Origin of the sequence: Hyphomicrobium sp., from assembly GCF_047600905.1 — a bacterium.
GTDB lineage: Bacteria > Pseudomonadota > Alphaproteobacteria > Rhizobiales > Hyphomicrobiaceae > Hyphomicrobium_B.
Genome location: NZ_JASGKD010000001.1, coordinates 2,221,749 through 2,279,169 on the forward strand (window position 1 = coordinate 2,221,749; position 57,421 = coordinate 2,279,169).

The 57,421-nt window shown below is 58.0% G+C and carries 54 protein-coding genes (2 of these 54 only partly in view); 27 read left to right on the forward strand and 27 right to left on the reverse strand.

Annotated features, from left to right (window positions below):
* From QM780_RS10725 to QM780_RS10735, 3 genes are all read right to left on the reverse strand, one after another.
* Window positions 1-399 carry the start of a quinoprotein dehydrogenase-associated putative ABC transporter substrate-binding protein gene (locus QM780_RS10725; protein WP_415070468.1) on the reverse strand. The gene continues 1,440 nt to the left of window position 1, outside the view, so only the first 399 of its 1,839 coding nucleotides appear in the window; its start codon is at window positions 397-399; the stop codon falls past the left edge of the window.
* A 107-nt stretch (window positions 400-506) separates the two neighbouring features.
* On the reverse strand, window positions 507-2,387 hold the full coding sequence (locus tag QM780_RS10730) for a PQQ-dependent dehydrogenase, methanol/ethanol family (RefSeq protein ID WP_415070469.1): 1,881 nt from the start codon (window positions 2,385-2,387) through the stop codon (window positions 507-509).
* Between the two features lie 473 nt (window positions 2,388-2,860).
* Window positions 2,861-4,003, reverse strand: coding sequence for a serine hydrolase domain-containing protein (locus QM780_RS10735; RefSeq protein WP_415070470.1), 1,143 nt, complete (start codon window positions 4,001-4,003; stop codon window positions 2,861-2,863).
* Window positions 4,004-4,152: 149 nt separating this feature from the next.
* Here QM780_RS10735 and QM780_RS10740 point away from each other — a divergent pair, with 149 nt between their 5' ends.
* Window positions 4,153-4,983 (forward strand): quinoprotein dehydrogenase-associated SoxYZ-like carrier, encoded by an 831-nt coding sequence (locus QM780_RS10740; RefSeq protein WP_415070471.1) that lies wholly within the window; start codon window positions 4,153-4,155, stop codon window positions 4,981-4,983.
* Here QM780_RS10740 and QM780_RS10745 read toward each other — a convergent pair.
* Entirely contained in the window at window positions 4,949-5,659 is a 711-nt protein-coding gene (locus QM780_RS10745; protein ID WP_415070472.1) for a vWA domain-containing protein, read from the reverse strand. The genes QM780_RS10740 and QM780_RS10745 overlap by 35 nt on opposite strands.
* 47 nt (window positions 5,660-5,706) lie before the next feature.
* Complete coding sequence (locus QM780_RS10750) at window positions 5,707-6,816, reverse strand: WD40 repeat domain-containing protein (RefSeq protein ID WP_415070473.1); 1,110 nt, start codon at window positions 6,814-6,816, stop codon at window positions 5,707-5,709.
* 195 nt (window positions 6,817-7,011) lie between these two features.
* Between QM780_RS10750 and QM780_RS10755 the strand changes: the two genes are divergently transcribed.
* Both QM780_RS10755 and QM780_RS10760 read left to right on the forward strand, forming a co-directional pair.
* Entirely contained in the window at window positions 7,012-7,530 is a 519-nt protein-coding gene (locus tag QM780_RS10755; protein WP_415070474.1) for a DUF3617 domain-containing protein, read from the forward strand.
* A gap of 18 nt (window positions 7,531-7,548) precedes the next feature.
* Window positions 7,549-8,499, forward strand: a complete 951-nt coding sequence (locus QM780_RS10760; RefSeq protein WP_415070475.1) for a formylglycine-generating enzyme family protein — start codon at window positions 7,549-7,551, stop codon at window positions 8,497-8,499.
* Between the two features lie 14 nt (window positions 8,500-8,513).
* On the opposite strand, the gene QM780_RS10765 is transcribed toward QM780_RS10760, so the two are convergent.
* Window positions 8,514-9,131, reverse strand: coding sequence for a response regulator (locus tag QM780_RS10765; protein WP_415070476.1), 618 nt, complete (start codon window positions 9,129-9,131; stop codon window positions 8,514-8,516).
* Between the two features lie 111 nt (window positions 9,132-9,242).
* On the opposite strand from QM780_RS10765, the gene QM780_RS10770 reads away from it, so the two are divergent.
* Both QM780_RS10770 and QM780_RS10775 read left to right on the forward strand, forming a co-directional pair.
* On the forward strand, window positions 9,243-10,583 hold the full coding sequence (locus tag QM780_RS10770) for a HAMP domain-containing protein (RefSeq protein WP_415070477.1): 1,341 nt from the start codon (window positions 9,243-9,245) through the stop codon (window positions 10,581-10,583).
* 272 nt (window positions 10,584-10,855) lie between these two features.
* A complete protein-coding gene (locus QM780_RS10775) occupies window positions 10,856-13,552 on the forward strand; it encodes a TonB-dependent receptor domain-containing protein (protein ID WP_415070478.1) in 2,697 nt (898 codons plus the stop codon).
* A 171-nt stretch (window positions 13,553-13,723) separates the two neighbouring features.
* On the opposite strand, the gene QM780_RS10780 is transcribed toward QM780_RS10775, so the two are convergent.
* Window positions 13,724-14,941, reverse strand: a complete 1,218-nt coding sequence (locus QM780_RS10780; RefSeq protein WP_415070479.1) for a glycosyltransferase family 2 protein — start codon at window positions 14,939-14,941, stop codon at window positions 13,724-13,726.
* Between the two features lie 332 nt (window positions 14,942-15,273).
* Between QM780_RS10780 and QM780_RS10785 the strand changes: the two genes are divergently transcribed.
* Window positions 15,274-17,418, forward strand: a complete 2,145-nt coding sequence (locus tag QM780_RS10785; RefSeq protein WP_415070480.1) for a glycosyltransferase — start codon at window positions 15,274-15,276, stop codon at window positions 17,416-17,418.
* Here the strand turns inward: QM780_RS10785 and QM780_RS10790 are convergent.
* The 4 genes from QM780_RS10790 to QM780_RS10805 form a co-directional block, all read right to left on the reverse strand.
* Window positions 17,408-18,469 (reverse strand): glycosyltransferase, encoded by a 1,062-nt coding sequence (locus tag QM780_RS10790; protein WP_415072013.1) that lies wholly within the window; start codon window positions 18,467-18,469, stop codon window positions 17,408-17,410. The two genes, QM780_RS10785 and QM780_RS10790, sit on opposite strands and share 11 nt — an antisense overlap.
* Window positions 18,470-18,550: 81 nt before the next feature.
* Window positions 18,551-19,414, reverse strand: coding sequence for a glycosyltransferase family 2 protein (locus QM780_RS10795; RefSeq protein ID WP_415070481.1), 864 nt, complete (start codon window positions 19,412-19,414; stop codon window positions 18,551-18,553).
* A gap of 19 nt (window positions 19,415-19,433) precedes the next feature.
* Complete coding sequence (locus QM780_RS10800) at window positions 19,434-20,075, reverse strand: acetyltransferase (protein ID WP_415070482.1); 642 nt, start codon at window positions 20,073-20,075, stop codon at window positions 19,434-19,436.
* A gap of 8 nt (window positions 20,076-20,083) precedes the next feature.
* Window positions 20,084-21,202 (reverse strand): DegT/DnrJ/EryC1/StrS family aminotransferase, encoded by a 1,119-nt coding sequence (locus QM780_RS10805; RefSeq protein ID WP_415070483.1) that lies wholly within the window; start codon window positions 21,200-21,202, stop codon window positions 20,084-20,086.
* Window positions 21,203-21,554: 352 nt separating this feature from the next.
* Here QM780_RS10805 and QM780_RS10810 point away from each other — a divergent pair, with 352 nt between their 5' ends.
* From QM780_RS10810 to QM780_RS10830, 5 genes are all read left to right on the forward strand, one after another.
* A complete protein-coding gene (locus QM780_RS10810) occupies window positions 21,555-21,947 on the forward strand; it encodes a sugar 3,4-ketoisomerase (protein ID WP_415070484.1) in 393 nt (130 codons plus the stop codon).
* Window positions 21,948-22,030: 83 nt separating this feature from the next.
* The gene (locus QM780_RS10815) at window positions 22,031-23,224 is read left to right on the forward strand and encodes a ketopantoate reductase family protein (protein WP_415070485.1); all 1,194 of its coding nucleotides are present in this window, start codon (window positions 22,031-22,033) and stop codon (window positions 23,222-23,224) included.
* Between the two features lie 204 nt (window positions 23,225-23,428).
* Window positions 23,429-24,445: a glycosyltransferase gene (locus tag QM780_RS10820; protein ID WP_415070486.1), complete on the forward strand. Its 1,017-nt coding sequence runs from the start codon at window positions 23,429-23,431 to the stop codon at window positions 24,443-24,445.
* Window positions 24,446-24,806: 361 nt separating this feature from the next.
* Entirely contained in the window at window positions 24,807-25,214 is a 408-nt protein-coding gene (locus QM780_RS10825; RefSeq protein WP_415070487.1) for an EF-hand domain-containing protein, read from the forward strand.
* A gap of 211 nt (window positions 25,215-25,425) precedes the next feature.
* Window positions 25,426-25,809: a hypothetical protein gene (locus QM780_RS10830; protein WP_415070488.1), complete on the forward strand. Its 384-nt coding sequence runs from the start codon at window positions 25,426-25,428 to the stop codon at window positions 25,807-25,809.
* Between the two features lie 23 nt (window positions 25,810-25,832).
* On the opposite strand, the gene QM780_RS10835 is transcribed toward QM780_RS10830, so the two are convergent.
* From QM780_RS10835 to QM780_RS10895, 13 genes are all read right to left on the reverse strand, one after another.
* Window positions 25,833-26,162, reverse strand: coding sequence for a hypothetical protein (locus QM780_RS10835; protein ID WP_415070489.1), 330 nt, complete (start codon window positions 26,160-26,162; stop codon window positions 25,833-25,835).
* Window positions 26,146-27,042, reverse strand: a complete 897-nt coding sequence (locus tag QM780_RS10840; RefSeq protein WP_415070490.1) for a YncE family protein — start codon at window positions 27,040-27,042, stop codon at window positions 26,146-26,148. The genes QM780_RS10835 and QM780_RS10840 overlap by 17 nt, the downstream gene beginning before the upstream one ends.
* A 59-nt stretch (window positions 27,043-27,101) precedes the next feature.
* A complete protein-coding gene (locus QM780_RS10845; RefSeq protein WP_415070491.1) occupies window positions 27,102-27,635 on the reverse strand; it encodes an SRPBCC family protein in 534 nt (177 codons plus the stop codon).
* Window positions 27,625-28,650 carry a vWA domain-containing protein gene (locus QM780_RS10850; RefSeq protein WP_415070492.1) on the reverse strand — a complete coding sequence of 342 codons (1,026 nt, stop codon included), beginning with the start codon at window positions 28,648-28,650 and terminating at the stop codon, window positions 27,625-27,627. Before QM780_RS10850 ends, QM780_RS10845 begins: the two co-directional genes overlap by 11 nt.
* Window positions 28,647-29,225: a hypothetical protein gene (locus QM780_RS10855; RefSeq protein WP_415070493.1), complete on the reverse strand. Its 579-nt coding sequence runs from the start codon at window positions 29,223-29,225 to the stop codon at window positions 28,647-28,649. The genes QM780_RS10850 and QM780_RS10855 overlap by 4 nt, the downstream gene beginning before the upstream one ends.
* Window positions 29,218-30,219: a vWA domain-containing protein gene (locus QM780_RS10860; protein ID WP_415070494.1), complete on the reverse strand. Its 1,002-nt coding sequence runs from the start codon at window positions 30,217-30,219 to the stop codon at window positions 29,218-29,220. Before QM780_RS10860 ends, QM780_RS10855 begins: the two co-directional genes overlap by 8 nt.
* The gene (locus tag QM780_RS10865) at window positions 30,216-31,190 is read right to left on the reverse strand and encodes a nonribosomal peptide synthetase MxaA (protein ID WP_415070495.1); all 975 of its coding nucleotides are present in this window, start codon (window positions 31,188-31,190) and stop codon (window positions 30,216-30,218) included. The genes QM780_RS10860 and QM780_RS10865 overlap by 4 nt, the downstream gene beginning before the upstream one ends.
* The gene (locus QM780_RS10870; protein WP_415070496.1) at window positions 31,190-32,047 is read right to left on the reverse strand and encodes a DUF58 domain-containing protein; all 858 of its coding nucleotides are present in this window, start codon (window positions 32,045-32,047) and stop codon (window positions 31,190-31,192) included. The genes QM780_RS10865 and QM780_RS10870 overlap by 1 nt, the downstream gene beginning before the upstream one ends.
* Window positions 32,044-33,102, reverse strand: a complete 1,059-nt coding sequence (locus tag QM780_RS10875) for an AAA family ATPase (protein ID WP_415070497.1) — start codon at window positions 33,100-33,102, stop codon at window positions 32,044-32,046. Before QM780_RS10875 ends, QM780_RS10870 begins: the two co-directional genes overlap by 4 nt.
* A 170-nt stretch (window positions 33,103-33,272) precedes the next feature.
* Window positions 33,273-33,572, reverse strand: coding sequence for a methanol dehydrogenase [cytochrome c] subunit (locus tag QM780_RS10880; RefSeq protein ID WP_415070498.1), 300 nt, complete (start codon window positions 33,570-33,572; stop codon window positions 33,273-33,275).
* Between the two features lie 106 nt (window positions 33,573-33,678).
* Entirely contained in the window at window positions 33,679-34,263 is a 585-nt protein-coding gene (moxG, locus tag QM780_RS10885; RefSeq protein WP_415070499.1) for a cytochrome c(L), periplasmic, read from the reverse strand.
* A gap of 55 nt (window positions 34,264-34,318) precedes the next feature.
* On the reverse strand, window positions 34,319-35,221 hold the full coding sequence (gene moxJ / locus QM780_RS10890; RefSeq protein ID WP_415070500.1) for a methanol oxidation system protein MoxJ: 903 nt from the start codon (window positions 35,219-35,221) through the stop codon (window positions 34,319-34,321).
* A 225-nt stretch (window positions 35,222-35,446) separates the two neighbouring features.
* The gene (locus QM780_RS10895) at window positions 35,447-37,306 is read right to left on the reverse strand and encodes a methanol/ethanol family PQQ-dependent dehydrogenase (protein ID WP_415072014.1); all 1,860 of its coding nucleotides are present in this window, start codon (window positions 37,304-37,306) and stop codon (window positions 35,447-35,449) included.
* A gap of 510 nt (window positions 37,307-37,816) precedes the next feature.
* Between QM780_RS10895 and QM780_RS10900 the strand changes: the two genes are divergently transcribed.
* Genes QM780_RS10900 through QM780_RS10925 form a run of 6 tightly spaced genes read left to right on the forward strand, consistent with a single transcriptional unit; the run spans window position 37,817 to window position 42,318 of the window.
* A complete protein-coding gene (locus QM780_RS10900; protein ID WP_415070501.1) occupies window positions 37,817-38,209 on the forward strand; it encodes a hypothetical protein in 393 nt (130 codons plus the stop codon).
* A gap of 4 nt (window positions 38,210-38,213) precedes the next feature.
* A complete protein-coding gene (locus QM780_RS10905; protein WP_415070502.1) occupies window positions 38,214-39,701 on the forward strand; it encodes an ATP-binding protein in 1,488 nt (495 codons plus the stop codon).
* Window positions 39,698-40,387, forward strand: a complete 690-nt coding sequence (locus tag QM780_RS10910) for a response regulator transcription factor (protein ID WP_415070503.1) — start codon at window positions 39,698-39,700, stop codon at window positions 40,385-40,387. The genes QM780_RS10905 and QM780_RS10910 overlap by 4 nt, the downstream gene beginning before the upstream one ends.
* 11 nt (window positions 40,388-40,398) lie before the next feature.
* Entirely contained in the window at window positions 40,399-41,118 is a 720-nt protein-coding gene (locus tag QM780_RS10915; RefSeq protein ID WP_415070504.1) for a hypothetical protein, read from the forward strand.
* A gap of 40 nt (window positions 41,119-41,158) precedes the next feature.
* Entirely contained in the window at window positions 41,159-41,878 is a 720-nt protein-coding gene (locus QM780_RS10920; RefSeq protein ID WP_415070505.1) for a vWA domain-containing protein, read from the forward strand.
* The gene (locus QM780_RS10925; protein ID WP_415070506.1) at window positions 41,878-42,318 is read left to right on the forward strand and encodes a DUF3617 domain-containing protein; all 441 of its coding nucleotides are present in this window, start codon (window positions 41,878-41,880) and stop codon (window positions 42,316-42,318) included. Before QM780_RS10920 ends, QM780_RS10925 begins: the two co-directional genes overlap by 1 nt.
* Window positions 42,319-42,400: 82 nt before the next feature.
* Here the strand turns inward: QM780_RS10925 and QM780_RS10930 are convergent, their stop codons facing one another.
* A complete protein-coding gene (locus QM780_RS10930) occupies window positions 42,401-43,756 on the reverse strand; it encodes a glutamine synthetase family protein (protein ID WP_415070507.1) in 1,356 nt (451 codons plus the stop codon).
* 860 nt (window positions 43,757-44,616) lie between these two features.
* On the opposite strand from QM780_RS10930, the gene QM780_RS10935 reads away from it, so the two are divergent.
* From QM780_RS10935 to QM780_RS10955, 5 genes are all read left to right on the forward strand, one after another.
* Window positions 44,617-46,179, forward strand: a complete 1,563-nt coding sequence (locus QM780_RS10935) for an MASE1 domain-containing protein (protein WP_415070508.1) — start codon at window positions 44,617-44,619, stop codon at window positions 46,177-46,179.
* Window positions 46,180-46,248: 69 nt separating this feature from the next.
* Complete coding sequence (locus QM780_RS10940; protein WP_415070509.1) at window positions 46,249-46,854, forward strand: response regulator transcription factor; 606 nt, start codon at window positions 46,249-46,251, stop codon at window positions 46,852-46,854.
* 332 nt (window positions 46,855-47,186) lie between these two features.
* Window positions 47,187-48,674, forward strand: a complete 1,488-nt coding sequence (locus tag QM780_RS10945) for an amino acid permease (RefSeq protein WP_415070510.1) — start codon at window positions 47,187-47,189, stop codon at window positions 48,672-48,674.
* Window positions 48,675-48,867: 193 nt separating this feature from the next.
* Window positions 48,868-49,719, forward strand: a complete 852-nt coding sequence (locus QM780_RS10950; protein WP_415070511.1) for an MOSC domain-containing protein — start codon at window positions 48,868-48,870, stop codon at window positions 49,717-49,719.
* A gap of 176 nt (window positions 49,720-49,895) precedes the next feature.
* Window positions 49,896-50,513 (forward strand): response regulator, encoded by a 618-nt coding sequence (locus tag QM780_RS10955; RefSeq protein ID WP_415070512.1) that lies wholly within the window; start codon window positions 49,896-49,898, stop codon window positions 50,511-50,513.
* Window positions 50,514-50,588: 75 nt separating this feature from the next.
* Here the strand turns inward: QM780_RS10955 and QM780_RS10960 are convergent, their stop codons facing one another.
* Entirely contained in the window at window positions 50,589-51,329 is a 741-nt protein-coding gene (locus tag QM780_RS10960; RefSeq protein ID WP_415070513.1) for an HAD family hydrolase, read from the reverse strand.
* Window positions 51,330-51,471: 142 nt separating this feature from the next.
* Here QM780_RS10960 and QM780_RS10965 point away from each other — a divergent pair, with 142 nt between their 5' ends.
* The 3 genes from QM780_RS10965 to QM780_RS10975 all read left to right on the forward strand — a co-directional run bounded on the left by QM780_RS10965 (window position 51,472) and on the right by QM780_RS10975 (window position 53,736).
* Window positions 51,472-52,200, forward strand: coding sequence for an HAD family hydrolase (locus QM780_RS10965; RefSeq protein ID WP_415070514.1), 729 nt, complete (start codon window positions 51,472-51,474; stop codon window positions 52,198-52,200).
* A gap of 233 nt (window positions 52,201-52,433) precedes the next feature.
* Window positions 52,434-53,186, forward strand: a complete 753-nt coding sequence (locus QM780_RS10970; protein WP_415070515.1) for an aminotransferase class III-fold pyridoxal phosphate-dependent enzyme — start codon at window positions 52,434-52,436, stop codon at window positions 53,184-53,186.
* A complete protein-coding gene (locus QM780_RS10975) occupies window positions 53,131-53,736 on the forward strand; it encodes an aminotransferase class III-fold pyridoxal phosphate-dependent enzyme (RefSeq protein ID WP_415072015.1) in 606 nt (201 codons plus the stop codon). Before QM780_RS10970 ends, QM780_RS10975 begins: the two co-directional genes overlap by 56 nt.
* A 32-nt stretch (window positions 53,737-53,768) precedes the next feature.
* Here QM780_RS10975 and QM780_RS10980 read toward each other — a convergent pair whose 3' ends face one another.
* A complete protein-coding gene (locus QM780_RS10980) occupies window positions 53,769-54,545 on the reverse strand; it encodes a DeoR/GlpR family DNA-binding transcription regulator (protein ID WP_415070516.1) in 777 nt (258 codons plus the stop codon).
* 177 nt (window positions 54,546-54,722) lie between these two features.
* On the opposite strand from QM780_RS10980, the gene QM780_RS10985 reads away from it, so the two are divergent.
* A complete protein-coding gene (locus QM780_RS10985) occupies window positions 54,723-55,667 on the forward strand; it encodes a phosphotransferase (RefSeq protein ID WP_415070517.1) in 945 nt (314 codons plus the stop codon).
* A 71-nt stretch (window positions 55,668-55,738) separates the two neighbouring features.
* Window positions 55,739-57,421, forward strand: the 5' portion of a protein-coding gene (locus tag QM780_RS10990) for a GcvT family protein (RefSeq protein ID WP_415070518.1). Its footprint extends 765 nt past the window's final position; the window shows 1,683 of its 2,448 coding nt (coding positions 1-1,683); its start codon is at window positions 55,739-55,741; its stop codon lies beyond the right edge, outside the window.

Genomic DNA, 57,421 nt, shown 5'->3' on the forward strand with positions numbered 1-57,421 from the left:
GCCGGATTCGAATGTCTGGCGGGTAATTCCGCGTTCCAGATACGGGCGCCAGAAATAGGTGACATAGGTCCCCATTTCGGCGGCCAAGAGTTCGATGATCTTGTTCTCATAGCCGGCGCGATTGATATCGGAGAGAGGCAGATTGCCCGGATCGCCGCAAACCCGAAGCGCCGAAACCTGCCGCTGTATGGCGGCCTTTTTCAACGCATTGTGGTCGGCCGAGGTGAGCGGGATCTGTGCTTCGAGATGAGCGAGCGCCGTATCGAGGCGGACCTTATCTTTATCCGTCAATGCTTCGTCGGCGGCCACGCGATTTGCGTCCGAGATCATCGTTACCGTGAGCGAAGCCACCAGCAACAGGAGAACGCGAAAAGAAATCGCGGCTCGGTAACAAGCCATTGGGTACTCTCGATGTGTTTATGTCGATGCTGCGGGGCCATTCCCGTCATCGGCAACGGCACCCGGCGAAAATCGCCGAGTGCCGCCCGAAGTCTACGGAAGGTGCCTTATTCCATCACGCGGAACGTGAAGAGCGTTCCAGCTTGAGGGATCTTGTCGAGATTGGCAGCCTTGGTCATTGCAGTCGCGCCGATCGCACCGAACTTGTCGTTGAGATCGAGGCCCGCCGTCACCGGAACGCCAATCCAGCCGCCGATACCCGAGAGAATGGAGACATATTGCTTGCCGCCAACCTTGTAGGTGATCGGATTGCCGATGATGCCGGATGCCAGCTTGCGTTCCCACAGCACCTTGCCGGTGTTGCGATCGACAGCGCGGAAGTCACCGCCGAGCGAGCCGTAGAACATCAGGCCGCCGGCCGTGTTGAGCGTGCCGCCCCAATTCGGATAGGGATCGGGAATTTCCCAATCGGTCTGTCCGGTCAGGACGTCGAACTTCTTGATCTTACCGGTCACGCCCGGCTTCTCGGGGAACATGTAGACATTGGCGAACACGTAGACCGTGCCCTGCTGCGTGTGGCTACGTTCCTGCGGCTCGAGTTCCATGCACCAGTTGTTGGTGGGGCAATAGAACTTGTTCGGTTCGGCAGGATCGACCGAGCAGGGCTGCTGGTCTTTGCCGCCCATCGCCGACGGGCAGGCATTGACGTTGCGACCGCGCTCAAGCGGCGAGTGCTCGCGCACTTTCACCGGACGGCCCGTCTTGAGATCGATCTTTTCGGCCCAGTTCACCGTCACGTACTTGTTGGCGCGCAGCAGCGTGCCGTCGGTACGATCAAGAACGTAGTTGAAGCCGTTACGATCGAAGTGAACGAGAGTTTTGCGATCCTTGCCATCAACGTTCATGTTGACGAGGATGTTCTCGTTGACGCCGTCATAGTCCCATTGATCGAAAGGCGTCATCTGATAGGCGAACACCGCCTCGCCAGTTTCCACCTTGCGCCCGAAGATCGTCATCGACCACTTGTTGTCGAATTCTCCGGAGTTGCATTCTTCGTGCGTTTTCTTCGAGCAGCGATATGACGGGCTCCAAAGACCAGGGTTGCCGGTCGAATAGTAGACCATCTTCAGTTCGGGATCGTAGCTGAACCAGCCCCATGCCGAGCCGCCGCCGATCTTCCAATCATTGCCGACGTGCGTGTGGATGCCGAGATCCTTTCCGGCCGTTCCGTAATGCGGGTTGGCCTTATTGGTATCGGCCGTCAGGCAGACGTCCTTGTCGGAGCCGGTCGAATAGCACTTCCAAACCTGCTTACCGGTTTTCAAGTCGTAGGCGTTGACGCGGCCGCGCGCAGCAAACTCGTCGCCGCCGAAGCCGATAATCACGAGGCCGTCCGCAATGAGCGGCGCGTTCGTGATCGTTTCACCTTTCTCAGGCCATGCGTGCTTCACGACCCAGACTTCCTTGCCGGTCTGAGCGTCGAGAGCGACGACGAAGCCGTCGAGTGTTCCGAATACGACCTTGCCGTCGGCGTAGACCGGACCGCGGTTGACGGTATCGCAACATGCCCGCGGAACGGCCGTCTCGTCACGGTCGGTCTGCTTGACATAGTTCCAGATCTGTTTGGGATGATCGGGATCGGATAGGTCCAGCCCCTGTACGATGTTGCACTTCGACATTTCCGGGCAACCCGATACGAAGAACATCATCGGCTTGCCGCCAACGTCGCTGATCACGACAGGCTGGCCTTCGTGACCGCGAAGCGCGCCCGTCGATTGCGACCAGACCATCTGCAGCTTGGAAACGTTTTCAGTGTTGATGTCACTGAGAGGGCTGTGGCGCGTCAGTGCATTATCGCGGCCTGCGGACGGCCACTCGTTCGGATCTTGTGCGAGTTTTGTCACTTCATCGTCGGCGAACGCTGGCATCGACAATGCGACCAGCGCAGCAAGTATTCCCCCCGCCCAGCGGAGCGAATTCATCCTCATGGCTTCTTCCTCCTAGCCTGCTTCTTTCTCACTTCCCGCGTTTCGCGGAACGTGAGACGGCCTTCGTGCCGGCTTGGACGTTGGGCAAATCACTATCGTTTCCGCTGGTGGCCCAGCGGAGCGAAAAATATGAATTGCACTGCAAACGCTTTATCCGGTCTTGGTCTCTCGATGATCGCGCAGAACGCGACCTCCGGCTGATGGTCAGCACACCCACGCTAATGATCAAAATTTTCCTCAGCCATGGGATCAGTTCCCAGTGCTTCTAGGAAGAGTTCCTCTTCACGCTGATGTGATGATATCACCTATCGAAAGACGTTCGGCGGACACCTACGCGCCGCTTCGCTAAGCGGAAAAGCGCTCTCATCAGATGGGCAATCGCGGTGCAACGATCGATCGGCGGAATTCCCATTCGCACCGGATAATCCCGGCCGGCCGGGAACGTTATCCCGGGAATTCAGATTGCGGATCGCTCAATATGGAAGCGCAACCTGCGCAATCTGATCAGCCAGCGTATCGATATCTTCGATGCCATCGGCGTTAGCAAGAAGCGAAACCGAAAGCCAATGTTCGTTCGAATTGCGGACGATCAAATTATACGACGTATAGCCAGAAACTGTGCCGCTATGAAAATAGCGGTCGATACCGTTCTTGTGCGTCACGAACCAGCCGGCACCATAATACGTCCATGCATCGACGCGACCTGCATCGGCAAATACGACGTCGCGCATTCTGGCGGTGAGCGCCGCGCCTTGCATCAGCGCCGTATCCCATTTGAAGATATCAAGTACGGACGATGCGACGTCGCCGCTGCCCTTCAGCCAGTCGGGCTGGAAGAAGCGCGGGCGGCGCCTGTAGTTTGGAGATGCAAGCGCGCGCGTGACGTTTGCGTCACCCGCAAAACCGGTGTGATCCAGACCCAACCGCGAAAAGACCTCGTCTCGCAGGATGTCGCGATAGCTGCGCGAAACGCCCCGAATCTCGACGTCCTCCATGATTTCCGACAACAGGAAATAGCTGGTGTTGGAATATTCGAATGATCCAGGATAACCGCTCGGCCGATATTCCTTTATCCCGGTCAACAATTGCCGCGCGGGCACCGCTCCCCAGGGATCGAGCTCATGCGGCGGCCTGCGCGTATAGTTCGGGAGATTGGACGTCATCGACAGAAGGTTGCTCACGGTGATCGGCGGTCCACCCTCAAGCTGCCAAGCTCTCGCTTCGTCAAGGACGTCGGCCACAGCCGTCGTCGTCTCGAGCTTCTCGCCGCGGCCGTTTATCGTGGCGCCTCGTTCGATCAATCTCAGGATCGCGGCAGCGGTGAATTGCTTCGTGATCGAACCCACCATGTATATCGTTGCTGCCGTCGCGGTTCGACCTGGTCCCGCCTGGCCGTAGCCGTCGGCGTAAAGAAGCGTTCCATCCCGGCCGATCGCAACGCTCATCGCGGGTATGATCGACGATCGTTCATCGGTGCGGGAGGCCATGAAATTTTGGACGAGGTTCGCTGTCTGTGCGGCGAGGGAAAGATCCTCTGGCTCAGCTCGCGCCAAATCTTGCCATGCGAACAGGCAGCCGATGGAAATCAGCGATATCGAAAACGCTTTGCGCCTCATTCGCGACCTCGGGCCCGGCACCATGCCGACAACGTCACAATCGGGAATAATTCTCTAGGGAAACGGTGAATGCAACTGCGCAAGTTGTTCTATGCTTTTACCTGGAACGTGCGTCGAGATGGGCTGCCACTTGCCATCGGGGTGCTGTGATGAACGCAAATACGTTGCAAAGACTTCGGTTGTCTCTGGGCATACTTTTCCTGCTGGTAGGATCGATTGGCAGCGCGGCACGCGCCGACGATGACCCGTGGCCGGGGATTCGGAAAGATCTCTTTGGAACTCGACAGCTTACCGAGAACGGATCGGCGCTGCAGATATTTGCACCCAATCAAGCAGACGATGCCGCGGTGGTTCCGGTCACCGTCAACATTGCATCCTCGGTCGTGCCCAACGTGAAGTCTCTCACCTTGATCATCGATCGCAACCCTGTGCCGGTCGCGGCAACATTGGCGTTCGGAGATGGGTATCGTCGTGGTCCCGACATCGGCGAGAGAACGATCGCAACGCGGATTCGTGTCGACGCATTCAGCCGTGTCCGGGCGATTCTCGAAACTTCGGACGGTTCGCTTTTCATGGCGTCGAAATTCGTCATCGGTTCCGGCGGTTGCTCGGCGCCCGCATCGAAGGATCCGGAAGTGGCGCTCGCCGAATTAGGGAAAACGCATCTGATCCTCCGCCAAGATGAATCGATCGGCAAGGATTGGCGCGAAGCGCGCATAATGATCAAACATCCGAATTTCACCGGCATGCAAATGAACGCCAAGACGGGCGAATTCACGCCGGCGCGGTTCATCAATTCGATTGAGGTGAAACAGGGGGAGACTGTGCTGTGGTCGATGGAGGGCGGCATTTCGATCTCCGAGGACCCGAATTTCCGCTTCACGTTCGGAACGAATAATCCTGCCGATCTCGAATTCACGGCAACCGACACGGCAGGAACCAAGTTCAGGGCGACGGCCGCGATGTCTCCGCCGTCGTGATGCGGAGCGGAGGCGGCGAGAGAGATGCGGTCAAAGGACAGGTGAGCGTCCTGCGTAACGCCTCGGTCAATTCGTCCTCGGTTTCGACCGAAAGATAAAGACCACCTGTCTCTTCAGCGAGGCATCTGGCGCCGAAGACCGCGCCGAGGCCAGCCGCGTCACGGTGACGGTAGCCGATAACGTGGATCGTCAGATCCGCCGCTTCCGATTTCAGGGCTTCGGCCATCTCGCACGGCTTCCCCGAACACGTCTCCTCTCCGTCCGTCAGCAGAACGATGACAGACGGGTTGTGCCGGAAGTCGAGAACGTCGGCCGCGTCCCGCACGGATTGCGTCAGCGGCGTGCGACCGGCGGGCTGAACCTTGTCGACCTCGGAAACGATCAATGCGCCTGCGTTCGTTTGCGGCCGAAGTTTCAGCGCGATGCTGTCGCACTGGTTGTAGGCGCCTTCACCATAGATGATGAGGCCCATGCGGCGGGACGCAGGAATTTCAGGAAGAATGCGATGGAGCGCGCGTTTCACGCGGGCGATATGAGGCTCTTTCGTCGTCAGATCCGTGGTGCCCATCGAGCCCGACGCATCGAAGACGAACATGAGATCCTTCGTGCACTCGGCTTTTTTTTCCTCGGCGTGCGCGGCGTCGGGCGCCGCCACGACAATTGCACTTGCCAGCATCAGGCCGAATGCGAAACACAAAGATCTGCGATGGAATTTCCCAAGGATCATTGCGACGGCAGTTGCGACAGATCCCATACCCGTGCCTTGCCATCGTATGAAGCGGTCACGACTTCGCGCCCGTCGGGGGAGAATTCGGCGTCTTCGACCTCCATCAGATGGCCCGCGAGTGTCGCAAGAAGGGCGCCGGTGCGCGCATCCCAGACGCGGGCGGTCTTGTCATGCGACGCCGTCACCAGACGCTTTCCATCGTGGCTCAACGCCAAACGCATGACGTAGCGATCGTGGCCGACGAGCGTCGCTATGGCTGTCCCTGTCTCGAGGTCCCAGATTTTTGCGGTCTTATCGGTCGATGCGGAATAGGCTTTCGTGCCCGTGCTGTCGAAGACGACACGGAGAACGCCACGCTGGTGGCCTTCGAGCTTCTTGAGCAGAGCGCCTGTTTTTGCGTCCCAGATGCGGACGGCCTTGTCGCTGGACGAGGTCGCGACCTTAGAGCCATCGGGACTGAAGGTTGCGCTCGTCACCATGCCGGTGTGATCGCCGAGAGTGAATAGTAAAGCACCTGTCTTTGCATCCCAGATCCGTGCTGTGCGATCGTTCGATGCTGTCACCAGTCGCGTCCCGTCGCGGCTGAATTCGATGTCGGCGATGTTGCCCTCGTGGCCGGAGAGTTTCAGCAGTTCCTTGCCTGTCGCGGCATCCCAGACGCGCCCGGTCGTGTCCAGCGATCCGGTAGCAATTCGCGTTCCGTCAGGGCTGAAGGCCAATGCCTCGATCATCGCCGTATGACCGACGAGTTCGGCAAGCGGAGCTCCCGTTTCGCCATTCCAGATCCGGGCTCCGCCGTCGCGTGCGACGGTGGCGACGATCTTACCGTCGGGACTGAAGGCGGCATTGCGAACGCCCTCGGCATGTCCGGTCAAGGTAACGATTTGCGCGCCGGTTTTGGCGTTCCACAGCCTCGCCGTCTTGTCGTTCGATGCGGTGAGAATGCGGGTTCCGTCCGGACTGAACTGCGCGACCCAGAGATCGCTGGTATGTCCCGAAAGTACGAGTGCCGGTTCTTTCAGCACCAGCCCATCCGCGCGAGCTTGGCTCGCACAGACGATGAGAATGCCGAATGCGATGAATGCAAACCTTCTGATAAGCGGCATGCCCTCGACCTCGCCGATTTTGGTGCGAGGGAGAATGCGAACGGACAAACACCAATCACAATGGGAATAATTCCCGAACTTTATTTCCACATCATCCAGCTGTTGCGTACCTCAGTGCGGCAGTTCTAGAGATCTGCCGACGAGCGAACACGTCGTTCACGACCAAAATGATGTTTGCCGTTCCGGAGGATTTCAATGCGCCCGACACAGTTGACTGTCCTAACGCTCGTCGTTCTTGGCTCGGTGGCAGCACCGGCATTCGGCGATCAGACCACGCCGACTTTGCCCGAACGAAAGGCCGGCCTTTGGGAACTCAAGACTCAGATGGACGAGGGTAACGGCCCGAAGGACCAGACGATGAAGATCTGCGTCGATGCGCGAATGGAAAAGAATACCGTTATGGGCAGTATCGCCGATCACAAAGCGAATTGCTCCAGCTACGACATCAAAGCCGCCGGCGGAAGCACGGTCGTCGATTCCGACTGCGTCTATAACGGCCGGAAAGTCATCAGCACGACGAACATGTCCGGCGATTTCCAATCGGCGTTCACAATAACCATTCAAAGCACCACCTCCGACCCCGAGAAGACCGACCAAAGCGTCGTCGTGAAGCGGACGATCACGCAGCTCGGAAAATTCGTCGGCGATTCCTGCGGGGATCTGAAGCCCGGTGAAGCCGAAGCGGCCGACGGCACCCGCGTGCTCGTGCAGTAATTTCAGGAAGCTCCGCGAATGAACGATAACGTCTCCATGGCGGCCGCCTGGTCGCGACTCGGGCTGCTTTTCATGGCGCTCATTGCAATGAGCGCAACGCCTCATCGAGCGAGTTTCGCGGCCGATGCTTCATCTGCTGCCAAAACGATCAACGATTGCCCGACCGAACATTGTCCCGAAATGGTGGTCATCCCGGCATCGCCGCAGGGCTTCGAAATAGGCTCTCCCGACGACGAGCCCGAACGGCTGCCGTCTGAAAAGCTTCATCCTGTTTCCATCGGATCGTTTGCAATCGGCAAATATGAGGTTCGGACTGCTGAATACATGGCGTGCGTCGATGCCAAAGCCTGCAGCCCGCCTGAGTGGCTCGAGCCGGGTAGCGAGCACAACATCTATACGGGCGGCGGTGTCACTTACAAAAGCATGACCCAATACATAAAGGGCGATAATCAGCCGATCGTCGGCGTCAGCTGGGACGACGCTAACACCTATGCGGAATGGCTATCGAAGAAAACGGGACATCACTATCGGTTGCCATCGGAAGCCGAATGGGAATACGCAGCGCGCGCTGGAAGTAAAACGCCCTTCTGGTGGGGGAACGAGCCCAAAGAGAACGGTGAGACCATGGCCTGTTGCCGCGGCTGCGGCAGCGATCGCGACGGCGTCGGCGCCTATCCGGTCGACAGCTTCAAGCCCAACGGCTTCGGACTTTTCAACGTCCACGGCAATGTCTGGGAGTGGGTCGAAGACTATTACTGCGACGATTACGAAACCGGCCCAAAAGACGGATCCGCGCGGCAATCAAAAAGCTGCGGCAAGCCCGGCGCCATCGAAGGGTTGCGTATTTTCCGCGGCGGCTCGTGCTTCTACGAACCTCGGCAGATGCGCGCGGCGATGAGGCTGAGAAATTGGCCGTTCTTCCGCAATCAAACGCTGGGGTTCCGGATCGCGCGTGATCTTTCGCCCTAGGCGGCTCGCCGTGGTCAGACCAATTTCAATTCGACCGCGATCCGGATCATTTCAGACGAGGTGCGGGCGTTCAGCTTGGTGCGGAGAGTGGCGCAATCGCTGGCGATGGTCTTGTAGGACACGGAAATTTCGTTGGCGATCTCGGCCATGCTGCGTCCCCTCGTGAGCATGCGCAGAACGAGATGCTCACGATCACTGAGCAACGCCGAAGTGCCCGGCGCCTTGGCGCGCAGAAGCGCAATTTCCTGGATCAGATCATCCGATATCCAAGGCTCGCCGCGATCGACGGCAAAAACGGCGTCGCGCAGGTCAAAGGGATTGCCGTTTTTGCTCACGTAGCTTTTGGCGCCGCATTCGATCGCCTGCACGGCGATCATCGGCGTATCGCTCATCGAGAAGACGACGATGCGCGCTTCCGGATACTGGTTGACGAATTCGCGTGTCAGTTCGAGGCCAGAACCGTCCGGCAGATTGATATCGACGACGGTGACATCGGGAGTGTGCTCTCGCATCGCGTCGCGGGCAGCGGAGGCGGTCCGCACCTCGATCATCGTAACGTCGTCATCGTCCGAAAACAGAGCCCGGCAACCTGAGATGACAATGGGATGATCCTCGACTACGAGAAGCTTCACGTCAGTCCGCGCTCACCTTAGCCTGCAAATATTCTTTCGTTCTAACGCTCGGGCTTCGATTATCAATCCCGATCTTTTAGGAATTCTTCCCGAACAGCCGGACAAGGTATCATGTCGCTTCAACTGCGCCTCAATCTCGCGATCGCCGTTTTGTCCGCACTCGGCTTAATCTGCATGATCGCGTTCATTCTCATCGACGCCAAGCCGCGCATGGACGTCGAGAATGCAAGCACCATGCTTCTGACCGAAACGCTCATCCGGTCGTCGCTGGCGCCGCTTCGCGAGTCGAGCGATCCCAAGCAAGGTCTTGTCCGGCTGGTCGGTGAATTGAAAAATCTCCGGCACGCGGCCGTCTCTCTCGCTTCGCAGAAGCAGACTGATAGCGACGGATATGAAAACAAAATCGAGCAGACATGGTTCTCGGGATGGAAAGGACTTCCGATCAAGCCATTGAAAATCCCGGTCGAAGTTCGTGGGCAAATCATCGATACGATTATCATAACGCCGAGACCGGGGGACGAATTCGAAGAGCTTCTGGAGGCAATTTTCCGAATTTTCGAGTGGGGCACGATCATCTCCGCGATCATGCTCTGCCTGACCTGGTTCATCATAAATCGATCGCTCAAACCCGTTCACGCCCTGCGCGACGCCATGCGCCGCATGTCGAGCGGAGAATTCAATCTCAGAGTGCACGAGGTCGGTCCCCCAGAGATCAAGTCGATCTGCGGAAGCCTTAACGTGCTTGCGGCTGCTCTTCAGAAGGCGCAGCAGGACAACCAGCGGCTTACTGCCAATATGATCATGATCCAGGACGAGGAGCGGCGTGACCTTGCTCGCGAACTTCACGACGAGCTTGGGCCATATCTCTTCCGGATGCGCACGGACGCTTCTCTGCTCGGACGAGAGTTCGATAAAGCGGAAATCGACAGAACGCGCGCTCGCACGCTTAACGACCAAGTGCTGGCCCATCTCGATCTGCTTCAGCAAACCAACCGCCGCGTGCTCGAACGGCTGACGCCCGCCGGTCTTGCCGAACTCGGGCTGAGCGGCGCGCTGCGCGCGATGGCAGAGATGTGGCGCAGAAACAAACGCGACGTCGACGTCAGCCTATCGATCGATGGCGATATCGACAGTCTGGATGAAACGCAAAAGCTGACGATCTATCGCGTTGTGCAGGAAGGGCTGACGAATGCTTTCCGTCATTCGGGCGCATCGCAGATCGATGTGTCGGTATCCCGCATGCTTTCGCACGACGCCTCGGCGGATGTTTCGCGACGCGGGAACACAAAAATTATCATTCGCGACAACGGGAGAGGTTTCGCCAATACAACGGACGGCTTCGGGCTGAAGGCCATGCGCGAACGGATTGCAGCTTTGTCCGGCAGCTTTGCAATCGATTCGACGGCGGTCGACGGAACCTGCCTGTCAGTTGCCCTGCCGATCGAGGCTTGAGCGACGCGGCTTCACGATTTTCCATCCCCGCCCGCTACAGGGCTGCTGTCGAAAGTCCGCTTTCGAGAATAATTCCCGGATTTATCGCATTCTTTGGAATTTCGTCCTGCGCCGACAATTGCCGACCCTAACTGTGCGAGTCAGGCAAAAGGCGCAACAAGACGGCCAACTTTCTGATCTCGCGCCGCTTTTCGATCGATCACTCCGACGGAGGGGAGTCAACTGAACGATCGAAACTCGGAATGCAGGGGATTTACGTGGGGGGTCAGAGGATGAAGCCACTAAAATTGTGTATCGCGGCGGCAACGCTTGCGTGCATTTCGACACATAGTGCGATTGGCCAGGATGCCGGCGGCACCAGCACGCCTCAACCGGCACCGAATGCCGGCGGAGCCCAGCCGGGCCAGGCACTTCCCGAAGTGCAGGTGATTCAGGAACCCAAAAAGCCGGCCCAGCAGCCGAAGAAGGCGGCTCAGAAGGCCAAAAAGCCAGTGAGCCAGCAAGCGCAAGGAACATCGCCTCCGCCCACTGCGCCGAGCGTTGAAGCGGCCTCGCAAGCGCCGGTCGTCAATTTCCCGGTGGCGCCTCCTCCACCCGATGCGAAGCTTTCGCCGCTGCCGGGCAGCGAAATGCCAGTCGGCAAGATCCCCTACACGGTGAATACGATCACATCGTCGGATATTGCCCGCGATCATTCCGTCATTCCACAGGACGTGCTGAACAACCGCATTCCGGGCGTGGTGGTCGACGACCTGCAGGGTAACTCCTTCCAGACCGGCATCCAGTATCGCGGCTTCGAGGCCTCTCCGGTCAACGGGCTTCCGCAGGGTCTCGCCGTCTATCAGAACGGCGTGCGCATCAACGAGGCGTTCGGCGACACGGTCAATTGGGACTTTATCCCGCAGAACGCGATCGCCGATATGACCGTCATGAGCAGCAACCCGATCTTTGGCCTCAATGCCATCGGCGGTTCCGTCAACATAACGATGAAAGACGGCTTCAACTTTCATGGCGCCGACATCGATACGCGGTTCGGGTCGTTCGGGCGCAAGCAGGTTTCGACTGAAGCAGGCGTGCAGAGTGGAAACTGGGCGGCCTATGGCGCCTTCGAGGCGATCGACGATGACGGCTTCCGAGATTTCTCCTCGGCAACCGAGCGGCGCGGTTATCTCGACCTCGGCGTCAGGGGCGATGGGGCCGAATTCCACTTCAACAGCACGATCGCCTCGGGCCAAGTCGGCGTCACAGCGGCTGTCCCCGAAGAGCTGCTGGATTTTGCGGGAAGATCGCGAACCTTCACCTCTCCGCAGGTGACCGACAACGACATGCAAATGTACTCGTTGAACGGTGTGGTCCAAGTCACCCCGGAAACGGCCGTGTCGGGCGTGACCTATTACCGCCACTTCAAACAGAGCCACATCGACGGGAACATCTCGGAATTCGACGATTGCGCCACGCCGAATTCATTTGGCACGTCTCTTTGCACCGAAGATGGCGCGCCCATTTACGGTCTTGGCCCGAACGGAGAGCTGAACGGGATCAATAATCTCGGGGCTTATGGAGTGCTTGGCTCGATCGACAGAACCGGGCAGAACGCCGACAGCTTTGGCGTTTCGCTTCAGGCAGCCAACAAATCCGACCTGTTCGGGCACCGGAACCAATTCATCGTCGGCTCGAGCTACGATCATGGCCACGTCGCCTATACGGCGTCGAGCCAACTCGGTACTTTCCTGCCGAAATACGTCGTGGCGGGAACCGGTCCGATTTTATCGGGCGATCCCTCGCTCGGTGATCTCGATGCATCCGAGGTCACGCCCAGATCGCTCACGACGCTCAACGATTACTTCGGCATCTATTTCCTGGACGCCTTTGACGTAACCGATCGGCTGACAATCACCGCGGGCGGTCGTTTCAACTATGCGCGCATACAGATCGAGAATACGGGCGAACCATCGCTTGACGCCCTCAACGGCGTCAACACATACAACCGCTTTAATCCATCTGCCGGCTTCACTTACAAGATCACGCCGGACGTTTCGTTCTATGGCGGATATTCCGAAGCCAATCGGGCCCCAACGGCATCGGAAATCGCCTGCTCCGATCCTGAAAATCCTTGCATCATCGAAAGCGCGCTTGCGTCCGATCCGCCGCTCAAGCAGGTCGTGACGCGAACGTGGGAACTGGGTTTCCGGGGATCGGATATCTCGTGGAGCGGCAAAGAGCGCTTCGACTGGGGTCTGGCATGGTTCCGTGCTCTGAACTCGGATGACATCATTCAGATCGCCGACCAGCAGCAAGGGCGCGGCTATTTCGCCAACGCCGGCTTGACGCAGCGTCAGGGCGTTGAGCTCAATGCTTCCTACCGGAACGAGCGTTGGTTCCTTTATGGTAGCTATGCGTTCATCGACGCTACGTATCAGTCGACGAACATCATCCCGTCCGAGAACAATCCCAAGATCACGACGCCCTGCTCCTCCTTCGGCATCGGCGGCGATGACGACGATGACGGCGGGGACGACGACGATGATATGTGCATGAAGATCAAGCCGGGCGACCGCATCCCGGGCGTTCCTCAGCATCGCTTCAAAGCCGGCTTCGACTATAAGATCACGCCGAAGTGGACGTTCGGTGCCGATCTCATCGCAGCAAGCAGCCAGTTCTTCTACGGTGACGATTCCAACGTCGATAAGCCGCTCGGCGGGTACACCAAGGTCAATCTGCACACGTCCTACGACGTTACCGATCACATCCAGATCTACGGTTTGATCGATAACCTGTTCGACCAGCAGTACGGGATCTATGGCACGTACTTCAACACGGGGCTAGCTCAAGAGGCCGGTCCCGGAGCAGGCGGAAGCGGCGGACCGGATCCGTCTCTCAAGGGACTCGTGTATGATCCGAACAATGCCCGCACGATTACCCCGGCAATACCGTTCGCTGCCTACGGAGGCGTGAAGGTAAAGTTCTGAGGTTCTCCCAAGGCATCGCTGTCCTCGGCGGTGCCTCTTCACTTCAGCCAATCGAGACTTTTCCCGTCCTCGATGGCATTACGGAGGCGGCTTTCCCAGAGGTCGCCTCCTTATTTTTATTCGCGGTTCCTCAACGTTGGTTTTTGCCACGCCCTTTCCGGACGAACCTTCCTAATTCAAAGCAAGCTGAGTTGTCGCCCCAACGTCCTGTGCGAAACCTGCGCCGCGGTCGGCGGTGTCGCCCTCGATAAATATTGCAATTTCTCCCGGCAGGGCGACGCGAAGTTCGTGCGCCACCGCTTGGTGGGGCACGACCAGCGAGACGTCGTTGCCATGCTTGGCGAGGTCGATACTACGGCGGCAAATCTCGCCGACGTCGCCGCCGGCGTTTACAGACAGGACGATGTGCTGGGTCGTCCGCGGGACAGCCATCGTGGCGCGAAAAGCCTGATCATCGACGAGCTTCCGAGCGGCATCGCGGCCTAAATGTTCGACGCACTGATTGTAGGTGTTTTGCAGCGCCGTTTGAACGGTTGGTCGATCGATTCCATAATGTCGCCGGAACGCCTGCAATACGCGAAGGCATTCGCGATAATACCCGTCGACCTTGAAGCTCGACAGCGATGAATTGCTGCCGTGAACGCGGAATGACGCCTTGGCCTTCGGGTCGAACGCGATTTTACCTCCGCGCGCCAGCCGACTGTAGAGGAACCAATCACCGCATGTTCGGTAGGTGACAAGCTCCGAGCGAATGTCATCGCTTAGGCTTTGACGGCGAAAGAGACATCCGCCGACGTTGGTGATGATGCATCGTGTGCCAAGGGGACCGTTGAACCACGCATGAGCGCTGGCGATGTGAGGACGATCAAAGAAGCCTGAATAAAGCCGGTAGTCGTTGACGTCCTTTCTCTCCTTGCCGTGCTCGTCGATGAAGTTTATGTCGCCGAATGCGAGCATGACGCCGGGATCTACGAAATAAGGCACAAGCGTCGCCAGGAAGCCCTCTTCGCAATCGTCGTCGCTTTCGCAGATCCAAACGATATCGCCGGACGCCGCGGCCAAGCCTTTTTGCCATTGCGCGAAAATGCTGCCCGAATTCTTAGAATTGCGAATGATGCGGCAAGGAACGTGCGCACCGGCGATCGCGCGCTCGATAACTTGAAGACTGTCGTCCGTCGATGCATCGTCGAGGATGATCAGTTCATTCACCGGCAGGCGCTGCTGCAGTATCGACTGAATCCGTTGGTCAAGGAACCGGGCGTGATTGTAGTTCGGAATGATCGCCGAAACGCTCGGACCCCGCCCGTCGGGCGCTGCTGTGAGCGGATTAAAGGCACCGGTATCGGAGCCAAGCCGGCCGGTCAGGTGAAGTTCTATCGCCTCGATCATTTGATATCGAAGCCGCTTTCGCTTGCGGCTATCGAAGGGAGAGCAAAGAAAGGCCAGGAATTTTGCGACCCGGCGTCGGGCCTGAAATCTCCAAAGGGCAGAATCCGCGAAATCCGCGGCCCGACGAAAACTCAGACCAGGCCAGCTCATTTCACTCCGAATTTTCATTCCCTGGGCGATGACGGTTCTTTAAACGCAATGGCGGGCGGATGATAGACGGCGACCGCCGCCCCCTCGGGAATTTTTCTTGCCTCGGCTTTCAGGCTTCCGCAACGTCTATGAATCGCTGGCGAGCCGGATAGATTGGCGTTCGATATCGTACGGGAAGCATAATGGATTTCTCCAGTCCGGCCTGGAAGGCGTTTTGGCGTCACCCCTTCAACGCCAAAAAGCAGCGGAGCTTTCGACGCCTTCACGGTGACGCTGGGGTTTTCGACCCAGAGTACCGGCCGAAAGTTTCAGCCATCGTTCCAAACTTCAACCATGCGGCCTTTCTCGACAAACGCCTGGAGACGATCCTCGCGCAGACGTACGACAACATCGAAGTCATCCTGCTTGATGATTGCTCTGCGGACGAGAGCCGGAGCGTCATCGAAAGGCTCGCACGTGCTCATCCGCAGATCCGTGTGATCTTCAACGAGACGAACTCAGGAAATGCTTTCAAGCAGTGGCGCAAAGGCCTGGAAAATGCGACCGGCGACCTGATTTGGATCTGCGAAAGTGACGACTACGCCGATCTCGCATTTCTGCGCCACCTCGTCCGGCATTTTTCTGATCCGAGCGTGACGCTTGCCTTCGGGCGAATTCAGTATTGCGATCGCGAGGGCCTGCAGACGAAGGGGCTCGACGCCTATCGTGAGGGTGCGGAACCCAAGATCTGGAAGAAAATCGCCAAGCGGCCTGCGAGCGAGTGGTTTTGCAATGGCTTCGGCGTGAACAACGTCATCGCCAACGTGGGAGGATGCCTGTTTCGCCGCCAAGAATTACCCGACGATGTCTGGCGCGAGGCGCAGTCCTTTTCCGTCGTCGGTGATTGGTATTTGTATGCGCAGATCGCAGGCGGTGGACAGATTGTATTCGATCCTGCCGCTGTCTCCTATTTTCGCCAACATGGGCAAAACACGTCGGTGTCTTCCTTCACGCGTCCGGCATTCTATCGCGAGCATCAGCGCTTGATGCAGCATCTCCGCAGAAAGTGGGACATACCGGATAAGACCGTCGAGACGTTCTACGGCAAAATTGCCGCTCATCACGCACACTTCAATAACGGAGCGCGACTGCCGCAAAGTCTCGTCGACGAATCTCTCCTTCTCAAACAGCGCCGCGAATGGCCACATGTCTTGATGGCGTTTCTCGGCTTCCAAACAGGTGGAGGCGAAATCTTTCCGATCCATCTCGCCAACGCACTCCACGCGCAGGGCGTATCTGTTTCCATGATGGCTCTGGAAAACCAAGGCGAGGTGCCCGGGGTGAGAAACATGCTGAACCCCGGCATCCCCGTCTACGATACGGCGTGGGTGCAAAGGTATGGAGTTAAGCGTTTCCTGCGGGACGCGGGAATTTCACTCATTCATTCGCATGTCGTCGTCGCGGAAGCGTTCTTCTTTCAAGATCGGCAATTCGATCCCGGCGTCCCGTATGTCGTGACGCTGCACGGCTCGTACGAAGCTTCGGGTCTCAGCGATGAGGAGCTGAAGTTCTATGCCAGCAAGGTCGACCATTTCATTTACGTCGCCGACAAGAACCTGGCACCGCTGCAATCTGACGATGGCGTCGTTGCGGCTGCATCCAAATTCCGAAATGCAATGCCTTTGGATCTGCGCCCCTACACGCGATCACGACAAGACATGGAAATTGCCGAAGAGGCGGTGATTTTCACACTGGTATCGAGAGCCGTTGCGGATAAGGGCTGGCCGGAAGCCATCGCCGCGTTCAAGCAGCTTCGCGTTTCCAATCCGGACACGAAAATGCATTTGCTTCTCTGCGGCTCGGGCGAAGAAATGGAGCGGCTCGAACCGGAGCACGGTAGCGATCCCGATATTTCATTCCTGGGATTTCAGGATCGCATCAATGGCCTTTATGCGATGAGCGATTGCGCCATCGTTCCGACGCGCTTCGCCGGAGAATCTTTTCCACTCTGCATCATCCAAGCTTTACAAGCCGGAACGCCGGTCATTGCGACGAAGATCGGCGAAGTCGAAAATCTCATTCAACCGCCGGGGCAAGCGCCCGCCGGCCTGCTGATCGATTTCGAGGATGACACGGAGTTGTTTATTCGCGGCCTGCGCGGGGCGATGGAGCGGATGCTCGATCCGGATCTGAGGCAACGTTATGCTGCGGCGGCACGTACGTTAGGACTGAATTATGATATGAAAGACCTCGCAACCGATTATCGCCGCTTTTACGAGACCGTGCTCGGCTGGCCACATCGCGAAGCCGTGACGCCTCCCGCGCCGACTGAAAAAGTCAGCCCCTGATTTTTTTCCGGAACGAGCGCAGCGCCTTGGATATCGGGGAGCGTAGACGAGCGATCTTCTCGTTCTTTTGAGCGATAACGTCGTGAAGTTCTTTCTCAGTCCAAAATCCAAAGACGTCGGTGCGCCCCATAACATCAGAGAGGCGCTTGTAATCGTCCAAGCTTTCAGCGGTGTCGAAAAGCGTGTCGAGGGCGAAGAGCCGATGGGGCGGCAAATCGACTGTCAGCGCAATCTCGCTCAGCCAGACGTCCTTCGGCTTATTTTCAGTTCTCACCGCGCCGCTCTTCAGATCGTCCGAAAAAACGCGCTTTAGCGTTTCATCGCTCAACGTGCGATACCATCTCAAAATTCGACTGTATTCATAGCGAACGCGCAACTGGCTGTCGCGTCGGAAGGCGCTGGCATTGCGCGCACCGTCGCGAACGCGAAACGCCGTAACTTCGTCGGAGGATAACCAAAGGTTTGATCCGCCGACCAGCATCCTGACCCACATATCGAAATCCTGCAGGTTGGTGAGGCGGGGATCGTACAGGCCGGCGCGGACATATGCCGACCGCCGGATCATCGCGGTTGGGGCGCAAAGGCAGTTTCCGTGTTGGAAGAAAAATCGCAGCCACGCCGCGTTGGTGAATTCACCGGGTCGCGAGAATTGCCATGGCTCGTTGGTCGGCTCGCCGTTCTCGGCAATCATCTTCGGAATTCCGAAGAGGGCATCGATCTCGGGATGGGCGTCGAGGAAGCGGATCTGTTTTTCAACGCGATCCGGAAACGCCAAATCATCGGAATTTAAAATCGCGACGTAGTCGCCTGTTGCGCGCGCCAGCGTCGCATTCATCGCATTCGAGATGCCCGTGTTGACTTCAAGCGCCTTGAAATCGATCCGGTGATCCGAAATACCACGGATAATTTCGGCGGTGCCGTCAGTCGAGGCATCGTCGGTTACAATGATCTCCAAGTTGTCATACGTCTGGGCAAGGACGCTTTCGAGACATTGCCGAACATAGGGCGCATGATTGTAAGACTTGATCGCGACTGAGACTTTTGACGACAGGGTGCGCTCCTTCTATCGATTCAACGCGAGCAAGCTGCTTGGTATGCGAAAATACCAGCGCGGCTTCCAGCCCGCTCGCATTCATCCCGTCAGTCTTTTAAGCCATTTTCCGACACCGCTCGCCTGCGCCGGCTCGGGTTTCTGCGCCTCGGGCTTGTCCCGCCACCAGAACGGCGGTTCGCAAGCAAGATTGCAATCAAACCCCGGCGCGAAAGTGTTGACGGCGTTTGCCTGCGTATCCGTCCAGGCTTGCTTCAGTTTTTCACTTTCCCAGCTGTAGTGGGCGCCCCAGCCGTTCACGTTATCGATTTTTCCGAGCCGAGCCGCGAGTTCCATCTGACGCTCCATCGTTCGCTCGAAGTTGAGTTTCTTGTAATGGAGGAGCAGCAGTTCGTCCCGGCTCGGATAGCGAAGGCATCCTTCCGGTTTCGCCTGATGGCGGCCGACGGCAAATCCGGCATTCGAGATGGCGTCCGGATTGAAGATGCTGAGCTTGTTCATGTAGTGACTCGGCGCGCCCATGACTTGGGTTTCGCACAACAGTTCATCGGCGGCGGGAAATTCGTCGCTGACCATTTGATATCCGATCGCCGGAATGAGGGTAATGTCGGCAGCTTTGCATTCGGCGAGATAATCGCCCATGGCGCAACGGCGGAGCGTGAGGTGCTCGTCGATAGCGGTGATGATGACCCAATCGGCGTTGCCGCGGCTTTCCTTCCACACTTCGTTCTGTAGAAGCTGGTGCGACAGCACGAACGAATCTCGATTGACCCGGTCAAACTGCCTGATTTCAACTTTCGGGTTGTGGGCGAGAAGATCGAGCGTGCCGTCGTCGGAGCCATCGTCATAAATTACGTAACGGTCAACGAATGGATCGTAATGCCGAAAAAAGAACGGGATGATGTCGGCTTCGTTCCAGGAGATCGTGTAGAGGTGAACACTCATTGGCGGCCGCCTTCCCGTTCTAATTGTCATTCAGACGGCGGACGATCTTGGCCGGGTTGCCAAAGACGAGAACGCCGTCGGGGACATCTTTCGTCACGACGGAGCCGGCGCCGACAATGGCCTTCGCCCCGATGCGAACTTGCGGAACGACGATGCAGCCTGCTCCCAGCATCGCGCCTTCGCCAATTCGCACTTCACCGGCCGTTATCGCGCCAGGCCCGATCGAAACAAAGTTTTCGATGCGGGCGTGATGGCCAATGCTCGCCGACCGATTGATGACGACCCAATCCCCGATCGTTCCTGCGGCACCGATAATCACACCAGCGTTGACGTAACTTCCTTGGCCGAACGTCGTCGAGCGCGAGACCACGCCACCGCGCGGATCAATCAGGGCGGCCGACGGCAACAGCCCGGCGGCGAGAGCTTCCTCGACAGCCAATTTGCGATTGGCAGGTCGGAAGAGCGGACACAGGAATTGCGCCGAAGCTTTCTGTGCGTCGCTCAATTCAGATTTTTGAACAACGCGGTCCGGGCGCGTGCTGAAATTCACACCCTCCCAGTTGGAAACCCAAGCTTCGATCGTCGCGCCTGCCGCATCGCATGACTCTTCGAATTCGACTGTCAATGCAGAGCCAACGGCGAAGAGAATGATATCGTTCATGATGCCGCTTACGATTGGAAGGCGAAGGCAGCTCGGAGCGCCTGGCCGATTTCATCCTGATACACCTTCAACTCCGGCTGGATGGGCAGGCTCAGCAGCGAAGCGGCGAGATATTCGGCAACTGGAAACGACTGCTCGCCTTGTCCGGAGGCCCTTGCGAATGCCGGGTGCTTATGGAGCGGGATTGCATAATGCACGAGAGTTCCGACGCCATTGTGCTGGAGTGCTTTTGCAAGGCGATCTCTGTCGGGCGTGCAGATGGCATATTGATGATAGACGTTTCCGTCGGTTCGATGTGGAAGCGATCTCCGCGGCATCGACGGAAGTTCGAGAAAGAGCGTATCATAGAAGGCGGCAAAGTCTTGACGCGTGCGATTATCCGCATCGAGAAATCCGAGAAAGAGGCGAAGGACCGCTGCTTGCGCTTCGTCGAGGCGATAATTCATTCCAGCTTCGATGCAATAGCCTTTTTCGTCGAAGCCATAATTTCGGAGACGACGAAGGCGTGCTGCGCGTTCAGCGGATTTCGTGACGACGCAGCCGCCGTCTCCAAGACACCCGAGATTTTTTGTCGGATAGAAACTGAAGGCGGCGACGTCGCCGATGGTTCCGGCCTTCTTGCCGTTGACCATTGTGCCGTGGGCCTGCGCGCAATCCTCGATCAGAGGAAGGCCGAGGGATTTAGATAAGCCAGCGATTTCCTCAACCGGCGCGGGCATGCCGTGAAGGTGTACGACGATGATCGCCTTCGTAGCGGGCGTAACGGCGCGGGCTACAAGATCGGGATTTATCGCGCGTGAAGTCGGTTCGACATCGACAAACCTAGGCCGGGCGCCGAGACGCAAAACGGCGGCGGCCGTTGCCGGTGCCGTCATTGCCGGAACGAGCACGTCATCGCCGACGCCGACACCGAGCGCCTCAAGCGCCAGAACTAGGGCGTCCGTGCCGGAACTCACTCCGACGCAATTTTCGGTGCCGAGATACTGAACGAATTCCGTTTCGAACGCCTTCACCTCGGGGCCGAGGATAAAAGTGCCATTGTCCAGCACTCTCTTAATCGTCGAATCCACGGCGGCGCGATGTCGTGTGACGCGCAGTCCCGGCGCAGCTTGCGGAATGATCTTCATCTGCTCCCCGAATTATCAAGTGCGAGACGGCCTAATCGATGCGGCGTAGATGTTCGGAGCCCGCATCAATGGATGTTCGACTCGCGAAGCGCTTGCTTCTTACTGGACACTTTTCCCGTTCACCCCGAGCAAGTCATATCCGATGCTGGAGCTTTTGCTAGAGATCGTCAGCAACGTTTGAACACCGCGCTGAATGGAAAATTTCCCTTATTTGTCGGGAAAATTTCCGCATGCGTGATTGCTGTTGTCGGTATCGCGATTCTTTGTGCCTCTGCGCCTTTCGTAATTCACAAGCTCTGACTTATGCGATATGCGAGCCCTTCGATCGGATGGCACATCGTCGGGGAGTGACATGGGTGAGGCGCTCGTAAAATTGGTGAAAATTCCCGAATTCGCGGACAGCCGCGGGCGCCTGCTCGTTTGCGAATTTGAAGAGGCGCTGCCTTTCATCCCCGTTCGGACATTCATCATCTCCGACGTTCCCGAGGGCGCGACGCGAGCGTCGCATTCGGTGTCGTGCGATCTGTTTCTCGTCGTTTTGCGTGGAACCGGCACGCTTACGGCCGCAACTAGTGAAACTAGCGAAGTGCATCCGCTTTCCGCAAACGCGGTGGGTGTTCACGTGCCGGCAGGGACGTGGATTTTGCTCAGCGATTTTACGCCCGAGACGCAAATTCTTGTTCATGCCTCCAAGCGTTTCCGCGAGGTGAAATACGTTTCCGATCCGCCGATCAAAATCGCCTAGTGCGAATTGGCGGCCGAGAGTTGAGCCGCAAGCATCTGGATGTCATCCCTGGAGAAGTGCGGCCCCGGGGAGGTGGGAAAGTCATGTCGGAAAATTCGGGCGAGCGGCTCAATATTCTCTTCCTCGGCGCATCTTATGGTTCGCTGCCGGCCGCCAAGATGCTTATGGCCGGCCACAACGTGCACTTCGTTTGCAGGCAGCAAGAAGTCGATCTGATCAACGCCGATGGATTTCGCGTTCGAATAACCACCCGGCAAGACGGAGAGATCGAAATTGACAGCCGGCGGCTGCCAGGACGGGCCACTGCGAAAACGCCATCGACTTTGACATTTGCGAACTTCGATCTCGTGTGCCTGGCGATGGCGGAGCCGCAATACAGCAGCCCGGAAATCCGCGAACTGCTCCGGAATATCGGAAAAAGCGGCGTTCCTTGCGTCTCGATCATGAATATGCCGCCGCCGCCCTATCTCAGACGCGTTCCCAATCTCGACGTGGACGGCCTTGCAGGCGCCTATACCGATATCGGCATTTGGAGGGACTTCACGACTGGCCAGATAACGCTTTGCAGCCCTGATCCGCAGGCGATCAGACCTCCTGGGGAAAGCCCTAATGTGCTGCAGGTGACGCTCGCCACCAACTTCAAGGTCGCGAAGTTCGGCTCCCCGACCGCCGACGCGATCCTGTATCGGCTGCAGAGCGATTTCGAAGCGGCGCGGCAGTTGATCCGCGATCGCGATGTTCCAATTCCTGTCCAATTTAAAGTCTTCGATTCGGCGTTCGTGCCATTTTCAAAATGGCCCATGCTGATCGCAGGCAATTGCCGTTGCGTTACCAGGACCGGCAGCCGAACGATCGCTGAAGCGGTCAACAACGACGTCGATGAATCACGTTCGGTGTTTGATTTCGTACAATCGATTTGCTTGCGCATTGGCGCACACGCCGCCGATCTGGTTCCGTTCGAAAAATATCTGGCGGCCAGCCGCAGCCTGACTCGAGCCTCATCGTCCGCCCGCGCACTTGATGCCGGCGCGATTGCCATCGAACGCGCCGACAAACTCGTTCAGCTGTTGGGCGGGAGCCTCGGCGTCAACCATCCTGTCGTCGACAACGTTGTGGCAGTGATTGATTTCGCGGCTCGAACAGAACCGCAGATCCGCATCGGCAAGATGATCGGCGCATCCCGCCTAATAAGGAATTTTTCTCACTTATCGCAGGAACAATATCCTAAGGTTTCGATCGGATTATCGTCTCACTGTTTCCGGTGCGCAGCGCGCTGATGAATTATAGCCGCCGGGAAGTAATCCTATAGACGATTGCAATCCCTACGCCTTTGCTGGAGCCAGTCCGGGGGTGAGGCAGCGAAAAATCCATTTGAACGCAATTCTCCGGGTGACCGGCTTCGTGCGTTGAGATTGAGCACCGCGCTTGGATTGACGAGCACCGAAAAGATCAAACTCTTCTATTCTGGGCGCGGGAGAACGATGGAATTGCAGTCGGTGTCTCCTGTCGAGCGAGAGAAAGAGCCAACTTCGGTTTCAGCTCATTTTCCGCTCGTCGACGACATCAAAGATCGGCGGATAGCGGTTTGCGTCTGCACGTGCATGCGGCCTCAACTGTTGACCGCATGCCTCGCTTCACTTGCCCGTCTCAATATTCCGGCCGGTTACTTTCCCATCGTGGTGGTGATAGACAACGACGTCGATCAGTCGGCCAAACGCGTCGTTGAGGGTTTCTCGGACTTTCCGCTTCCGCTGAAATACGTCGTCGAACCGCGACGGGGAATAGCGATCGCGCGGAACCGCGCGCTTCGCGCCGCGCAGGAATTCGACGTCGGTTGGATGGCTTTCATCGACGATGACGAGACCGCACATCCGGACTGGCTCGTGGGGTTGATGCACGAGGATTATCTCGACACACCAATACTGATGGGATGGCAGATCATCGAGCCGCCACACCCGACCCCTTTCTGGTATATCGAAGATGCCGACAAGGACCCGGAAGAAGGGCAGCGTTGCACATCGGCCTACACCAACAACGTTCGTTTCCGCATGAGCGTGCCTGAGGCCGGATTGGCTTTCGACGAGCAGCTGGCGCTATCGGGCGGAGAAGATTTGCAGTTCTTTTTCTCGGCTCATTGCAAAGGCTTCGCGATCCAAAGAACGCGGCGGGCAATCACCTATGAGGCGCTCCACGTCGAGCGAACCGGCTATTTCCGGCAGTGCTATCGGACGGTGTGGATCGCCGCCGCCAACTTCCGCAAGGATGTCTCGAAGTTCGGCAACATCTACGCGATCGCAAGAAGGGTGCACACCATCCCGATCCACTTGATCGGAGGTCTAGCGCTCGTTGTCGTAAGTCCCGTGGCCTTCGTTGCCGGGCCGCAGTGGTTCAAACGAACGGCGCTGCTGGGCGGCCGCAAAATCGGCCGTGGCGTTGGCCGGTTGATGGCGATCTTCGGTTATGTGCCGCAGCCCTACGCAAAGATCGATGGAGCTTGACGCTAGATCGCCTGCTCGATCTTGAATGCCCGAGCAATGCACAGGCATTGTGTCTCATGGTGACGCCAGGACGGGCGGTATGCCCGCCTTTGACGGAAACTCTTAAGCCGATTGCGCCGTTTATAACGACACGAATTTCTTTTCAAAATTGAGCCGCCTCGAAGTCCTCCGGATCTTTTTCTGGACGGGCATTCGGGAACTATTTCCCAAATTTTCTTCCTATTTATCACCTTAATCAGGGAAATTATCCTCTGATACCTTGCCGCGAGTACAGAGTGTTGGAGGGAATGAATCCTCCGATCCTGCGGGCACAACGTGCAAGTTCGCGCGTCGGCCTGGTCCCTGAGAGGAGCTTTTGAATATGAAATTTCGTCTGTTGAGCCTCGCGGCGCTGCTGGCGGTCTCCGGTTTTGTGTTTGCACATCACTCCAAGCCGGCCTTCGCCGCATCGGCGTCTCTGACGGCGCTCGATCCCGATAATGACGGCACGGTCGACCTGCCGGAAGCAAAAGCAGCGGCGGCGAAGCTTTTCACCAAGCTCGATCCAGATAGCGACGGCACGCTCGATGCCAAGGAGCTTTCGGGTCGCGTCGATGAGGCGGGCCTCAAAGCGGCGGATCCGGATAGCGACGGCACACTCGATCAGAAGGAGTTCGACACCGTCGTCGAAGCTCGTTTCAAGGCCGCGGATCCGGACAACGACGGCACCTTGGATGACAAGGAGCTGACAACGGACGCCGGGAAATCCTTCCTGCTCGTCGTCGAGTAAAATTCCTCGGCTGTCCGGTTCGTCAGCAAGTCGCGGCCGGGCAGCCATTTTCTTTTGTGAGCCGAGTGGGAATTCGAGACGCCTGTGACCGTATTGCAGTTGAGGTCTACCGACTTTTCCTTCACGCTGTAGGAAACTGAGAAGAAGGGTTCGGAGGCGCGCTCGAGGTTGGGGTTCACATCGTGAGCCGATTAGCCTTTGGAGATCGTCGATGTCATTCGTCAGCCTTTCTCGAGCAGCTCTTCTTCTATCATCGGTTACCCTTTGCGGTGTCAGCCCGGCGCGTTCGGACGATCCGGTCCGCGTATCGGGATACTTCTGCGGACAGAAGCACGAACAGGTCGCGTTCCTTCAGCGGGAAGCGGCGGGCGATGCCGAAGAGATCGCTGCCAACACCGTCAACAAAGTCGTCGGCAAGCAGACATGCGCGTTCTTCCTTCCGGCCAGCGCTATTCCGGTCAAGGATGAAACCGTCATGAGCGACGGCATCGTCTACAAGGTGCAGAGCTTCATCTTCCTGCCGGAGAAGGTCGAGCGTTGGACCGGCAGCTATTTTGGATCGCTGCAGCAGACGCGGAACTTTAGCGAGCTTTGATCGTCAACCACCGGACGTCTCTCTTAAAGGTCTTTTTTGTTCGGGTCCGGCGGGAGCTTGCCATCGGGAAGACATGGCTTACCTGATGCCGTGCATTTGAACCCGCCGTCGGTCGCAAGGTGGCAGTTGAGATCCTTGTCTTTCGCGCGAGCCCAATCCTGGTAGCCCTCGCCGAGGGAGCCAGCACGCGATGACCACCAAGCGGTGGCCGCTGCTTTCGCCTCGTCTTCGGTCTTGCCCGACGCAACGCCGCTTTTGACGCTCGCTTCGCAGAATGAAGCTGCGTGCCCGTCTGGCGCACCGACAAGCAAGATCGCAATGCCGATGACAAGAGCGCTAGCGCTGTGCGGCACCGACCAAAACCATTCTCGGACCTTCGGGGCATTTGATCTTCTTGATCTCGGCGTCGGCCTTGAGGTCGATGACGGAAACGCTTCCTGAAAACCAGTTGGCGACATACGCTTTTCTCCCATCTCTCAGGACAGCTACACCCTCGGGGTAACGTCCGACTTTTATTTCGGCGCGCGGAAGGCGCGTCTGCGCATCGAGTATCGAAACAGTTCCGCCGTGCTGGTTGGAAACCAGGATCTCGGAATTGTCTTGAGTGACGGCGACGCCGTACGGCATCGGCCCGGTCGCGGGTGAGGCGACGACTTTCATCGTGGCCGTATCGATGATCGACAGGGTGGCTGCTTGTACGTTCGCGACGACAAGCTGGGTCTGGTCCGGCGTCAACGCGAGCGCGAACGGCGCACGGCCGACAGGAACCTCGGACAGAATTTTAAGACTTCTGCCGTCAATAACGGCGACGGTGTTGGATTCCCGGTCGGCGACATAGACGCGGCTGCCATCACGCGCGGCGACAAGATGCGCGGGCGAGCGGCCCACGGACAGCGTTTTCTCAACGCCGCCGGAATTCTCGTCAACGACAGAAATCCGGTTTGCGCTCCAATCTCCGACAAAAAGACGACCTGCGCCATCCGACGCGATCCCGAACGGCTGACCGCCAACTTTCAAGGTCGAAACAGCGCTTCTTTGGGCGAGATCGATAACGACTATCTCACCCTTGTCCGGCAGCGTGGCAAACGCCTTGCCGGACGTTCTATCGATCGCGAACGCCGCGGGCTTGCCGCCAATCGTGATTTTCGCCGCGATCTCATCAGCGCGCGTATCGATGACCGACAGGATGCCGTCGTCCTGGCTGAGAACGAAGATACTTTCGGTGGAGGCCATTGCCATTGCGCTGCGGAGCACAATGGCACTCAGGAGGGCAGCGACGGGAAGGTGCGCCCTCATTTACCTTCGACTTTGGCTTTGAGCCCGGCCAGACCCGCCTTGATGTAGTCGGTCGATGCCTTCACGGCGGCTTCGTCGTTTTTGTCGTCGGGCGGCTCGTTTCCGGTGTCGAAGCGATAGAGACGGGAGATCCATTCGACTTCGCTGCCGCCGGCGGCCGGCTGCACCGTAATCGCCATTGAATAGGAACTGACCGGGAGAGCGGTGAAATCCTCGTTCTGAAGGCGATAGTCGATCTCCATCGCCTTATCGTCGATGGCGTCGAGGCTATCGATCAGAGTTCCGCCGGACTTCAGCGTTAGCGTACGCGTCGTATCGCTGCCGGTTCCCTCCACCTTGACGTTCGTCACTGAGGGGTGCCATCCGCCAATCGAGCCGAAATCCTTGACGATTTTCCAGACATCAGCCGGCGGCGCGGCGATGGTGATTTTCTCGTCGACTTTCTGAGGCGTCGGGCCGTGAGCCGATGCGGTATTTGCGCAAGCAAACACTGCAGCCATCACGAGAACAGAACGTAACTTAATTGCCATAAACCAAGGCTCCTTGAGGGTCAGTTGTAGAACGATCATTGCGAAGAGCTGAGCGCGCGCGAAAAGCCACTTTCTCAAAAAGCGAAAGCCCGTAGAGCGCGAGGAGAAGCGTAAGCGCGAGAAGCGCCGGTATGTAGGACATGTTCGTGTCCACCCGTACGAGCCGCGGCTCGGTCGCTGCGAGCAGGCTCGGCGCCATGGAATTGAGGTGCTGAAGCTCGGCGTATCGAAGTCCCGTGCGGCGGGCGAGATCTTCGAGATGCGGGGTCTTTACCGACGAGAGCTGCTCGTTACCGACCGCAACTTCGGAGCCGAATGGCGCATTTCTCGGATTATAGCCTTCGCGCGTTTCGGCGTCCGGCGGCGGCGGCCCGATGCGATTGTCCTGCGGAACGTCGGTTTCGCTGTAGACGCCGACCTGGCGACCTTCGTCATCGTATTTCGGGATTGGCGTCAGCTCGGATCCGCCGACGCCGACGACGAGGCCCTTGACTGCACCCGGCTTGCCGTCGAAATCGGGAACACCGCTGAACGGCAGCGGCGGCGCCTCATGGCCATCGGTCAGAAAAATCAGATCCGATTTCAGACTTGAAGCGATGTCGATCGCGGAATAGAGGCCTTTGGCGATGTAGCTGTCGCCTTCCCACGCCATCCGCCAGTCGAGCCCGGATATGGCTTCCTGAAGGGCATCGTAATTGTTGCAGACCTCGACCGGATCGAAGAGCAAAAATGAAATGCGCTCGGTAAAGACGCCGAGCCCAAGGCGGGAATTGCAGGGAACATCCTGCATCAGATTGACGAGAGCCGTTTTGGCAGCTTCCAACCGGCTCTCCGAGGCCTTCGGGTCGCCCATATCGCGGGTGTTCATGCTGCCGGTAATATCGACGACGGCTAGGACATCGGCGATCCTCTGACTTCTCATCAGATGAAAACCCACGATGGCCGCCAACGCCGAGATGAGGGCCGCAATGATGAGCCCAAGACGGCGATCAAATTCGATGCCCAGGGCTTTCATGGCAGTCCTTTCGGGATGCCAGGAAGGTCCGTCCATAGTTTCTTCGGTGCGTCGGGAGATGTCGTCTCGGGATTATCCGCCTGCGGCAGGTCGCGGACGACGCGCATGGCGACGTCGATATTGTAGCGAGCGTCCCAATTTTCCGGATCGAGTTGCAGGGCCAGCCGGTATTCCGATTTGGCGAGATTGATGAGCGCGGCGGCACTATCGAGATCGCCTCTGCGAACAGCCTCACCGGCGAGGCGCGTTCGTGCGTTGGCGATGTTATAGAGGCCGGCCGCACGAACCTGGGGTGGCAGATTTTCGGCGGCTATGCTCATCACGGCCTGCGCTTCGTCGATTTGATCGCGACGCAGCGACTCGTTCACGCGCGCGAGAATCTCCTGCGGTGTCGCGCGGCGCGCATCGATAGGGATTTCCCGACGCGCGAGAAGCGCGCTGATGTTGCGGTTGGCGCGTTCAGCGCGAAAGAAATCGTCAGCGGCGTAGCCAAACCAGACGGCGCTTAGCCCGGCCAGGAGCCAGAGGATTTTTCGGCGCTGATCGGAAAGAAGTCTCGATATGCTCTCAAGCATGGACGCCTCCCGCGATCGAGCGCAGGGTTCTTGAACACACTTTGGCGGCGAGCAGCAATGCGATCGCGAGGGCAGCCAGCGCGTATGCCCAGCGCGAAAGATCGTATTGCGGAATGCGCTCAGTATAGACGATCGGCGTCTGCTCGAGCTTGCCGATGTCATCGATTGCGGCTTTCACCGCCTCGGCATTTTCGGCCTCATAGGCGCGATAGGGAATGCGCAGGCTTTCGAAAAATTTATTGAGGTGACGCTCCGGCAGCGCCTGCGGTGTATCTTCGGCGTCCGGCGGGGGTGTCGCGAACATGCTGTTCGACCCCTCCGTGCGGAGATAGAGGAAATAAAGATGCACGGGGCGGCGCGCGAAATCGGTTCGAAGCGCTTCCTGCACGCGTCTGCCGATGACGGCGACGCCATCCGAGACGAGCACGATCGCGCGCGAACCAGGCAGAACATCTTCGTCGATCATGCTCAGCGACATGCCGAGACCACGCCCGACATCGGTGAACGCTAGTCCCGGGCGATCTATTGCGTCGATCGCATTGAGCACGATCTCCTTATGGTCGGTGATGGGAACGACATGGATCGGGGCGGTCGAGAAGGCCGCGACGCCGAACCGGTCATGCTTTCGCTTGACGACAAAATCTTTCAGCAGCCGCTTGGCGGCAAAGGACTTGGATTCCTCGGCGCCGCTCGGCTGGCGGCCCGCAAAGGTATCGTTCATGCTCGCCGAACGGTCGATCAATAGGACGATATGCGCACCCTGGCCGAAGCGCTCGATCTTGCGTTCGCGCAGTGCAATGCCGGAGAGGCCAAGGATCAACCCTCCAATCGCGACTGCACCGGCAAGGCGCAATGCCCACGTCACGACTTGTGAGAGCCGATCCGCCGGGAGCGCCGCCAGCGACGGGTATCCGTCCTGCTGCTGCGTGCCGAGAAAAAGCGGGACCAGCATCAAAGGCAGCAAATAGAGGCCGAGCGGGTTGGTAAAGATCATGCGGCCGCTCTTTCTTCGCGGGCGAGATCGCCCGCGAGCTTCTTGACGTTGTCGAAGGAGAAGCGCTCCTCGGCCGCGCGATGGTCATCGGAGAAGAAATAGAGGCGCGAGCTTTCGAAAAAAGTTTTGAGGCGCGGCGCGAGGTTGGCGAAACGCGGATGCTGTCTCGTGAACGCGGATGCGTCTTCGGCGAAGAGGCGGTGCCCGGCCGCCTCATCGAAGGCGCGATGAAGGATCAGGAGCGCTTCGCGATAGGAAGGGTCGCCCGTGCCGTAGGACATCAGGTCTCGGATTTGACGATCCGCCTGCGTAAAGGGACGGCCCGCCCGTTTCCCGAAAGGCCAGACGGCATAGTGCCAGAGCAGCAATAGCGCAGAAGCAATGAGCGCCAGCGCCGAAACCGCAAGCGATCTCATCTTCGACGCGGTAGCAATTTCGTGTGCGGAGGCATCGGGCCGTAGGATATCGGAAAGCTCCTTGGTCTTTTCCGGCATCAAGTCGTTCAGGACGATGTTGCGGAGCGGCGAGATCGTCAGTCGCAATGCCGGTACGGAGGCCGAATATTTCGCCGCCTGATCCTCCGGAGTGCTCGGAGCTGTGGCGTCGGGTGCGATGCTACTCGGATTCTTGAATTTTAGCGGAAAGGCCGGGACGTCGAGATCGGTCGCTTCGATCGCGGAATAGAAAATCTGGTATTTGAGCTTGATGTCGTAAACCTTGCGGGCATTGTCGTCGCGCTCACTGTGCTCGATCGATTTAAGGTCGAGCCAATAGGTCAAAGGACCGGGGCGCGGCAGCGCGGCGGTGAAGAGCTCGGTGCTGCCGCTGGTCACGACTTCGACGTTGCGTTCGAAGGTATCGCCGATGAAGTAGCCGAACGTGCGCGGCTCGTAGACGTTCACTGCGTCGATCGCCGCGGCGGCCGGCCGGACAAAGCAAAGCATAAGAGCCATCGCCCACAAAACGCGCATCAGGCGGCTCCATAGAGCAGATAGGCCGTGAATCGCATCCAATCGACCGAGTCGCGAATTGTGAACATCTCGCGCATGTCGGCGTCCAGAACGCGTGCGATGCGGCTGCGCTGATCATTCCGAAGTGTCAGCCACCGCTCTTTGAGGGACGGGCGCATCGCGACCAGGCGGCTTCGCCCGGTTTCGAGGTCGCGCAGATTGAGGAGGCCCCAGCGCGGCAAATCCTCAAGCTCGAGACTATCGCGAAGCTCGATCGGGACGACATCATGGAAGGCTAATGTCTCGGCGGCCATTCGCGCCGCTTCGTCTGGCCATAGAAAATCCGATATGATGAAGACGAGCTTTCGGGCTCCGGCAATGGCCGCACCCGCTTCGGCAATTCCTTCGACGCCCTTTTGGTCTGGCGTGACGCCGCGAAGCTTCTCGACGGCGCCCAGATGCGCAGCCCGAGACAGCGTTTTCCAGAGTACAAGGTCTTGCCGTAGCGCGCTATCGAAGGGAAGAAGTGCGAACGTATCGCCCGTGCGCTCGGTGCAGATCGCGAGAGCCTCAGCGATATCGGCGGCCAACGCGATTTTGTTGCATCGACCTTCGAAGGCCATCGACGCGGAAACATCGACCAGAACGGCAACATCGATCGCGCTCGGCTGCTCGGCGCGGCGGACCAGGAGTTTTTCGAACGGGTCGCTGAGCGAAGCACGGATCGCAATGCGGCGCGGATCGGGGAACGTCGTCAGCGGGACGATATCACGGAAGAGGCCACTGCTTCCCGAAAGGAAGCTCTTATGCGCGCCAACGCGAACGCCGCTCGTACGCCACGGGATGGCGTACGCGATGTCTCGCGCCGCATCGTTCATGGCGCCGGCACCTTGGCGAAGACGCCGCTGATGAGATTGCGGACGATTTCCTCGCGCCGAAGCTCGTAGACGGGCGCCAGGAAGATGCGATGGGCCATGCATTCATTGAAAATTTCGCGAATGTCTTCCGGCACGACCATGTCGCGGCCGGAGAGCCACGCCTCGACGCGCGCGGCACGGATGAGATAGCTCATGCCGCGAGGGCTCGCGCCACCCGCCACCAGGCGTCCGACATCTACGTTCGGAACCGAAATTCCGGCCTTTGCGGGTTCGCGGATCGCAGTCCAGAGATCGAGGACATACTTTTCCAGTGCCGGGCTGACGATGATCGAATTCTGGATGACTTTCGCAAGAGCGTTCAGGCGCAGATGGTCGATCACGCCGTCTTTCAGCGATGCAATCAGGGCGTCCACGTCGTGGAACTTGGTTTCGAAAAGCAGGTCGCGGCGTGCGGTTTCGCTGGTCGGCGATGAAATGCCGACTTCCATCAGGAAGCGGTCGCGCGCCGCGGCTGGAAGCTCGAATGTTTCCTCGCGCTCGATCCGGTTGCGATCCGCGAATACGAGCAGGTTCGGAAAGAAATATTCTTTATTGAAAGCCGTGATGCTTCGCTCGGCCATGAGGCGCAGCAGCAGCGAGTGCACCTGCGGCCGGGCACGGTTGATCTCATTGAAGAAGAAGACCGACAAATCGCTGCCGTGGCGGAGCACTGGACCGGGATCGACCCGCGGCTTTCCCTCCTCGTTGAGGAACGTGTGATAGATCATGTCCGAAGGCATCAAATCGATGGTGCCCTCGATTCGTTCGTATGCGCCGCCGAGAGCACGCGCGACTGATCGCAGGAGCGTTGTCTTACCGACGCCGACATCCCCTTCAAGCAGAACGTGGCCGCGAGCAAACACGGCGATCGTCATCAGCCGGATAGCGCGTTCCTGGCCGACAACAGCTTTTGCGATTTCGTTTTCGAAGTTTTTGGCGCTGGTTCGCCAACTTTCGAGATCAATAGGCTCGGACACATCGGCGGACGATGGCCGATCAAGCGTTGGGCGATTCATTATTGTCGTTCCCAAGCGTGGCGCATACCTGCCGGCCGAACGGCTGGGCGTCAAACTTCAATCAGCAAGAAAGGAGGGTGCCGCTTGGCGCAGCACCCCAATAAACCTCGGAGAGGAAGTTTCTTAGTCCTGCAAGCGTCGCAAGATCCGAGGATTCTCGTCAGTTAGAGCTATTGGATCTTCGCGACGTCGTAGACCCACTTGCCCGTCTTCTTGAAGTTCTCCGCGCGCTTGGCGTTGCGCTCTTCCTGAGCCTTGAGAGCGGCGCTTTGCTTCGCGAGTTCCTTGGGATCGTGCTTGGGATCGTACTTCGAGCCCTTTACCTTGTCAGGGAAGCCGGGCTTCGGTTCCCAGCAGTTGCCCGGCGCGCGGCAGTGCGTGCCGTCATAGGCCATAGCTGCGGGAGCCATCGCACCAGCGATGCCGGCAAATGCAATTCCGGCAACGAGCGTGAGTGAAAGGTTCTTCATAGGCATTCCTCCATTTTTCTACTCGTTTTTCGGACGGTCCGTTCCGTCCTTGTTGTTCCCGTACCAGCCATTTCCTGTGCGGCAGGACCTGATCACAGTCGATCGGCTAGTTGCCGGAAATCTTGCACTGCTCCTTAGAGGCGGCGGCGCGACCCGCCTTTTCCCAATCCTCGATATGGAACGGCTTGAACGCCTTTTTCTGTTCAGGCGTGAGCCATTCGGCATCTTTGACATCATCCTTCTGGATGTGACGGATCCAGGCGATGAGATGCATAAGGTCATCCAGCGTCAGGTCTTGACCGTGCGGGCCCATCATGCCGTTGGCGCCGCCGAAGATCGTTTCAAAAATGCCCTTGTCGGTCGCGTTCTTCGGATAGGTCCAATAAGAGTTGTTGAGACCCGGACCCACCTTTCCTTCGCCGATGTGGCCATGGCAGCCCGAGCAGGATTCGAGATAGATCTCTTCACCCTTCGGTAGACAGCCAGGGACTTCGACTAAGGGATCGACACCGGTTTCCATGAACTTCTTGACCGCCGGCGTGTCCCGCCCTTCCTTCGGCGAGGTGGCGTCGATATCGAGCGGATCACCGGTAATCGTGTTGCGGAAATCGAGCCCGTCTGCATGGGCCACCTGCGCACCTATCATCAATACCGAGACAGCCAGTCCAGCTGCCAACACTCCGAATTTCATATGCTATTTCTCTTCCAAACTTTCTGCGATTGAACCGATATCTGGCGTTATGTTCTCAAGTCGGCGGCTGAGGCGCTTCGAATGGAATTCCCTCGTCCTTCAGAATTTCATCGATCTTCTTCTGCACCGTCGGGAGCGCCGTGTTGATCGAAGCCATGAGATCCTTGTCGTCCTTGCGCACGGCAAACGACTGGTCGAAGTGGAACGGAACGCGCATGCCATCGTCGCGGACGTTGTTATCAGGGATGACCGTCAATTTCAGAGACGGGTCGGCCTTCACGTAGCGTGCGACCTCGGGCGCAAATCCGATGGCGAGCTCCGATTTTTGCGAGGAGACTTCGCCGACCATTCGCTCGGGCGGGATGCGGGTATATGAGTTGCGTTTGTCTTTGAAGTTCGTCAGCGACGAAACGTAGTTGATGTTGTCGTTGTAGAGATCGAGTTTCGTTATCATTGTCTCGGCGGGCGTGCCCTGCACGAAGCCGATCGGATGCGCCTTCAGAATATCGGGGCTGTCGAAGCTGTCGATCTTCAGCGGCGAATCCTTACGCTGAATGAAGACGTAAGCGGCGCGATAATAGGGTTTCGAAGTCAGGACGCGCTCATCACTCGTATCCGTCCCGATGATGACGTCGCACAGATTCTTATCGAGCTGATCGCGCACGGCATAGATTGCCGGCTTCTCGGACCAGACGAATTGGACCTTCCGGCCGATGCCTTCGGCGAGAGCCTTGGCGATTTTGTTCTCAAAGCCTGATTCATCATCGGCCGAGTAGGGAAGCTCTTTTGCAGCTGCGCAAACGCGTAAGACCGTGGGATCAGCAGCAGCCGCGCTAGACTTAGCTTCATCCGATTTCGAAGCATTGGAGAATGAAAGCGCAACCAGCGAAATCCCGAGCGCACCTGCAAACTGTAAGACGCGCGACGCTTTACTGGCGAATTCGAATTTTAGAGCCATGGTTTGAACAAGGCCTTTCAAATCAAGCCGGTCCAACGGACGCCGCGGCGATTTAGTGCCGACCGGCGAGCGTGGGATTTGACTGCGTTGCTCGCGTGGCAGATAGCCGTTGTTGTGAAGCAAGGAACGACTATTGCCGCGCGGCCCGGATCCATTCGGATGCCGAGAGAGATCAACGATGCCGCGGCACTGGCGGATTTGCCGGTGCCGCGGCGTTGCTCGTTATCAGCCCTTCTCGAACTCACCGACGTTCACGTCGTCGTAGGGGTTCTTGCCGTCAAGCGAGAACACTTCGACGCTGCCGCCCATCTGGGTGAAGTTCTGGAGGCGCTTGAAGGCGCCGACCGCACCGAGACCGGCCGTCGGATCGTTGAGGTCGAACACCAGGCCAACGCCCGGCCAACCACCCACACCCGACATGATGGCGACGTACTGCACGCCATTGTGTTCGTAGGTCATCGGGTAGCCGATCACGCCCGAGGGAAGCTTGTGCTTCCAGAGCAGTTCACCCGTGTCCGAGTTACGTGCTTTGATGAAGCCATCGAGCGTACCGTAGAACACCAGATTGCCAGCGGTTGCGAGCGTGCCGCCCCAAACCGCGAACTTCTCCATGTGCTGCCACTTATATTCGCCGGTGATCGCGTTGTAGGCCTTGATCTGACCAAGACCGAGGTAGTTCTGGCGATCGCCCTTCGGACCCGGATACATCCACAGCGTAGCACCAACGAAGAACTGGCCTGCACGATAGGGAAGCATGAAGGGCTCCCAGTCCATGCAGATGTGGTTGATGCCCATGAAGAACAGCTGCTTCGTGGGGTCGTAGGAGTCGTGGCCCTGGTTGTGGTAGCCCATAGCCGACGGGCAGACTTCCGTCGCCTTGTGGTCCATGCGGGTACCATATTCCGGGTCACGAACCGGAAGGCCGGTCTTCAGGTCAACCGTCTTGAAGACGTTGACCGTCTCGTCGAGCTTGTTCGCCGAGATAAGGTCACCGTTTTCACGGTCGAGCGTGTAGACGATGCCGTTACGATCGGGATGCGTCAGAAGTTTACGCACCTTGCCGTCTTTGTCCTTCTGCTCCGAGAGCATCATGACGTTAACGCCGGCGAAGTCCCACTCGTCGTGAGGCGTCTTCTGGTAGCCGATCTTGAGTTCACCCGTGTCGACATCGCGGCCCATGATCGTCATGGTCCACTTGTTGTCGCCCGGACGCATCGTCTCGTTCCACGGAGCCGGGTTGCCCGAACCGTAGTAGACCATGTTGGTGCCTGGATCGTAAGCGTACCAGCCCCAGTTGGTGCCGCCGCCGATTTTCCATGCGTCGCCTTCCCAGGTCGCGAGGCCGAGGCCCTTCTGACCATAGTGCGGGTTCGCCTTGTTGAAATCGTCGCCGATGCCGATCTCGTTATCCGGGCCCGTGGCGTACTTGCGCCAGATCATCTCGCCGGTCTTGACGTTGTAGGCGGTGGTATAACCGCGAACACCGAGCTCGGCGCCCGACGAACCGACGATGGCAATGTCCTTCACGACATAAGGAGCCTGCGTTTCGGTCTGTCCGACTTTGATGTCGGCATTTTCGACCTTCCAGTACTCTTCGCCCGTCTTGGCGTTGAGCGCGACGAGATGGCCGTCGAGCTGCGTCTTGATGATCAACGGCGGAACGGTGCCGTCACCCGGCCAATAAGCCAGACCGCGGTTCACGAGGTCGCAGCAGGCGACGGAGCGGGCCGCTGGGTCCTGCTTCGGGCTGTGCTGCCAAAGGATGTGACCGGGATCGTTCAGATCGAGAGCGAAAGTCTTGTTCGGAAATGACGTGTGCACGTACATGATGCCATCAACGACGAGCGGCGCGCCTTCGTGGCCGTGCAATTCACCGGTCGAGAACGACCAGGCGTGCTTCAATTGCTTAACATTGCTGACGTTGATCTGATCGTCTTCCGAGTAGTTGTTCGAGTCGTAGTTCCGACCCGGCATCACCCAGTTATCTTTGGATTTAGACAGTTCGATCAACTTGTCATTTGCGTAAGCGCTGGTTGCGACGCCGAGCTGCATAGCGGCGGCTATCGCCATGCAGGACGCCGACATCAGCATTGAGGTGCCAACGACTTTTTTCATGCCCATTTAACCTCGCGTTTCCTAACCCAGCTTTTCTTTGTTGGGCCGATGCCGGCGTCCCGCGTTAACCGAGGGATGTCTTCGCCGTCCCGACCCTTTGAGGCACGAGCGGAATACGGGCAAAACGTGAGCCCTCCGCCGCTCTTAGATGCGTACCGTGCGTTCGGATCGCTGGTCGTCCGATGGTTGCGCAATCAGCACGGGGCCGGACCGTAACGATGTAGCCTTGCGAGGTCTTCAGATTGATCGGCAAATTGGGCCGGGAACTTTTGGCAAAGAAGACTGCAGACGTTGTCCTGGAAGTTCGAATGGGTGTCTGCCATAGCTGGCGGCAAGTGACTTGGAACCGCCTGCAAAATCGCGATTATTATGGCAACGAGACCTCATTCCATCTTTGCACTCTGCTTTTTGCTCGGCGCATGTCTGAGCGCGTGCAGTGATGACCAACCACCGCGAAAGACTTCGGAACACCGATCAGGCTTGGAGAAAGTCAGCGAAAGCACCTGGCTGACGGAGCAGGACGATATAAAGCCGGAAGTCTGGTTGATCGAACACGAGACGCGTAACGGCGCCAAGCAATCGGAAACCGATATGAACGAGCTTCGCCGTTCGCTCATTGAGGCGTCCGCGAAGTTTCACGACTCTCCCCGCATGATCGCAAATCGTGCGGTACAGCTCGAGGATATGCTTAAGGAAGAAGGCGGCGATGAAACCGCAATCGTCCTGATAAGCCGCCTCAACGACGCAATTGCTCCAAATCGCATCGAGAGTTTCGGAGCCGCCGGGCAACAGTACTACAACATGCGCAAGGCCGGATTTACCGGCGAGCAGGCCCTTGATGCGCTCACAAAGCGCTACGGATCTCGTAGTTGACGAAATGCTGAGTAAATATCCCCCCCCAGGGCTTCACGGCCGCCTCAGAGAGACGGCGTGGTTCGGCCGATCGATCCGGCAACAGGTGCTGCTGGCAATATCCGCGATGCTTTTGCTCGCCGCCGTGCTGATGGGCATCATCGCAGTCCTCAACGGCCGGCAATCGGTCAACGTTGAAATCGAAGCGTCGATGGATACGACCGAAGGCTATCTGCGTGAGCTAGTTCGAAGGATCACGGCCGAGAATAGGCTGTCCGATCTCGACATCGTCGTTGCTCACGAAATCGAGCATTTGCGCCATGCGCGTGTGTATGTCGAAGAGCCCGGCAAGCCGATGCGGATGCTGCGCTCACCGACGGGGCAGACGGATGTCGATGACGGCGATGACCGGACGCCGGATTGGTTCGAGGCGTTGATGATGCCTCAAGGCGGCAACGACCATACGCGCGTCATCAATATCGAGCCGAACGGACGATCACTCATTCTGAAGGGCGATCCCGACGACGAAATCGCCGAAAAATGGGAGCAGCTCTCGGCCTTCGCGACTGTCGCTCTTCTCGCAATCGTTCTCATCATGGCAGCCTTCTATTTCGTCTTGGGCCGCATTCTCAATCCGCTTACAGCACTGGCAAAGGGACTGGTCGCGCTGGAGGCGGGCGAGAGATCGCAGCGGCTCGAAATCCCCAAAGTCAGTGAAGTTGCGGATATCGCGACAAAGTTTAATTCACTCGCGGTGTCTCTCGATCATGCGCGCGCGGAAAACGGCGAGCTCTATCGACAGATCCAATCAGTGCAAGAGGATGAGCGGCGTGAAATAGCGCGCGAGCTTCACGATGAAGCGGGGCCGTGCCTTTTCGGAATTACCGCAAATGCCGAGTCGATCGGAAGTCTTGTGAACTCACAGCAATCGGAAAGTGCCGATCCAATCCGCAAGCGTACGGAGGAGATCCTCTCAATCGCGACGCGATTGAAAGCTATGAATCGCGCGCTGTTGAAACGACTGCACCCTGTCTCGGTCGGGAAGGTTCCGCTTTCAGCGCTGATCCAAGACCTGATCTATGATTTCGAGCGCCGGCATTCGGACGTGCGCATCGGCTTTTCGGTTGCCCCGTTCATCAAGGCATATGGCGAGCGTATCGATCTGACCGTCTATCGATCGACTCAGGAAGCACTGACGAACGCCATTCGTCATGGCCGAGCTTCCCATATCGTCATCGAGCTTCGCGAAGAAAGCAGCGCCGGCAGCGGAAACCGCGAGAGCCTTCCATCGGCTATTGCATTGAGCATCAGCGATGACGGCATTGGCCTAAAGCCGGAAACGCAAGTCGGATTCGGACTTTCCGCCATGAAGGAACGCGTGCTTGCCGCAGGCGGCAGCCTCGTCATTTCCGGGCACGAGCCGCACGGAACCACAATCTCGATCAGAATCCCCCTAACACCTTCCGAGTTTCACAGTAGCGCATTTAGCGCTTTTACCCGAGCCACCGCATGACAAGAATTCTCGTTATCGATGATCATCCCATCGTGCTTCAGGGATGCCGGCGCGTTCTAGAGGACGCCGGCATCGAAGACATCGTCCTGGCGTCGAATTTGATCGAAGGCTTTCGCGCCTACCGCAACGACAAGCCGGATTTGATCATTATCGACCTTGCCATCAAGAAAGGGGTGCTCGGCGGTCTTTCGTTCATCCGGCGCCTTCGCATCCACGACAAGCACACGCCGATCCTGGTGTTGACGATGCACGAAGACCCAATGATCGCGAGCCAGTCTTTGCGGCTCGGCGCGAACGGCTACATCCTGAAAGACACGTCATCGGTCGACATCGTTAAGGCGCTTCAGGCCGTTCGACAGGGGAAAGCGTTTCTCAGCCACGCTATCGCGTCGGCGATTGCCGTCATGGAAACGAAGGGCCGGACCAATCCGCTCAACGGCATGACGTTGCGCGAATTGCAAACGCTCGAACTGATCGCGCAGGGTAAGCAATATGCAGCGATCGCCGAGGAGTTGCATGTCAGCTACAAAACGATCGCGAACACCTGCTCGCAAATCAAGACGAAGCTTGGCGTGAAGTCGCTCCCGGAACTGATGCGCATCGCCATCGATCATCTGCCGGAAATGTCCGGCCAGAGAGCAAACGAGCGGCCCGTTCAGCAAATGCGTCTTGGGAAAGTTTGGTAGCTGGAATTGCCGTGACTTGGCAGCAGGTCATGGGCCATCCGTTTGCTTCAAAAACAAGTTCAGGAAACGGCTCGGGTATCATTCACATGCGATCATTTCTAATTGGGTTGGTTCTACTTATCACGGGTCCTGCTTACGCCGAGACGGCATGCAAAGACCAGGTTGACGCGGCATTCGCCAAGCTCAGAGAGGCCAAGTCATTTCGCCTCGTGACAACAATCTCGAATGCCGAAGGTATGCTGAAGATGAGGGCGGACTATGTTCTGCCTGATCGGATGCATCAAACCGTGCAGCTAAACGGTCAGGACACTCCGATGGAGATGATCGTGATCGGCGAAAAAGCCTGGTCGAACCAAGGCGGCGGCTGGGCTGAGCTTCCAAAAGAATTTGCCAACAAAGTCGCCGAGCAAATCAAAGAGACGGTGGCGGAAGCGCCGAAGGTTGCCACCGACTACAAGTGCGTCGGTGATGCCAGCTTCGAAGGCAAGACGTACGCTCTATATCAAGGCGTCCTGCCGATGCCGCTCTCCGCCGAGTCGAAAGACAAAGGCCCGCGGATCTCGGCTGTCAGCGCACCGAACCAGCAGAGCATCTATATCGACAAGCAATCGGGGCTGCCGGCGCGAAACATCGTGACCCCGGTTACCGATCCGAACAAACGGCTGTTCGATGGGACATTCACCATCGTGCACGACCTTACGATCGCACCGCCGACCGTTTCGGGCAATTGATGTCCGGCCTGTAGAGGCTGCCACCCGGGCGGTATGCCGAATGCTGAAGATCATGTTTGGAGCTGCCGCAGCGGTCGCCATGTTCGTGGGCCAACAAGCTTCGCCCACAGCAGATAAAGCCCCATGCACGTCCGATGCGATGATCGTTTTCGATGCGTCGGGCTCCATGTCAGCCAGCGATTTTCCCGACGGCGTCTCGACGCGCATCTCGCGTGTTCGCAGTGCTCTAGCGAAGTTTTTGCCGCAAGTGTCGTCGACACGGAACCTGGGGCTTGTCATCTATGGGCCCGGTCAAAACGCGGATGAATGCGAGAACGTCAGTGTTCGCTTCGGTCCAATGGCGGATGCGGGATCGAAGATCGAAGCCGAAGTCGATCGCCTGGTCCCAGCAGGAAGGACACCTTTGACGAACGCCGTGCGCGATGCCGCCGACGCGCTCGGAGCTGCCGACAAGCCGGGAGCTATCGTTCTGTTGACCGACGGTGAGGAAACTTGCGGCGGCTCCCCATGCAATCTCGCGCGCGAGCTTGCGGCGCGAAGACCGAACACGATTGTCCACGTCATCGGCTACAAACTGCAGTCGCTCGACGGCTCTGCGCCTGTTTCCGGCGCGAAATGCCTCTCCGAGAAGACGGGTGGATTATATCTGACCGCTGAGACGGTGGGCGATCTCGTCCGCGCACTGCAAAAAATGCTCGGCTGCAATCAGCTTTCCTCAGTGGAGCGTCTCGGCGCTCATATAGCGAAGAAGCGATCCTGATGCGTATTCGTTACGGACTTTACCTTTCAATCGCCTCGTACGGACTTTCGACCGCGGGACCCTGTCTGGGCTCGGAAGTGCTGCCCACGCGAAAGCCAGGGCTATGGCAGCTGACGACCGTCTCCGACGCTACGGGTATGAAGACGTTCGATACCTGCATCACAGCGGCCGATCCAGTCATCACAGGGACCGGCGACAAGAATTGTCAAACGTCAGACGTTAAGGTCTTGGGCGATGAGCGTTACGTCGACGTGGTTTGCCACAGCGATGGCGCCCGGCAGAAGACGAGCACGGTTCTGACGGGCGATTTCACGACCTGGTATCGCGCCATGTCGAAAATTACCTTCGATCCTCCGGAAAACGGACTCGCACATATGGGCGTGACGATCGACGGTAAATATCTGAGCGCCAATTGTCCTTCCGAGACCAACGGTCGATAAGGTTGCTCGCGTCGCTTGGACAGGGTCGAGAGCACAGCGCCTCCCAATGCGTCGCTCGATCGGGCTACGCTCGCGGTTTGCTTCAGACGACTTCAATATAGCGGCGGATCTCCCAAGGGCTGACTTGGCGGCGATATTCGGCGTCTTCGAATTTTCGGGCGGCGACGAAGGCATCGACGAAGACATCGCCAAAAGTTGCGCGCGCCGCCGAGGAATCAGAGAAGCGTTGGGCGGCACTGCCGAGATCGCTCGGAAACTCGCTCTCGGGCTTCGGAACAGCAGCGTAGAGATTTTCGGAGCTGCCCGCAGGTGGATTGATCTTGTTCTGAATGCCCCACAATCCGGCGCCAAGGCACATAGCGAGCGCGAGATAGGGATTGGTATCGGCGGAAGGCACACGAAATTCGATGCGCGTTGCTTCCGGGGTATCGTTGATGATGCGCAGGGCTGCGGTGCGGTTCTGGACGCCCCAGTTGGCGGCAGTCGGCGCCCATGCACCGGGCACCATACGCTTGTAAGCATTGACTGTATGACTGCAGAGCGCCAGCCACTCCGGCATCAATGTTACTAGGCCTCCGATGAAATGCAGCGCAAGCTGGCTCAGACCATTGGGGCCCTGCGGATCGTAGAACAGGGGCCGTCCGTCTTTGGACAGCAACGAAACGTGCAAGTGGCCGGACTGCCCGGGAAGGTCGGGTGAAAGCTTCGACATGAAGGCAGCGGTGAGGCCGTTGCGAAGAAAGAACGCCTTAGCGAAATTCTTGAAGAGCGCCGCATCGTCGGCGGCCTTGATTCCACCCGCGTACAACAGGGGCACCTCGAAGCATCCCGGCCCAAGCTCCGTGTGAATCGCATCCAAGCCGATATCGAGCGTCGTCATCGTGGACTTCAAACCCGCCAGCAGGTCTCCATGGAGGGCTGCGGTTCCGAGCGAGTAGGTGCGATTTCCTTGCGCGAAGTGCTTCAATCCTTCGAAACGCTTGGCGCGCAGGCTTTCCGGCGTCTCATCGAAGACGAAGAATTCGAACTCGAACGCGGAATTTGCGCGCCACCCGAGCTTGTCGATTTCCGACAGCATTCGCAGGCATTGGTTTCGAGGAGAAAGCAGACCGAACTCGCCATCGAAATCGGCAATACAGAGCGCAGCCTGATCGGCAAACGGATAGCGCCGGACGGTATCGGCAAAAAGCGTCGCGGGCCTGTCGATGTAGGCGCTATCGGCATAGGTCTTTTCCGCGATATCCCAGAAATAGAGAACGTCGCAGAACGCGTACCCCTTGGTCGCGAGCTTTTTTGCCTTGTCGGCCGACACCAGCTTATGGCGAAACATGCCGTCCGGGTCGAAGATGCCGATGTGGACGTCGCGGGCGTCCAGCTCGCTCAATCGAGCTTCGAAATCTTGCGCGGCTCCAGCCTTCGACGCCTGTTGTCCGGTCATGTGAAATGCCCCCCTGCACCGTTCCCGCTATTTATTGCTCGTGCCGAAGATTTACGCGAGCACGGGATGCCGTCCAATAGGACAGGACTGTCCCTCCAGGGCAATAAACCAAAAAAGCGGCAGAGAGATCGAAATAATGGCGCTCGCTGCGCTCCCAAGACACCCCGGCGCGGCACCTTTTTCCACTTCTCGCGAAGTGAGAAGCGGCAGGGTCGGGGTCAGGTAGATCGAAACAAAGAGCCGAACCAACTGGGCGGGACGTGTTCCATGCGGTAAACAAGGCCGGGTTTCAGAATGAACTCGCCGGAGCGAAGTGCGTCGACGTCAAATTCTCCGTTCCATCGGCGTGGGGCGACACCAGCAAATACATATTTTCGGCCGAAATCATCGACGACCGATTCCGGGATCTCACGGTTGGCATAGCGCCCGACAGAACGACCCACGGGCTTCGCGTCATGCAGGATAAAATATTCGATGGGTCGATGCCGCGCTGGCGTCGCAAATGGCATGCTTCCTTCCCGCATCATTGACGGCGGACGAGCGCCTTATTGCTGCTTCCTCGCTACCTCGTGGACGCCCTGTCTCGGATGCCGAACGTCCTGCGACGCGTCAGAACATCCAGAGCAGTAACCGGGACCGCGAGCCGACCCGCGGCAACCCGCAGTCAACCTCGCGATCCCGGCGTGGCGCACAAACCGCCATGGCTCGATCTTTTGACGGCAGGTGCCCCGGTATCACAACGTCACCTTACCGCGGCTGCTTGCAATTCTGGGCAAGTGCGCGAGTGGCGTATCGGGAGTAATCGAACTAGAGTAAGATTACTGGGCCTGTCATCGATGCGGCTCATCCGGGACGTTGGGATGCTTCAAGCGCTGGCGCGGAACAGTACAGGTGAAATGCCGACGCTAAGATACTTGGCGCTCGGCTTCATTTATCTTGCCGTCTATGTCGCTCTCGACTGGCTGAGCTTTGTCGATCCGCTTGGTGCATTCGGAATAACGCCCTGGAATCCTACGACCGGCGTCAGCATCGCTCTGGTCCTGGCGTTCGGGCGCGCATTCATCCCGTGGCTATTCATCGCGCCGCTGCTCGCCGACGGCCTGTTGCGGCAATTTCCCCTCCCTATCGATGCTGAAATCGCGGTCGTCGCTACATTGGGATTTACATATACCGCTGCGACCTGGATCCTGACGCGTGCGGACGTCAATGTTGCTCATGGTCTGCAATCCAAACGCGATCTGATCTGGCTGTTGGGAACCGCCGCGGTGGCAGCGCTGGTCGCGGCCGTCAGCTGCGTGCTTCTGCTGGCGCTATTATCGATCATTCACGTCGACCAGATTCCAAGAGGAATATTGGAATGGTGGGTCGGCGACATGATCGGCATCACGGTCATGACGCCTTTCCTGCTTTTTATGCTGTCGGGGCGGCGCATCTTTCCACAATCCGCCGAACTTATGTTGCCGTTCGCGTTGATGCTCGGGGCATTCATGCTGATCTTCGGATCGGCCGGATCCAATCGTCCGGAACTGTTTTACCTGCTGTTTCTTCCTATCATTTGGATCGCCATCCGGTTCGGCCTCGAGGCTGTGACCGGGGCGCTCGTCGTGACCCAGGTTTTGCTGATCGCCGCAATTCAGGTTTCCGGCCACAGCGATCTCAGCATAACCTCGCTTCAGATTCTCATGCTTATCCTGGCGCTCACGGGATTGACGGTTGGAATGCTCGTCAGCGAGCAACGAAATACCCAGCGCGAACTCTGGCTCCATCGTGAAGCGCTCGGTCGGGCATCGCGTGTCGGATCGCTTGGCGCGCTGGCTGCGGCGATCGCTCATGAAATCAATCAGCCGCTGACGGCGATCGGAAACTACGCGCGCGTCGGACGGCAGGCGCTGAAACGAGACCCCGCCGACCATGCGGCTGCGGCGAGGGCTTCCGAACAAGTCATCGAGCAAGTCGATCGCGCGGCGGCGGTGATACGTTGGCTCCGCGACTTCATCGGTGCAGGCACGTCGAGGTTCGAAGTCGTCTCGGTCAGCGAACTCATTCGCCGGCCGGAGTCCGTTTGCCGCGCGGAACTCGAAGAGCACGGCATCCGACTGGAAACGATCGTTTCCCGCGACCTGCCGAACGTCAACGTCGACCGGCTTCAGATCGAGCAGGTTATCACGAATATCGTAAAGAACGCGGCGGAAGCCATCTCCGGCGCGGGAGGCATCGACGGGCGCATTCGGATCGAAGCCGGCAGCGAAGGAGATATGTTCATCGCCATTTCGATTACAGACAACGGTCCGGGATTCGATCCCATTCTTCTCGAGCGTCCTATTTCACCGTTTACGACGACGAAGAGCGGCGGCATGGGGCTAGGACTTTCGCTCAGTCAATCGATCATCGAGTTCTCACGGTGGTCGAATGACGCTGGCTAGTGCGGAACCTGGCGCACGCGTCTCTTTCACCTTGCCGGCCGTTAGGACCCCGGTATTAAATATCGCACCATGAAGATCGCTATCATCGACGATGATTTCGCCGTTCTGGATTCGCTGGGGCAGCTTCTGGCCGGTGCCGGCCTTGATGTCTGTTCGTTTCAATCGGCCGAGGCTTTCATGTCGGCGGCAGTTGAAGGCGAGGTCAGCTGCGTCGTCTCCGACGTTCGGCTTCCAAATATGACGGGCATCGAATTGCATCAGGAGATTTCCCGTCGATTTCCTAGTCTGCCTGTCATTCTGATCACCGGCCAGGGTGATATCGCGATGGCGGTTTCGGCCGTCAAAAGCGGAGCCGTGGACTTCATCGAAAAGCCGTTCTCGGATGAGCGGATGGTTGCGAGCATTCAGAACGCCGTCGATATCGGTGCGCGCAAGAAACTCGACGCCGACTTGCGGGCCGAATTTCAGTCTCGGCTTTCGGAGCTTTCTCCGCGCCAACGACAGGTGATGGACCATCTGGTCAAGGGCCTCTCCAATAAGGAGATTGCGGTTCAGCTTGGACTGAGTACACGCACGGTTGAAAACTACCGCGCCTGGGTGATGGAACGGATGCGCACCCGCAATCTCGCCGAACTCGTCAGGCTCGCGACCTGGATCGAAGGTTCGCACGAGTAGAAGGTATTGGTGCGTTTCGCGCGTTCAAATTCTGCGGATTTTACGCATCGCTAGAGTAAATCTACCCTAGTATCTCTTCCCTTCTATCGTTGTGATTTGTCTGATGCAAAGCTGTTCATCTGCGGCTGTTCAGTTTCGAAGACTGAACTGACGCGCGAGATGGCATGCAGGGGGAAGAGCATGCGCATAGACCTCGACCGGCATGAGCCCAGAACTTCCGCAGTCTCTGCAATCTTCAACATGTTGCGGACCACGACCATTGGGGCGGGGTTTGCTCCCACTTTGCTCACGCCGATGTTGCGGTCTGGCTGGTTCCACGAAGGGAGATTGGCATGGACGATCACAGTACGTCAGGCGTTAGCTACGAACGGGTAGGTGACGATTATTTCAAGGCACGCGGACTACAACGTTACGCAGGCATTTGGTCACTTTGGGCGCTAGGCGTCGGCGCCGTTATCTCAGGACATTTTTCGGGCTGGAACTTCGGTTTCGGCACGGGCGGCTGGGGCGGCATGCTGGTTGCGGGCGGCATTATCGCTGTCATGTATCTCGGCCTCGTGTTTTCGATTGCAGAGATGAGCCCAGCGCTGCCGCATACGGGTGCCGCCTATTCGTTCGCCCGTTCGTCGATGGGCCCCTGGGGCGGCTTTATCACCGGACTCTGCGAGAACGTCGAATATGTCGTTACGCCGACGGTCGTCTGTTACTTCATCGGCTCGTACTTAAACGGCATCCTCGAGACCGCAGGTATAGGTGCGCAACCGGAGCCTTTGTTATGGATAGCCACCTTCATCGTCTTTCTGGCTCTCAATATCTTCGGCGTCGCGCTGTCGTTTCGAGTGACGCTGATCGTCACCTTGCTTTCGCTGGCCATCCTGGTGGTGTTCTGGATCAGCGCAATCCCGAACATGGACTTCAACAGGTGGGCGCTCAATATTGCTCCAGACGGCACGGAGCTTCCGGACGGCAACGGGCCGATGTTCCCCTTCGGCTGGGAAGGCGTCTTGAAGACACTGCCCTTTGCGGTTTGGCTGTTTTTGGCCATTGAGCAGTTGCCGCTTGCGGCTGAAGAGTCGGTCGATCCGAAGCGAGACATGCCGAAGGGCATCATCCTTGGCATGTGCACGCTGATCGTCTCGGCATTCATGATCGTGCTGCTCAACCCATCGGTCATCGGAGTTGGCGCTTTCAAGCTGTCGACATCGGGCGAGCCGCTGCTTGACGGCTTCCGCGCGATTTACGGTAGCGGCGCAGTCGTCCTGCTCGGCATCATCGCCTTGACGGGCCTGATCGCCAGCTTCCACACCATCCTCTACGCGATGGGACGGCAAGTGTACTCGTTGAGCCGCGCCGGCTATTTTCCGACGGCGCTGTCCATTACCGGTCACAAGCTCAAAACGCCTTACGTTGCGATGATCTCCGGCGCCATTCTGGGCCTGTTGTTGATGACGATTGTGTATTTCATCAACAAGGATCAGATCGGCACCACACTACTCAACATGGCGGTGTTCGGCGCCATGTGCTCCTACATTCTGCAAGCGGTTTCCTTCATTCTTCTCAGAATTAGGATGCCGCACATCGAGCGTCCCTATCGCAGCCCGCTCGGCATTCCCGGCGCGCTCACGACAATCGTCATCGCGGCCGTCACGCTTTGGTATCAACTTGGCGACAGCACTTACCAGCAAGGCATCTACGGTGTGATCGCCTGGTTTGCTGTTGGCATCTTGTACTTCGCGATCATCGGACGGCACAAGCTCATCCTCTCGCCTGAGGAAGAGTTTGCGATGTCGAAAGGTCAAACGGAATACAAAACGCACTGACGTGGAACGCTAGAAAACCGGCCGTCGCATCGTCCCTTCCGGCGACGCGGCGGCCGGTTTTTGTTTTTCCGGCTTCGATCCAGGTCTCGATTGAAGCTATGCCGCATTGGTTTGAGCAATTTTATCACCTATACCCGCGTACTACCCATCGCGAAGTCTTCCGCCTGGACACATCCGCTTGGGATGGCTGCCGATGCATGATCCGACTGCCCGCGAAGCGCCCACAAGGTCGACAATCGACCCAAGGCCGGTATTGGCGCGGATCGAAATCTTTCCTTTCAAATCGCTCGATCCGTTGGAAGTCCGAAGCGCTCGCCTGCTGCCGAGCGGCGCCATCGAAAATGATCGGACCTGGGCTCTGTTCGACGGGGAGGGTCGCTTCGTCAACGGCAAGCGGTTCGCGACGATCCACCGGCTGAGGTCCGAATTTAAACCTGCCTCCCGCCAGCTCACGATCCGGAACGGCGGCGAGACCGGTTCCGAGCGTGCGACGTTCCATATCGAGGATCAGCGCGCGTCGCTCGAGAGTTGGCTGTCGAGATATTTCGGATTTTCCGTTTCGGTGCGGGACAACATAGAGGTCGGCTTCCCGGACGATCTCAACTCTCCCGGGCCGACGCTCATCAGTTCCGCTACGCTGGCAGAGATCGGCCGCTGGTTTCAGCTGCCGATTGAAAGTGTTCGCCGAAGATTTCGCACGAATCTCGAAATCGACGGTGTACCGCCCTTCTGGGAAGACAAACTCTTTGGTCCGGCGGGAACGACAGTTCGCTTTCGCATCGGCGGCGTGCAATTCGACGGTATCAATCCGTGCCAGAGATGTTCAGTGCCGCCGCGCGATGCACTGACCGGAACGAACGACCCTTTGTTTGCGCGGCGCTTCGCGGAGATGCGTGAACGCACCCTTCCTCCGTGGTCGGCGCGCGACCGGTTCAATCACTTCTACCGTGTGGCCCTGAATACGCGACTAGCCGGCGACCCGAACGATCGCGTTCTCAACGTCGGAGACGAAATCGAGATTGTCGAGCGCGCTGCTGCCGGGTGATCACGAAGATTGCTCCGCGTACTGCAGCCGAGATCCATCAGCCTCGGCGGAGGTCGCCATAGCAATGAGCGACCGAATGTCCGGCGGGAAAAAATCCCGGCAAAATCTGCATTGATAATCGGTTCTTGCCCGCTAGAACGGCAATGGTAAAGAACTCGAGATAAGCGCGACCGGCCGTGAAGCTTCTCATTGTTGAGGATCATCCCATTGTCATTTCGGGTTGCCGTGCGCTTTTTTCTCAAATCGATGGAATGACGATTGTCGAGGCCCAGACCGCCGCCGACGCTCGCGTTGCCGTGGCGCAAGAGACGCCGGATGTGGCAATCATAGATATCAATTTGCCCGACGGATCGGGTCTGGAGCTGACGCGCGAATTTATTGCCCGCGATCCGGCGGCGCGTATCGTCGTATTCTCGATGAACGACGCCCCGATGCTCGCCATACAGGCCATCGAGGCTGGTGCCCGAGGCTATGTCAGCAAGACGGGCGGCTCAACAGATCTGCGCGAGGCGGTCTTTGCCGTAGGGCGCGGCGAGACATGGATTTCCGACGATCTTGTGCAGGAGATGGCTATTCTGAGAGCGCAGAACAGCACTTCGCGCGAACTTCTGAGTGAGCGTGAGCAACTGGTGTTGCGCATGCTGGCGCGCGGACGCAGCATGGCTGAAATCGCCAACGATATTTCGGTGTCTTACAAGACCGTTGCGTCCGACTGCGCCATTCTCAGGAAGAAGCTCGGCGCGAGGACGTCCACCGAGATGGTGCGGATTGCTCTTGAAATGAAACTGATCTGATCACGTTGCACGATCGCACGGCCACGCTTGCGCGCGCACATTCTTCACCGGTTTTCTCGCCTCGTCTTCCGCAAACTATATTTGGTCCGCAAAATTTCGAGAGTTCGAAATTTCTCCGATGATGAAATCCAGATCTATGTTGTCTGGATCCAGGGAGCGGATCGGCGGCCCTCGCAATTCCGTAAGAGCCGGGTCCTCGACCGAAGCGTTGCGAACTATGAAGCGCGCATCCGCAACCGCTAGCAGCGGAATATCTGCGGTCGAGTCTCCGAATGCCGCCTTGATCGCGTGGCGCTCCTTCAATTGCATGACGCAAGACAACTTCTCTGCATAGTTCCCATAGTTCTTTTGCACTCGGGCCGCATATGTTCCATCGTCGTCGCATATGATCCGCAGCGCGAACACCTTCCGTACGCCAAGACTTTCCGCGAATGCTTCAAGCACATCCGATGGACTTCCACTGACTATGATCGTGTCAATGCCGTGCGCGGCGAGGCGCGCAACGAGCGATTTTACAAACGGAAATACGGCCTGGTCCCTTTCGGCAAACCGTCGCGCGACTGATCGAACGTCAGCGCAACTCGCGCCAGCCACGAGCTCGGCATAAGCAATCGCGACGCCATCGACTAAATTTTCGTAGCTGATCCTATGGTGCTTGAAATCATCGAACAGGGTGTGGAACGCCGACACACGCTGATCCGGCAAACTCAATGCTTTGGCGAGAAAAGGAATCCAAGTCTGAAACATAAAGCCTTTTCGCAATGTGCCGTCCCAATCACACAGGCACACGTCTGCATTCGCGTTGCGTGGCGACATTCTTCAAGACCCCTTTGCATTACAAAGCGCAGTCTCTTCGATTCAACTTCAACCCGCGTCAAGTCTGTATCTGGTTATTGCTTCGAAGCCGGATTATATGCGGGCCAACCGAAGCGCTTGTACAGGGACGCGCGTACGACCGATGAACCAGATCACGGGTCTGCTCTTTGATAAGGACGGCACAATCCTCGACTTTTATAAGACCTGGATTCCGATCAATCGAAAGATGGCGCTCGATGCCGCCGGGGGTGATCTTGCGCTGTGTGCGGAAATATTGAGAGCGGCTGGACAAGATCCCGACACCAATGTCGTCACGCCGGGAACGGTGCTTGCGGGCGGCGGTGTCGAAATGATCGCTGCAGCATTTGCCGAAACTCTCAAGGACCGCGCTCCAACCAACCTCATCGAAATCATCTCGGACAATTTTCGCGAAGGCGGCGCGGAGCATGCGATCCTGATCGAGGGCGCGCTCGAACATATGATGGCCCTCGGCTCATCCGGATATCGCCTCGGCATGGCGACCAACGACACGGTCGAGGGACTTGAAGCCTCGATCGGAAAATTTAGCGGCTTGCGCGATGTCTTCGAGTTTCGCGTCGGATGCGACAGCGGCCATGGCGCAAAGCCTGAGCCCGGCATGGGGCTGGCATTCGCACAAGCGTTGGGGATTGATCCGTCGTCGTGCGCCATCATCGGCGATTCCATGCACGATCTGGAGATGGGCAAGCGCGCGGGGTTCGGCCTTCGTATCGGAGTTTTGACCGGGCCGGCGCTTCGGGACGATCTCGAGCCCCATGCGGATGTCGTGATCGAGAGCATCCTTGAACTCGCCAAGGTTCTGGAAGAACGCCGGTCCGTAACTGCCATCTGAGACACCCGACTTTTCAAAACCACTGCCAAGCTGCGCGTACCGACGAGACGCTCGCGCCTCTGCGCCCAAGTGGTTTTTGTTGTACTACTGTCAATTTATGTTGCAAGTAACTCATATATTCCTATATGGAGACGATACTTTGGCCGGGGAATAACCGGGCCAGCGGAGCTGACTCCCATCTGGGCGCCAGCGATTTGGCTTGCTCCGGCGGCGGAGCAATTCGCGAGGCGCATATGACTGAAAGCGTCCAGATCCTCGGCCTCAACGCGTTTGACTGTGCGTCGAGCAGAGTCGAGCGAAATTCCGCCCTCGGACGCAGATTGGCGAATTTCGGCTCCGCTTCGGTGCTGTTTTATCGCGAACCGATCGAGATGGTTTCGGCCAGCGGTTCCTGGGTTTTCGCAGCAAACGGCGATCGCTATCTCGACTTCTATAACAACGTTCCATCTGTCGGGCATTGCCACCCACGAGTCGTTACCGCCGTCGCATCGCAGATGGCCAAGCTCAACATCAACACACGCTACTTGAGCGCGGTCGTCGACGATTATCTCGACAAGCTCAAAGGCAAGCTGCCCTCGGTGCTTGCCAATGTGGTTTTGACCTGCAGCGGAAGCGAAGCAAATGACCTCGCTTTGCGGATTGCCGCAAAGGCGAGCGGGGGCTCAGGCTTTGTCGTTACGGAAAATGCGTATCACGGAAATACCAGGTACGTGACGGACATCTCCCCCGCCGCGCAAAAGGCCGCCCGGCTACCAAGCTATGTCGTCGCCATCCCGGCGCCGACCAAAAGCGGCTCGGCGGAGGAAACGTTTGCGAAGAGCTTGCGCGATGCGATCCGCATGCTCGAGTTTCGTGGGCATAAGTTTGCGGGATTTATCTGCGAACTCGATCTTTTCGAGCGACGGTATTTTTTCGGATCCTGCCGGCTTTCTGAAATCGGCTGTTTCGGAAACGCGGAAAGCCGGAGGCATCTTCATAGCCGATGAAGTTCAACCCGGCTTCGCGCGAAGCGGAGAGGCCTTCTGGGGTTTCGCACGGCACGGCATAACGCCCGACATCGTGACGATGGGAAAACCGATAGGAAACGGCTTTCCCATGGCCGCCATGGCGACGCGCCCCGATCTTCTCGATCGCTTCTGTGACGACGTCGGTTATTTCAATACCTTTGGCGGCAATCCCGTCGCCGCCGCGGCGGGGATGGCGGTTCTCGATGTCATTGCTGATGAAGGACTGCAGGAGAATGCCCTCGTCACTGGTCGATATTTGAAAGAGAAACTGAGCGATCTTGCTCGTTCTCGTGAGCAGATCGGGACCGTTCGCGGCGTCGGGTTGTTCCTCGGTGTCGATATCGTACAGGACGCAAAGCCTAGCTCGGCCGCAACATCCGACGTCATCAATCGCCTCAAAGAGAAGGGCGTGCTTATCGGCGCGGCCGGGCGGTTCGCAAGTACGCTCAAGCTGCGGCCGCCGTTGAGCCTCACGAGACAGGAAGCGGATATTTTCGTCGACGCGTTTGACGCTGTTCTTGCGCGGTAGCAAAATTCAGCTTTGCGCAATCGGCGGCGGGATTATTCGTCCGCCGCCACGATGATCTCGACGTCCGCTTCCTTCAATGCATCCAAGAGCTCCCCTTCAGGGGAGATATCGGTGATCAATATATCAACGGCATCGAGCGAGCACACGAGCTCCAGGCTCGTGTTTCCGAACTTCGTATGATCGACCATCAAAACATTTCGCGCAGACTGAGCAACGATTGAGCGCTCGGCCCAGGCAATACCCGAGACGACCTCCGTCCCCCCGAGCGGGCTCAAACCACTGACGCTCAACAGCGAAGTATCGAAGCGAAATTTATCGAAAAAAGCCGTCGTTTCCGGTCCCCATGTGCATCCTTCGGCCGGGTCGTACTCTCCGGGTGCGATGACGACGCGGGTGCGCGAATCCGGCGGAAAGCAGGTGCTCGCCGCGATATTGTTGGTGAAAATCGTCAAGCGAAGGTTTTCGGCAGCCAACTGCTTGGCGAACGTATAGGCGGTGGCACCGACACCCAGAACCAACACGTCCTTGTCGGAAAAAAGCTTGATGGCTTCGCGCGCGATCGCCGCTTTGCTCTTGGGTTGCGCGGCGATGCGCTCGGCCCACGATGGCTCAGAGCCCACAGGTTTGGCGACAGCGCCACCGTAGTGCCTCTGCACGAGGTCCTTCTCGTGCAGCAGATCGAGGTCTCGGCGGATCGTCTCCGTCGATACGTTCAAGCTGCGCGCCAGTTCCTTAATGCGCAGCGACGTGCCTGAATTGAGCGCCTTCAATACGCGCTCACGGCGATCTTCCGGCCTCAGCTTTGTCATTCCGTCCATCTCTCAAAAACGCCGCTCGCTCCGAGCGACCTTGTTGAATGTGTTCGCACGTTTTGCCAATTGTGCAAATTTTTGTGGCAAGTCCAACAAAAACTGTTGTAGTTATCAAATTTGTGGTGCTATGTACTGCGCGTGTTGATTGGCTGCGGTGTGGGAGTGTGGTCAAAGATGAACGATGCGGCGCTGATGGAAGACCCTATCCGCTCGAAAATCCGCACGCTGCCATTTTGGCAAGGACCCCTCACGCTGACGTCTTTGATCGGCGGCCTTTGCAACAAGAATTTCGTCGCCGAAAATCAATCGCGCAAATTCGTCGTTCGGGTCGGAGAAGACATTCCGGTCCACGGCATCAGCCAAGCATCGGTCGAGAACGCGATGCGAGCGGCTGCCGGCATCGAGGTCTCTCCCGCTCTGCGATACGCCAACTCGGGAATCTCGATCAGCGATTTCATCGACGGTCGCCATCTGCTGCCGAGCGATCTCGAAAACGAAATGGTGCTGGCCGGTCTCGTGTCGCGCCTGCGCGAGCTTCACCAAAGCAAAGTCGATATCGGACCGCTCACTTACTTCTGGCCCTTTCAGGTCGTACGCAAATACGTCCGCTTTTGTCGCGACCGCAGCTCACTTTCGAACGCCGAACTCGACTTGCTCAGCGAGTGCGCCTCATCACTTGAGCATCTGGTCAGCCCTTTCCTCCCAGTCTTCACCCATAATGATGTCGTTCCTCAGAACGCGATGCTTGACGTCAACGGCCGCGTCTACCTCATCGATTGGGACTACGGCGCTTACGGTCATCCGTTTTTCGATCTCGCAGGCATCACCGCGAACGCCGATATCGACGCGGGAATAGATGCCAAAGTGCTCGAGCTTTACGCCGGCTCGGCGAATTCGGTGATTTGGAAGCAGTTCCGAATCTTCAAACTCATCGTGAACATGAGAGAGATGCTGTGGGGCGCCGTTCAAGAACTCACCTCCAAGCTCGATAGCGAACGCGTCGAAGCGGGAATGGCATCGATCTATCCCGACGAAGAGCGCGGTTATGCCGGCTACACCGAACTCAACCGCAAACGTTTCCACCGAAATCTCGCTGAATTCAAAACGCTCTACGGCTAAGGCGCCTCGGCCTACCGTCGGGACGGGGATTCATCAACATCGCGCTGCTTCTGCGGCCAATAAGGAAAAGTATGACGAAAGCAATTCCAGCCCAGGCTCACATCGTGATCATTGGTGGCGGCATCGTGGGCTGCTCTGTCGCGTATCACTTGGCGAAGCTCGGCCAGAGGGATGTCGTTCTGCTCGAGCGCCACAAATTGACATCGGGCTCGACGTGGCATGCCGCGGGCGCCGTGGGGCAATTGCGCTCAAGCGCAAATATCACGCGACTTCTGGGATATTCCGTCGATCTCTACGAGACACTCGAGGCGGAAACCGGCCAGGCGACAGGCTGGGTGCGAAACGGATCGCTTCGACTGGCGCGCACCAAAGACCGCCGTGCTGAATTCGAGCGCGCCTGCACGACGGCCCGGTCGTTCGGTCTCGAGTTCTATATGCTGACGCCAGCTGAGGCGAAAGAACGTGTGCCGCTCATCGATCCCAAGGGTCTCGACTGCGCAGCATTCGTGCCGAGCGATGGCGTCGCCAATCCGAGCGACATCACGATGGCGCTCGCCAAGGGCGCGCGACAAGGCGGCGTGAAGATCTTCGAAGACGTGGTGGTCACCGGCACCGAAACCGAGAACGGCGCGGTGAAGGCCGTGCAGACCAACCAAGGCCGGATTGCATGCGATGTCGTCGTCAACTGCGGAGGCATATGGGCGCCGGAACTTGGAAGAATGGCCGGTGTCAACGTTCCGTTGCAGCCGTCGCATCACCAGTATTTCGTCACGGAGAAAATCGAAGGCCTCGCGCGGCATATCCCCGCCATCCGCGATACCGATTATCAGACCTATTTCAAGGAAGACGTCGGCGGCCTGCAAGTCGGCGGATACGAATTCAATCCCATTCCGTTCGATGTGCCGAAGATTCCGGATGGACATGAATTCAAACTGATGGAGCCGAACGTCGATCATTTCGAGCCGCTGCTCGAACGGGCGATGGAACTCGTGCCGGCGCTAAAATCCGTTGGCGTGAAGACTTGGTTCAACGGCATCGAATCCTTCACCGAAGACGGCATGTTCATCCTCGGCGAAGCGCCGGAGGTTAAGAACTATTTCGTCAGCGCTGGCTTCAACGCATTCGGCATCGCTGCGGGCGGAGGCGCCGGGCGGGCGCTTGCGGAATGGATCGTCGAGGGCGAACCGGCTTTCGATCTTTGGGCGGTCGATATTCGCCGCTTCGGTAATCATCATCGCTCGCGCCGCACGGTTCTGGCGCGCTCGCTCGAGGGACAGGGCCATCACTATGCGATGGGGTGGCCATATCTCGAATCCGAAGCGGCGCGACCGCTGCGGAGAAGCCCGCTCTATGATCGCTTGAAGGGTGATGGTTGCTGCTTCGGCGCCAAATATGGCTGGGAGCGCCCGAATTGGTTTGCTCCAACGGGCGTCGAGGCGCGCGACATTTACAGCTTCGACCACCAGAACTGGCTGCCGCATGTTGCGAGCGAGCACAGGGCGACACGATCAGGCGCGGCGATTTTCGATCAGAGCTCGTTCGTTAAATTCATCATCGAAGGCCCCGATGCGGAAGCCGAATTGCAGCGGATCTGCGCGAACGATGTCGCCAAACCTGTCGGCAGTATCGTCTACACACAAATGCTCAATCGCAAAGGCGGTATTGAAGCCGACGTCACCATTACGCGTCTGGGCGATCAACGCTTCTACATGGTGACCGGAACCGGCTTTGCCACACATGACGGAACGCACCTG

Coding starts and splice junctions, on each gene's coding strand:
- QM780_RS10730 (WP_415070469.1), bottom strand. CDS start 2,387: ATGAGGATGAATTCGCTCCGCTGGGCGGGGGGAATACTTGCTGCGCTG.
- QM780_RS10735 (WP_415070470.1), bottom strand. CDS start 4,003: ATGAGGCGCAAAGCGTTTTCGATATCGCTGATTTCCATCGGCTGCCTG.
- QM780_RS10740 (WP_415070471.1), top strand. CDS start 4,153: ATGAACGCAAATACGTTGCAAAGACTTCGGTTGTCTCTGGGCATACTT.
- QM780_RS10745 (WP_415070472.1), bottom strand. CDS start 5,659: ATGCTGGCAAGTGCAATTGTCGTGGCGGCGCCCGACGCCGCGCACGCC.
- QM780_RS10750 (WP_415070473.1), bottom strand. CDS start 6,816: ATGCCGCTTATCAGAAGGTTTGCATTCATCGCATTCGGCATTCTCATC.
- QM780_RS10755 (WP_415070474.1), top strand. CDS start 7,012: ATGCGCCCGACACAGTTGACTGTCCTAACGCTCGTCGTTCTTGGCTCG.
- QM780_RS10760 (WP_415070475.1), top strand. CDS start 7,549: ATGAACGATAACGTCTCCATGGCGGCCGCCTGGTCGCGACTCGGGCTG.
- QM780_RS10770 (WP_415070477.1), top strand. CDS start 9,243: ATGTCGCTTCAACTGCGCCTCAATCTCGCGATCGCCGTTTTGTCCGCA.
- QM780_RS10775 (WP_415070478.1), top strand. CDS start 10,856: ATGAAGCCACTAAAATTGTGTATCGCGGCGGCAACGCTTGCGTGCATT.
- QM780_RS10780 (WP_415070479.1), bottom strand. CDS start 14,941: ATGATCGAGGCGATAGAACTTCACCTGACCGGCCGGCTTGGCTCCGAT.
- QM780_RS10785 (WP_415070480.1), top strand. CDS start 15,274: ATGGATTTCTCCAGTCCGGCCTGGAAGGCGTTTTGGCGTCACCCCTTC.
- QM780_RS10795 (WP_415070481.1), bottom strand. CDS start 19,414: ATGAGTGTTCACCTCTACACGATCTCCTGGAACGAAGCCGACATCATC.
- QM780_RS10800 (WP_415070482.1), bottom strand. CDS start 20,075: ATGAACGATATCATTCTCTTCGCCGTTGGCTCTGCATTGACAGTCGAA.
- QM780_RS10805 (WP_415070483.1), bottom strand. CDS start 21,202: ATGAAGATCATTCCGCAAGCTGCGCCGGGACTGCGCGTCACACGACAT.
- QM780_RS10810 (WP_415070484.1), top strand. CDS start 21,555: ATGGGTGAGGCGCTCGTAAAATTGGTGAAAATTCCCGAATTCGCGGAC.
- QM780_RS10815 (WP_415070485.1), top strand. CDS start 22,031: ATGTCGGAAAATTCGGGCGAGCGGCTCAATATTCTCTTCCTCGGCGCA.
- QM780_RS10820 (WP_415070486.1), top strand. CDS start 23,429: ATGGAATTGCAGTCGGTGTCTCCTGTCGAGCGAGAGAAAGAGCCAACT.
- QM780_RS10825 (WP_415070487.1), top strand. CDS start 24,807: ATGAAATTTCGTCTGTTGAGCCTCGCGGCGCTGCTGGCGGTCTCCGGT.
- QM780_RS10830 (WP_415070488.1), top strand. CDS start 25,426: ATGTCATTCGTCAGCCTTTCTCGAGCAGCTCTTCTTCTATCATCGGTT.
- QM780_RS10840 (WP_415070490.1), bottom strand. CDS start 27,042: ATGGCCTCCACCGAAAGTATCTTCGTTCTCAGCCAGGACGACGGCATC.
- QM780_RS10845 (WP_415070491.1), bottom strand. CDS start 27,635: ATGGCAATTAAGTTACGTTCTGTTCTCGTGATGGCTGCAGTGTTTGCT.
- QM780_RS10850 (WP_415070492.1), bottom strand. CDS start 28,650: ATGAAAGCCCTGGGCATCGAATTTGATCGCCGTCTTGGGCTCATCATT.
- QM780_RS10855 (WP_415070493.1), bottom strand. CDS start 29,225: ATGCTTGAGAGCATATCGAGACTTCTTTCCGATCAGCGCCGAAAAATC.
- QM780_RS10860 (WP_415070494.1), bottom strand. CDS start 30,219: ATGATCTTTACCAACCCGCTCGGCCTCTATTTGCTGCCTTTGATGCTG.
- QM780_RS10865 (WP_415070495.1), bottom strand. CDS start 31,190: ATGCGCGTTTTGTGGGCGATGGCTCTTATGCTTTGCTTTGTCCGGCCG.
- QM780_RS10870 (WP_415070496.1), bottom strand. CDS start 32,047: ATGAACGATGCGGCGCGAGACATCGCGTACGCCATCCCGTGGCGTACG.
- QM780_RS10875 (WP_415070497.1), bottom strand. CDS start 33,102: ATGAATCGCCCAACGCTTGATCGGCCATCGTCCGCCGATGTGTCCGAG.
- QM780_RS10880 (WP_415070498.1), bottom strand. CDS start 33,572: ATGAAGAACCTTTCACTCACGCTCGTTGCCGGAATTGCATTTGCCGGC.
- moxG (WP_415070499.1), bottom strand. CDS start 34,263: ATGAAATTCGGAGTGTTGGCAGCTGGACTGGCTGTCTCGGTATTGATG.
- moxJ (WP_415070500.1), bottom strand. CDS start 35,221: ATGGCTCTAAAATTCGAATTCGCCAGTAAAGCGTCGCGCGTCTTACAG.
- QM780_RS10895 (WP_415072014.1), bottom strand. CDS start 37,306: ATGTCGGCGTCCTGCATGGCGATAGCCGCCGCTATGCAGCTCGGCGTC.
- QM780_RS10905 (WP_415070502.1), top strand. CDS start 38,214: ATGCTGAGTAAATATCCCCCCCCAGGGCTTCACGGCCGCCTCAGAGAG.
- QM780_RS10910 (WP_415070503.1), top strand. CDS start 39,698: ATGACAAGAATTCTCGTTATCGATGATCATCCCATCGTGCTTCAGGGA.
- QM780_RS10920 (WP_415070505.1), top strand. CDS start 41,159: ATGCTGAAGATCATGTTTGGAGCTGCCGCAGCGGTCGCCATGTTCGTG.
- QM780_RS10925 (WP_415070506.1), top strand. CDS start 41,878: ATGCGTATTCGTTACGGACTTTACCTTTCAATCGCCTCGTACGGACTT.
- QM780_RS10930 (WP_415070507.1), bottom strand. CDS start 43,756: ATGACCGGACAACAGGCGTCGAAGGCTGGAGCCGCGCAAGATTTCGAA.
- QM780_RS10935 (WP_415070508.1), top strand. CDS start 44,617: ATGCTTCAAGCGCTGGCGCGGAACAGTACAGGTGAAATGCCGACGCTA.
- QM780_RS10940 (WP_415070509.1), top strand. CDS start 46,249: ATGAAGATCGCTATCATCGACGATGATTTCGCCGTTCTGGATTCGCTG.
- QM780_RS10945 (WP_415070510.1), top strand. CDS start 47,187: ATGGACGATCACAGTACGTCAGGCGTTAGCTACGAACGGGTAGGTGAC.
- QM780_RS10950 (WP_415070511.1), top strand. CDS start 48,868: ATGCATGATCCGACTGCCCGCGAAGCGCCCACAAGGTCGACAATCGAC.
- QM780_RS10960 (WP_415070513.1), bottom strand. CDS start 51,329: ATGTCGCCACGCAACGCGAATGCAGACGTGTGCCTGTGTGATTGGGAC.
- QM780_RS10965 (WP_415070514.1), top strand. CDS start 51,472: ATGAACCAGATCACGGGTCTGCTCTTTGATAAGGACGGCACAATCCTC.
- QM780_RS10970 (WP_415070515.1), top strand. CDS start 52,434: ATGACTGAAAGCGTCCAGATCCTCGGCCTCAACGCGTTTGACTGTGCG.
- QM780_RS10980 (WP_415070516.1), bottom strand. CDS start 54,545: ATGACAAAGCTGAGGCCGGAAGATCGCCGTGAGCGCGTATTGAAGGCG.
- QM780_RS10985 (WP_415070517.1), top strand. CDS start 54,723: ATGAACGATGCGGCGCTGATGGAAGACCCTATCCGCTCGAAAATCCGC.